Source organism: Pseudomonas sp. RP-B7 (genome assembly GCF_059803535.1).
Map to the genome: position 1 here is coordinate 1 of NZ_JAPFHC010000041.1, position 50,639 is coordinate 50,639.

Below are 50,639 nucleotides of genomic sequence, written 5' to 3' on the forward strand. Positions count from 1 at the left end.
GCTCGCGAATGCGGTGTGTCAGTCAGCACATCTGATACTGATGCACCGCATTCGCGAGCAAGCCCGCTCCCACATTCAGACTGCATTCCGGCAGTAACACTTCACAGGGCTTGAGCATGCCGCAACCGTTCATCTTCCGTACCATCGACCTGGATGGCCAGACCATCCGCACGGCGGTGCGCCCGGGCAAGCCTCACTTGACGCCGCTGCTGATCTTCAATGGCATCGGTGCCAACCTTGAGTTGGTGTTTCCGTTCGTCCAGGCCCTGGACCCAGACCTCGAAGTGATCGCCTTCGATGTGCCAGGAGTGGGCGGTTCGTCGACGCCCAAGCGACCGTACCGGTTTCCCGGCCTGGCCAAGCTCACCGCGCGCATGCTCGATTACCTCGACTACGGCCAGGTCAGCGTGGTGGGCGTGTCCTGGGGCGGCGCGCTGGCACAGCAATTTGCCTACGACTACCCGGAGCGCTGCAAGAAGCTGATCCTGGCGGCCACGGCGGCAGGCGCGGTGATGGTGCCGGGCAAACCGAAGGTGTTATGGCTGATGGCCAGCCCGCGCCGGTATATCCAGCCGTCCCACGTGGTGCGCATTGCGCCGATGATTTATGGCGGCTCGTTCCGCCGCGATTCAAAACTCGCCGCCGAACATGCGAGCAAAGTGCGCTCGGCCGGCAAGCTCGGTTACTACTGGCAATTGTTCGCCGGGCTGGGCTGGACCAGCATCCACTGGCTGCACAAGATCCGCCAGCCGACCCTGGTGCTGGCGGGGGACGACGACCCGCTGATCCCGCTGATCAACATGCGCATGCTCGCCTGGCGCATTCCCAACGCACAGCTGCACATCATCGATGACGGCCACCTGTTCCTGATCACCCGGGCCGAAGCCGTGGCGCCGATCATCATGAAGTTTCTTGAAGAGGAGCGCATGCGTGCGGTGATTCATCCACGCCCGGCGGTGTAAGGACACACCGCCGCGCAACTTGCCAGGAACCGACTAAGGTTCTGAATTGGCGTGCCCGTTTGATGGCTTGACGAAGGAGTGTTGGCTCATGCGAGAAAGACCCGTGACAGACCCGGCGCCCACCCCGGCCGCGTTTATCAATGCGCAAAATGCGATCACCGGCCTCAGGGGGCGGGACTTGCTCTCGACCCTGCGCAGCGTGGCCGCCCACGGTTTGCGCAACCCGGTGCACACCGCCCGGCATGCCTGGGCGTTGAGCGGGCAACTGGGCCGCGTTTTGCTGGGCGAAACCATGCATGAGCCCAACCCCAAAGACAGCCGCTTCAGCGATCCCACCTGGAAACTCAACCCCTTCTACCGCCGCAGTCTGCAGGCCTACTTGAGCTGGCAGAAACAGACCCGTCACTGGATCGACGACCTCTCCCTGAGCGCCGATGACCGCGCCCGCGCGCACTTCGTCTTTTCCCTGCTCAACGATGCGGTCTCCCCCTCCAACACCCTGCTCAACCCGCTGGCCATCAAGGAGCTGCTCAACTCCGGTGGCAACAGCGTGGTGCGCGGCGTGACCAACCTGTTCGAAGACCTGCTGCACAACAACGGCCTGCCGCGCCAGGTCAGCAAGCAAGCGTTCGAGGTCGGCAAGACAGTGGCCACCACCCCCGGCGCGGTGGTGTTTCGCAACGAGCTGCTGGAGCTGATCCAGTACAAGCCCATGAGCGAAAAGCAGTACGCCAAGCCGCTGCTGATCGTGCCGCCGCAAATCAACAAGTACTACATCTTCGACCTGAGCCCGGCCAACAGCTTTGTGCAGTACGCCCTGAAAAACAGCCTGCAGACGTTTATGGTCAGCTGGCGCAACCCGGATGTGCGGCATCGCGAATGGGGCCTGTCCACCTACGTCGCCGCGCTGGAAGAAGCGCTCAACGTATGCCGCGCGATCACCGGCGCCCGCGAGGTCAACCTGATGGGCGCCTGCGCCGGCGGCCTGACCATCGCCGCGCTGCAAGGCCACCTGCAAGCCAAGCGCCAGCTGCGGCGCGTCTCCAGCGCCAGCTACCTGGTGAGCCTGCTCGACAGCCAGATCGACAGCCCCGCGACCTTGTTTGTCGACGAGCAGACCCTGGAAGCGGCCAAGCGCCGCTCCTACCAGCAAGGCGTGCTAGATGGCCGCGACATGGCCAAGGTGTTTGCCTGGATGCGTCCCAACGACCTGATCTGGAATTACTGGATCAACAACTACCTGCTGGGCAAGGAACCGCCGGCCTTCGACATCCTGTACTGGAACAACGACAACACGCGCCTGCCCGCCGCGCTGCATGGCGACTTGCTGGACTTTTTCAAGCACAACCCGCTGAGCCATTCCGGTGGCCTTGAGGTGTGCGGCACGCCGATCGATTTGCAGAAGGTCACGGTGGACAGCTTCAGCGTGGCCGGGATCAACGACCACATCACGCCGTGGGATGCGGTGTATCGCTCCACCCAGCTGTTGGGCGGCGAGCGGCGCTTCGTGCTGTCCAACAGCGGGCATATCCAGAGCATCCTCAACCCGCCGGGCAACCCCAAGGCCAACTACGTCGAAAACCCCAAGCTGAGCAGCGACCCACGCGCCTGGTACTACGACGCCAACCATGTCGACGGCAGCTGGTGGCCGCGATGGCTGGAGTGGGTCCAACAGCGCTCCGGCGTGCAACGCGAAACCCTGACCGCCCTGGGCAACCAGAATTACCCACCGATGGAGGCGGCACCTGGCACTTATGTGCGGGTGCGCTGAGCCCAACGATCAGATTAAGAAGACTGGATGAAGACCCGCGACCGTATCCTTGAATGCGCCCTGCACCTGTTCAACCAGAAGGGCGAACCGAACGTATCGACCATGGAGGTGGCCAATGAAATGGGGATCAGCCCCGGCAACCTCTACTACCACTTCCATGGCAAGGAGCCGCTGGTGCTCGGGCTGTTCGAACGATTCCAGAATGAGCTGGCGCCGTTGCTCGACCCGCCGGCGGATGCGCAGCTGGAGCCCCAGGACTACTGGCTGTTCCTGCACCTGATCGTCGAGCGCATGGCTCATTACCGGTTTCTGTTCCAGGACCTGTCAAACCTGGCCGGGCGCCTGCCAAAGCTGGCCAAGGGCATTCGCAACCTGTTGACGGCGCTCAAGCGCACCCTCGCCTCTTTGCTGGCCCGGTTGAAAGCCGGCGGGCAGTTGGTCAGTGGCACCCAGGCACTGGGCCAACTGGTGGAGCAGATCACCATGACCCTGTTGTTTTCCCTGGATTACCAACGGATTCTCGACCGAGAAGGCGAAGTACAAGTGGTTGTCTACCAGATCATGATGCTGGTCGCACCGCATCTGTTACCACCGGCGCGACAGGCGACCGAAAGATTGGCACTACAGTATGTAGATGCCCCCTAGTTAAATGCCACTAACTACAGATGCTTCTTACAAACCGCTCATTAACTGGGCTCACCAAACTGCCGAGTAAACTTGAAAAGCTCGCTATCGCTTTTGATTCCCAGCTTTCGATAGGCCGACTGTTTCTGCGTACTGATGGTACTTGCACTGCGCGAAAACTTTGCTGCAATTGAATTCACCGACATGCCATCGAGAAAGCAACGCAATACTTCCTGCTCTTTGGGCGTAAGACAAGCGTTCAAGCGAAACGGTGATGACAACTCAAGTTTGGTCTTTATGTTCTCCCCCTCAGAAATGGGTTGCATACCTTGAATGGCCGATAACATACAAGGCTGCAGGTAAATCCGCCCCTGGGCGACGGTGCGGATGGCCGCGATCAATTCAGTCATCTTCTGGGTCTTGCCCAGCACCCCCCAACTTCCAGCTTTCAAGGCCAACGAAACGCTTGCGGGGGTGTAGTGCGACGACACCACAATAGGCTTGCACTGCTTGAAACGCCGGCTTAACGCGCGGATCAGGGTCAGGCCATCAATGTCCGATGGCCCGAGGATAAAGTCCATGATCACTATGTCCGCCGGGCGCCGTGCAAGTGCCTCCAGCAACTCCCGCCCCGTCCCGAAGGAGCCGATCACATCGAAGTCGCCTTCATTGGCCAGCCCTAGTTCGATCCCCTGTCGAACCATCTCATGATCATCAAGCAACATGAGGGTATGCGTATTGGAAGAAGAAGTAGGCATCAAAAAACCCGTTAAGTGAGAACAACCAAAAACTCTCTAGCTTATAGCGAACACGGTATATCCCACCCACACCTGTGGATCAACACGGGAAAATAATAAGGACGGTTCTTTCAGGTGCGCCTTACAGTGGCGTCTTACACCGCAAAGTCAATGCAACAATTTTGATTGAATAGCGCATTTTTCGAATTATCACGAGATAAAACTCGCGACTTCTCTATAGGCAGTTTTCTTTTTCCCGCACACATTATGCCCCGCCCGCCAACTAGCAAAATGACGGGACATACTGAAAACTCATGATCGGGAATACTATGAAATTCAATACTCTGCCTACACTTGCTGCTATTGCCCTGGCCGCGGCCATCTCGCAAACCGCCCATGCCGCCAATGACGGCACCATCAACTTCAGCGGACTGGTCAACGATACAACCTGCACCATCGAAGGTTCGGCACCCGGTACGGGCGCTGTGGTCAAGGACGTCAACCTGGGCGGAGTCTCGGCTGCGCGCCTGGCGAAACCTGGCGACCGTGCCAACCTGACTGGCTTCACCATCCGCATCGGCGCACCGGGTGAAGGCAGCTGCACCAACGGCCGCACCGCAATGGTTGCGTTCGACCCCACCAGTCCGGCCATCGACGTAGCAACCGGCCGACTGAACATCGACGGCTACGACAACCCCGATGACACCGAAAACGCCAAGAACGTACAGGTGGAAGTCACCAACCGCAACGGCTCCCCAATCAACGTCTACACCGAAAAATCCGAAGGTGTGGTGATCGCCGACAACCAGGCTGTCATCCCGCTGGCCGCGCAAATGTATGCCACTGCCCCCGCTACCGAGGGTACGGTCAAGACGCGCGTAGGTTTTATGGTTGTGTACGCCGACTAAGGGGCCAGGGCCTGCGCACAAGCATGCCTTGTCTATAACGGACCTGCCTTAAACGCGCAGGTCCCTCCCCGATCCGAAGAGTTGCGAGACTATGAAAAAAATGGCCTGCCGAGTGCTTGCCACCTGTGCCTTTGGATGGTTAACGCTACAAGCGCTAACCGCCCATGCAGGCGTGATTATTTATGGCACACGTGTGATCTTTCCGGCTGAACAGCAGGAGGTCGTGGTGCGCCTGGAGAACAAGGGCGACCGTCCGGCACTGGTCCAAACCTGGCTGGATACCGGCGATGCGCGCTCGACACCCGCGACGGCGCAGACGCCCTTTACCCTCTCGCCGCCGATCTTTCGTATCGAGCCGAACCAGCAGCAAGCCCTGCGCCTGCGCTATCTGGGTGAAACAGCGCCCAACGATCGCGAAAGCCTGTACTGGCTGAATGTGCTGGAGGTGCCACCCCGCTCAGCCAATTCCGAGCAAAACAACCAGATAGAACTGGCGTTCCGGACCCGTTTGCGTGTGTTCCTGCGCCCGCCGGCACTGCCCTATCCAGTGGCCAGCGCACCATCGAAACTGCAATGGCAGCTGGTGCCTCACGAGCAGGGGTATGCCCTGCAAGCGACCAACCCGACGCCATACCATATTTCCCTGACCTCGGTTGACTTGCTGAGCGAAGGAAGACGCTTCAGCAAAGCACCCAACAAGGAAGCCAACGACAGTCTGCTGATGCCGGCCGGTGACGTGAAACGGTTTGCGCTACCGCTGCTGCGTGATCGCCCCAACGGCACACCGAAAGTGGAGTTCACCACCGTGAGCGACTTCGGCGCTCGGGTGCGCCACTCGGCCAGTCTTACTCCTTCAGTCGCCAGATGATCTCGCCCATGAAATCGATCTTTATCTCGTCTTTGTCATTCCCGTTCATGGCATGGGCATTCGCGTTGTTTGGCGCCACGTCCGTGCATGCGAGCGTGGTAATCAACAGTACACGGATCATCTATCCGCAGAACGACAAGGAAGTCACCGTCAGGCTGGAAAGCAAGAATCAGGCGCCAGTACTGATCCAGGCCTGGCTGGACAGCGGTGACGAACACTCGACTCCGGATCTGGCCGTAATTCCCTTTATCGCCACTCCCCCGATTTTTCGCATGGAGCCAGGCAAGCAACAGGTGGTGCGCCTGGCGTATACGGGCGACAACCTGGCGGCGAAGCAGGAAAGCCTGTTCTGGTTCAACCTGCTGGAGGTACCCGCACAGTCCCAGGACGCCAAGCAAGCCAATCAACTGCAGCTGGCCTTTCGCTCCCGGATCAAGCTGTTCCTGCGCCCGCCAAACCTGCCCTATGGGGTCGACGCCGCGCCGGCAAAACTGCAATGGCGCCATGAATCGACCGAGCGCGGCCAAATCCTGGAGGTCTATAACCCCACGCCTTACCACGTGACCTTCGACCAGATCGACGTGCTGGAGGCAAAGCTGCGCCATACACGCAAGGCCGCACTCTCTGGTGCCGAAAACATGGTGGCGCCTGGCGGCCGCAATCGCTTTGAACTGCCCAGCCTCAAGTCACCGCCGGGGGCTGCGACCACGGTGGAGTTCCAGACGCTTGACGACTTTGGCGTAAGGATCTCCCACAGCGCCAAGGTCTCGAAATGACCGACCTGGCCAGCCCGACACCGTAGTTCTCCAACCCCGGACACACCTGTTGGATGCCCTTTTTCCTGGGCAGGGCCTCCCCTTGCCCGAATTCGGACAGCACTTTTTTTGGAAATGGTAAACATGAGCTTGAACACGCCTGCCAGAGCAAGACACTGGTCCCCGACATGTCATCGGCTGAAGCTTACGGCGCAGAGCTTGTTGCTGCTCGGCGGAGCACACTCGATGGCCGCCCACGCGGTGGAGAATGTCGAGTTCAACCCGGCCTTCTTTCCGGATGGCACGGGTGGCCAGCAGCTCGATATTTCAAAATTCAGCCAGGGCAACGTCGTACTGCCCGGCAACTACCGCAGCGACGTCTACCTCAACGGTCAGTGGATTGGCCGCGAAACGTTGTCCTTCGTCGCGGTCGAGGGCCAGGACTCGGCACAGATGTGCCTGGAGCGTGACGCACTGCTCAGGTTCGGCATCGACCTGGACGCACCGCAAAAACAACCCATCGAGGACGGCCAGGCGCCGATTCCCGAGTTTGCCGGTTGCGAGGATATTTCAACCTACCTGCCAGGCAGTACCAGCCATTTCGACTCAGGCGAAAACCGCCTGACACTGCAGGTTCCACAGATCTACATGGCACGTACAGCACGCGGCTATGTCGACCCGAAACACTGGGACAGCGGCATCAATGCGGCCTTCGCACGCTACAACGTCAACACCTTCAATACACGCACGAACGGCCGCTCGATCAACTCCCATTACCTGGGCCTGAACTCCGGGCTCAATCTGGGTGACTGGCATTTGCGTCATAACGGCAGCTTCAGCCAGACCGACGCCGCCTCGGGTTATCAAAGCAGCAGCACCTATGTGCAACGCGAACTGAGCCCGCTGCGCTCACAAATGATGGTGGGCGAGATCTACACCCCGGGCGAGCTGTTCGACAGCGTGCGCCTGCGCGGTGCCAGCCTGTTCAGCGATGACCGGATGCTGCCGGATTCCATGACCGGCTTTGCGCCTGTGGTGCGTGGTGTCGCCGAGACCAATGCCCGCGTGACCGTGCGCCAACGTGGCGTGTTGCTGGATGAAGTCTCCGTGGCCCCCGGCCCGTTTGTGCTCAACGACCTGTTCCCCACGGGCTATGGGGGTGACCTGACTGTCACGGTCACCGAGGCCGATGGCCGCCAGCGCGAATTCATCGTGCCGTTTGCCGCCAACGCCAACCTGCTGCGTGCGGGCTACAGCCGCTATTCACTGAGCGTCGGCCTGCTGGATGAAATCGGCCTGAACCATCCACCCAAACTGATGCAGGCGACCTACCAGCACGGCCTCAACAATCTGCTGACCGGCTACACAGGGGCGGTGGTGGGTGAGGACTATCATTCGCAGTTACTGGGGACGGCCTTCAATACCCCGTTTGGCGCGCTGTCCTTCGACTTGACCAATTCGAACGCAAACCTGCCCGGCCACGGGTCCCGGGACGGGCAAAGCGTGCAGTTGCGCTACAGCAAGAACTTCACCGATTCCGGCACTCACTTTGCCCTCGGTGCCTATCGGTACTCCACGCAAGGCTTCCTGAGCATCGCCGACGCCGCGAGGGTGCGCGACCTGGCCATCGACGGGCGCAGCCTGGACAACCTGTCACGCCTGCGCGACAGAATGGATATCAGCCTCAACCAGAGCCTGGGCAACAGCTCGGTTTACCTCACCGGCTCTTCGCAGAACTACTGGAACCGCGCAAGCGGCAACCTGACCTTCACCGCAGGCTACACCGGTAGCTGGCGGGGCATGCACTACACCCTCAGCGCCCAGCGCACCAAGGACTTGCTGAGCGACAGGATCGACAAGCGAGTGGATCTGACCCTGAGCCTGCCACTGGGCAGGGATGCTCGCTCGCCGACCCTGACCACCACAGCCTTTCGCGGTAATCAAAGCAGCGGCGAACGTGTGAACCTCGGCGGCACCCTGGGTGAGCGCAACGAGTTCAGCTACGGCGTGGGCAGCAGCAGGACCCAGGGCAGTGACAACGCCCTGAGCGCCGACGTGAAATATCAGGCGAGCCATGGCGTGCTGTCCGCAGGGTATGGCCAGAGCAACAGCTACCGCGCAACGTCCCTCGGCATGACCGGCGGCATCGTCGCTCACTCGGGAGGCGTGACGTTCGCCCCGGAGCTCGGCGACACCATCGGCATCGTCCAGGCTCCCAGTGCACAGGGCGCGCGGATCAATGGCAACCACAGCGCCCAGGTCGGCAAGAGCGGTTACGCCGTGGTGCCCCACCTCACGCCTTACCGCCAGAACGTGGTGGAACTGGACCCCAAGGACTTGTCCGTGGATGTGGAGCTCAAGACCGCCGCACAAAACATCGCGCCGCGCGCCGGGTCGGTGGTGAAGTTGCAGTTCGATACGGTCAGCGGCCAGGCGCTCTTGATCACGGCGCAGCGTGAGGATGGCAGCCCGCTGCCGTTCGGTTCGGATGTGTTCGATGAGGATGGCGCCAGCGTGGGCATTGTTGGCCAGGGCGGCAAAGCGTTTGTGCGCGTTGCGAAGGATCAGGGGCTGTTGACCGTCAAGTGGGGCAGCAATGACGACGCCTCTTGCCGCCTGCAATACGGCCTGCAGAAAGACCCGGTGGGAGATGCGACACCGCGTTTACGTCATCTGAATGCTGGCACGTGCTCTGCCAACACACGTGGCTGATCCTGCGGGCGCGCACCTCGCGCCCGCGGTTCCCAATAACCTCTTCTGATTACAGGACATGAAGATGAAGTCCCCCATCCTGCTGGCTTCGACACTACTTGCGCTTGGCATGCCGATCGCCGCCCAAGCGAGGTGCGACAGGTTTCAAAATGACACGTTCACCTTGAACCTGCCCGCGAACATCACGGTCCCGGACAGCCTTCCCGTCGGAAGTGTCATCACTCGCCAAGCCTTCAGCGGTACGGCTCCCGCCTACTTTGCAAATTGCACCGTTGCCACCCCCACCGGAGTGTTTGGAAGATATTCACGCCTGCAAGACCCGGCTACCGGCGCCTACCACACCGAGGTTCCAGGCATCGGCTTGCGCATTACGATGACGTGGGCCGGCGGCGGCCCCGCCGCCTTCGCACTGTACAACCAAGGTTACCAACAGGTTTACGGGAAAATTCCCAGCTTCACCTCAGCGGAGGCCACCTTCTACAAAATCGGCCCTGTGACCAGCGGGACAGTACCGAGCGGCATGTTCTGGGAAAAGACCTGGGTTATCGCTCCAGAGCGTTTCCGTCTACAACTCGGCAGCCCTGTACGCTTTGTCAGGCCCGCAGCCACCTGCGACCTGGCAGCCGGTGACGTCAATCGCACCATCACCCTGCCCCCGATAAAAGTCGGCGACTTGAAAGACGTGGTTTCCGCAGGCGTGCACAACTTCGACCTGACCGCCACCTGCACCAACGCCTCCAATGTCACCTTTCGGTTTACCGGCACGCCCGCCCCAGGCAACAGTTTGCTGTTTGCCAATACCGGCACCGCCGGGGGCGTGGCCCTCTGGCTGTACTCGCGCATCAACGGCGTTCCCCAGACCATCAGTACCAATGGCACTCGCACGCTTGCCGTCTCGGGCAATCGCGCAGTCTTGCCGCTCAGCGCGGCTTATCACAAGAACGGCACGGTCAGCCAAGGCACGCTGGCCAGTACCACCACCGTCAACATCACTTACAACTAAAACCTGGGAGTCCCCATGAACATCCGAACCTTTCCCCTACTGCTGGCAATCACTGCAAGCCTCGCCATTCCTGCTGCCCACGCGGCCACGACAGGCACGTTACGCTTTGCCGGCCAGGTCGACGCCGGCACGTGCAACCTGGCTGCCGGCGATGAAAACCGCACCGTTACATTGCCCACGGTCAAGATTTCGGATTTTGATTCGGCCGTTTTCACGGGAGCAATGAATTTCGAGATTACGGCAGAATGCGAATCCGACATCCGCAACGTGATTTTCCTACTCACCGGTACGCCATCCGTTGACAACGGACTGCTATTCGCCAACGTCGGCACCTCGGGTGGCACGGCACTTTGGCTGAGAAGCGGAGCAACCTTCCCTGCCAATGGCTCCCCTGCCGACCGCAGCCGAACGATTGCGACAAGCGGCAACAAGGCCGTACTGCCGATGTGGGCGGCCTACCACGTAACCGGCAAGGCGATCACCCAAGGCACCCTGGATAGCACGGCAACCGTTTCCATTACTTACAACTGACCACAGCCTGGCTGCCTGGCCACCTTCATCCGGCCGGGAGGGTCGGTTACGCCTTACACCCCCCGTCCATTTCATTAACAGAACAGAAGATGAAGCGTGACCTCACTTCACCTCGGTACGAGCCCGCGACGTGCTCTTCGCCAACACCGGCAGTACGGCTGGGGTAACCCTGTGGTTCGGTTCACGCATCGATGGGGTCCAGCGAACCATCTCGCCTAGTACCGACAACGCGCGCACGGTGACCGTTTCCGGCAATCGCGCGGTCTTGCCACTCAGCGCGGTTTATCACAAGAACGGCACGGTCAGCCAAGACAGGCTGTTCAACGCCGCCACTGTCAACATCACTTACAACTAAAACCTGGGAGTACCCATGAACGTCCGACCCCTTCCCCTACTGCTGGCAATCAGTGCAAGCCTGGCCATTCCTGCTGCCCAGGCGGCCACGACAGGCACGTTACGCTTTGCCGGCCAGATCAATGCTGGAACGTGTAACCTGGCGGCCAAAGACGTGAACCGCACTATCACCCTACCAACGGTCAAAGTGTCGGATTTCGATGACATCAGCGTTATTGGAGCAACGGAATTCGACATCACCGCCGAATGCGAATCGGACATCCGGAATGTAACGTTCCTGTTTACCGGCACTCCCGATACGCTCATACCGGCGATATTTGCCAGCACGGGAACGGCGAAGGGCGTTGCCGTGCGAATAAGGGCGGGGACGCCCACTGAAAAAACGGTGATGTACGCCATGGGCATCCCCATCCAGCGCAGCCGCACAATAGCGACAGCCAGCAAACAGGCAGTCCTGAGCGTTGAGGCCGCGTACCAGAAAAACACGGCCCCCCTTGCTCAGGGAACGGTGGACAGCACTGTCACCATTTCAATCACTTATAACTGACGCACACATGGGCCGAGCGCTTGGCCACAAACAAAAAAATGCCCGGCCTCTGCAGGACGGGCATTTTTGTGTCCGTGTAGAACTCAGGACTGACTGGATGGCGTCGGGGTTGCCGGCGCTGCAGTCGGGGTTGCCGCAGGCGTCGGAGCAGACACCGAGTTGGCGGTCGAAGCGGTAGGCGCCGTGGCAGGCTTGGCCGCGACAGCTGGCTTCGGTGCGACGGGCTTTTTGGCGACCGCTGGCTTCTTGACAGCAGGCTTCGCGGCTGGCTTGGCCACTGCCGGTTTAGCGGCGGGTTTAGCAGCTGCTGGCTTGGCGGCAGGTTTGGCGGCAGCGGTTTTAGCCGCAGGTTTCGCCGCTGGCTTTGCAGCGGATTTGGCGGCGGCTTTAACAGCCACTGGCTTGGCAGCAGGTTTAGCAGCGGCCGTTTTGGCCGCTGGCTTGGCGGCGGCTTTTGGCTTGGCGGCGGCTTTTGCCGGCGCCTTGGCCACAGGCTTGGCAGCCGCTTTCACCAACGGCTTGGCGGCGGTTTTTGCAGCCGGTTTGGCAGCCGCTGTTTTAGCGGCAGGCTTGGCGGCGGCTTTCACTGGAGCCACTTTGGCGCCGGTGAGTTTTTCGATTTGCTTGGTCAGGGTATCGACCTTGCTGTGCAGCGCTTTGACTTCAGCCTTGCTCGGCACGCCCAGACGCGAAATGGCACTGTTGAGGCGCTTGTCCAGAGCCCCTTCCAGTTCGCCCCAAGTACCCAGTACTTGTTTCTTCGCATCACTGATACGCGAACCGGCAGTTGCCTTGGCGGCAGTTACTTTTTTACCAACTGCGCTATTGGCTACTTTCTCGGCCTTCTCGCCGTCTTTAACCAGAGTCTCGAAGAGTTTGCTGCCGTCACTGTCGATCTTCGAGTAAACGCCTAAACCAGCCAGCCAGATTTTGCGGGAATATTCTTCAACTTTCCCGACCCACGAGCTGCCTTCTTTCTGAGGTTTCTTTTGAACAGCCATCCCGATGTCTCCTTAGTGTTTACGCGCGACACGTTCGAGCAATGCCGTCAGCTCTTCGAGCTTAGCAGAGAGTGTCTCCACGTCATGTTTAGACGCAATGCCGATTCGATTCAAGGCACTTGCAACACGAGTATCAAAAGCTTTTTCAACTTTATCCAGCTGAACTTCTACCAGACCTTTGACAGAGGAGACATTACTCTTTACTTGGTCAATCTGACTATTGGCGGCGTCAAGTTGTTCAACTGCAACTTTTTTACCTTTACTTTCAATATGTTGACCCGCCTTGACGAGTTCCTTGAAGTACTCGTTGCCCTCGCTTCCAACCTTGGCATACGCACCAAGGCCCGCCAGCCAGATCTTGCGGGCGTAGGTTTTAACCTCGCTCAGGGCAGTAGTCGGGGCATCGATTTTTTTCTTCAAGATAACTTTGGCCATGGTGCACCTCACGCGAAATAGGGTGGAGGAACGGCCCGCAGGAGTTGAGGGCTTGGGCACAAAGTAGGAGGAAAAATTAGAATCGGCACCCTAGAACACTCGGATCACGCCAATGCCTTATCCAGGGCTTTCTCGATTTCGGACTTGATGGTGCCACTCATGGCCGACATCAACAGGCCCAGTTCCACATCAATACGCAACGAATCATCTGCAACCAATACCGTGCCTTTAACCCCCGAACGCTTGAGGTTCAAGGTATCGCCAGACCACGATGGCTCCAGGCCATATTGCTCCTTGAGTTTATGCGCCAACTTCTCGGCCTTTGCCCGAGCGCCTTCTTTACCCAGGGAATGTGCACGCTCAACGGTAATACGGGCCATTGCAATGACTCCTCTTTATTGCGGTTTGGATACCTTCGATGCGGCAAAAGGTCTCGGTGACCATCCATCTTACCTATACGCAACTCGACAATCTGTAGTGAGCGGGCTTGCCCCGCGCTGAGTGGCGCAGCCGCCCCAAACCCAGGCAACGCGGTCTTTCTGAAACTCCCAGGCGTCCTTGCGGGGGGCGGCTTCGCCACCCAGCGCGGGGCAAGCCCGCTCACTACAGATTGAGCCTTGCCAAGACAAAGCAGGCCTTGGGGATTATCATGTGCCGCATTCTCTTTTGGTGACAGCGATATGACTGATCAGCGCAAAGGCAGCGATGCCGAACCCACCACTCACTTCGGCTTCAAGAACGTCCCGGAAAGCCAAAAGGCGGAAAAAGTCGCTGAGGTGTTCCACTCCGTTGCGGCCAAGTACGACCTGATGAACGACGTGCTCTCCGGCGGCATGCACCGCCTGTGGAAGCGCTTCACCATCGAGCTGTCCGGCGTGCGCGCCGGCAATCGCGTGCTGGACATCGCCGGCGGCACGGGCGACCTGGCAGCCAAGTTCTCCAAGCTCGTCGGCCCCACCGGCCAGGTGGTACTGGCGGACATCAACGGTTCGATGCTCAAGGTCGGTCGCGACCGCCTGCTCGACAAAGGCGTGGCCGGCAATATCGAATTCGTCCAGGCCGACGCTGAAAAGCTGCCGTTCCCCGACAACCATTTCGACTGCGTGACCATCGCCTTCGGCCTGCGCAACGTGACCCATAAAGAAGACGCGATCCGCTCGATGCTGCGCGTACTCAAGCCGGGCGGCCGCCTGTTGGTGCTGGAGTTCTCCAAACCGACCAACGCACTGATGTCCAAGGTCTACGACACCTATTCCTTCGCCTTCATGCCGTTGATGGGCAAGCTGATCACCAATGACGCCGAAAGCTATCGCTACCTGGCCGAATCGATCCGCATGCACCCCGACCAGGAAACCCTGAAGTCGATGATGGTAGAAGCCGGTTTCGACCGCGTGACCTACCACAACATGACGTCCGGCATCGTCGCCCTGCACCGCGGCATCAAGCCCTGATGCTGCTCCAGGGCCTTCTCGCCAGCGTTGAGCACGGCCTCAACCGTGTGCTGCGCCTGGACAGCACCGCCCTGGCGCGGCTCGCGCACTTGACCGGCAAGGTGATTGCCGTCGATTGCCGCAGCCCCGCCGTGCAGCTGTTTATCCTGCCCAGCGATGAAGGCCTGCTGCTCGCCAGCACCTGGGCCTGTGATGCCGACTGCACCCTGCGTGCGCCGGCCTCCAGCCTGTTGCACTTGGCCCTGAGCCGCAACAAGACCGCGATCCTGCACAGCACCGAAGTCGAACTGGAAGGCGACAGTTCGGTGCTGATGGACCTGGCCGCCGTGTTGCAAGACCTGGAGCTGGATTGGGAATACGAGCTGTCACGCTGGATCGGCCCGGTGGCCACCCAGTTGATCAGCGGGCACCTGCGCAGCCGTTCGCGGTGGTATCAGCAAGGGTTCGCCAGCCTCAACCAGAACCTCGCCGAATACCTGAGCGAAGAATCGCGCACCCTGGTCGGACAACGGGAAGCGCAAGCGCGCTTTCGTGAACTCGACAAGGCCAAAATCGACCTGGAACGCCTTGAGGCACGCTTCGAGCGCCTGAGCCGTTCCCTTGATCCAAGCGATAACGCATGAAGCTGCTCGCCGTCCGCCGTTTGTTCCGTATCCAGCGCGTCGTAATCCGCTACCAACTCGATGACCTGCTGTTCGCCCTGCCGCTGCCGTGGTTCCTGCTGGCGGTGCGCTATGTGCTGCCGTGGCGCTGGTTCCCGCGCAAGAAGCTGGAGCTGAGCCGTGGCGCGCGCCTGCGCCTGGCGTTGCAGGACCTGGGGCCGATCTTTATCAAGTTCGGGCAAATCCTCTCGACCCGCCGCGACCTGCTGCCCGAGGACATCGCCGACGAGCTGATGCTGCTGCAAGACCGCGTGCCGCCGTTCGACTCCCAGCAGTCGATGAAGCTGATCGAAGAACAGCTGGGCCAGAAGATCAGCGACGTGTTCAGCCGTTTCGACGTCGAACCGCTGGCCTCGGCCTCCGTGGCGCAAGTCCACGCCGCGCAGCTCAAGAGCGGCGAAGAAGTGGTGGTGAAGGTCATCCGCCCGGGCCTCAAGCCGATCATCGGCCAGGACCTGGCGTGGCTGTTCATCCTCGCCCGCGCCGCCGAGCGCTTCAGCGCCGATGCGCGCTTGCTGCACCCGGTGGACGTGGTTGCCGACTACGAAAAAACCATCTACGACGAACTCGACCTGCTGCGCGAAGCCGCCAACGCCAGCCAGCTCAAGCGCAACTTCGAAGGCTCGCCGCTGCTGTACGTGCCGCAGGTGTATTGGGACTGGTGCCGCCCCAAAGTGCTGGTGATGGAGCGCATCTACGGCGTGCAAGTCACTGACCTCGCGACCCTGGCCGACCAGCGCACCGACATGAAGATGCTCGCCGAGCGTGGCGTGGAGATCTTCTTCACCCAGGTGTTCCGCGACAGCTTCTTCCACGCCGACATGCACCCCGGCAACATCTTCGTCAGCACCGTCAACCCGTGGAGCCCGCAATACATTGCGATCGACTGCGGCATCGTCGGCAGCCTCACCCCGCAAGACCAGGACTACCTGGCACGCAACCTGTTCGCCTTCTTCAAGCGTGACTATCGCCGCGTGGCGCAGTTACACATCGATTCGGGCTGGGTGCCGGCGGAAACCAAACTCAACGAATTCGAAGCTGCCATTCGTACGGTGTGCGAACCGATCTTTGAAAAACCGCTGAAGGACATTTCCTTCGGCCAGGTACTGATGCGTCTGTTCCAGACCGCCCGACGTTTCAATATGGAAGTGCAGCCGCAGTTGGTGCTGCTGCAAAAGACCCTGCTGAACATCGAAGGCCTGGGCCGCCAGCTGTATCCGGACCTCGACCTATGGAACACCGCCCAGCCGTTCCTCGAACGCTGGATGCGCGAGCGGGTCAGCCCGAAAACCCTGATCGGCAATCTGCACAGCCAGTTCGAACAACTACCGCACTTGGCCAACATGACCCGCGACCTGCTGGAGCGCATGTCCCAGCCCCACGCCAAGGACCCAGCGCCGCCGTGGCACAAGCGCAAGGACGACTGGTTCCTGCGCCTGCTCGGCGCCGCGCACCTGACCGGCGGCATTGTGCTGGCCCTGGGCGGGCCGTTGAATCAATTGGGCCACTGGCCGGCCGGTATCATGGTCGCCGTGGGCGTTTATCTGATCGTGCGCCGATAGCCGATCCGGTTATACACTGTCGCAAATTGCCGGAGCCGAACATGAAAGACTGGCTGGACGAGATCAAATGGGACAGTGACGGCTTGGTGCCGGCCATTGCCCAGGACTACAAGACCGGGCGCGTATTGATGATGGCCTGGATGAACCGCGAGGCCCTGAGCCTCACCGCCACTGAGCAGCGCGCCATTTACTGGTCACGTTCGCGTGGCAAACTGTGGCGCAAGGGCGAAGAGTCCGGGCACGTGCAGACCCTGCACGAGATGCGCATCGACTGCGACGCCGACGTGGTGATCCTCAAGGTCGAGCAGATCGGCGACATCGCCTGCCACACCGGCCGTCACAGCTGCTTCTACCGCGTGTTCGAGAACGGCGAGTGGAAGGTTGTCGAACCGGTGCTCAAAGACCCGCACGCCATCTACTCCGCAGGACACTAGACATGAGCGATACCCTGAACCGCGTGGCCCAGGTGCTGGAGGACCGCAAAGGCGCGGACGCCGACAGCTCCTACGTCGCCAGCCTTTACCACAAGGGCCTGAACAAGATCCTGGAAAAGCTCGGCGAAGAATCCGTCGAGACGATCATCGCCGCCAAGGACGCGCAAATCAGCGGCGACTGCAGCGATGTGATCTACGAAACCGCCGACCTGTGGTTCCACAGCCTGGTCATGCTCGCCCAACTGGGGCAGCATCCGCAGGCCGTGCTGGATGAACTGGACCGTCGTTTCGGCTTGTCCGGGCATGCCGAAAAGGCATCGCGCCCGTCCGCCTGAATAACTTTTACTGAGGATTTGCAGCATGGGTATTTTTGACTGGAAACACTGGATCGTCATTCTGGTGGTGGTGGTATTGGTATTCGGCACCAAGAAACTCAAGAACCTGGGCACGGACGTCGGCGAATCGATCAAGGGCTTTCGCAAAGCCATGAACGACGACGAAAAACCTGCCGACCCGGCCGCCAACCCAGTGCCACCGGCGCAGCCAGTGCACCCGCAGGCCACCCAGCCGATCACCGAGCGTCGTACTTTCGACGTGCAGGCTGAGAAAGTCGAAGAGCCGACCCGCAAAGACTCGTGAGCACTGACTAATGTTTGGTATCAGCTTCTCTGAACTGCTGCTCGTCGGCCTCGTGGCCCTGCTGGTACTGGGGCCGGAACGCCTGCCCGGTGCGGCACGCACGGCCGGCCTGTGGATCGGCCGCCTGAAACGCAGTTTCAATGCGATCAAACAGGAAGTTGAACGGGAAATCGGCGCCGACGAGATCCGTCGGCAACTGCACAACGAACATATCCTGTCGTTGGAGCAAGAGGCGCGCAAGATCCTCTCGCCGGTACAGGAGCCGGCCAAGCCGCTCGAGCCCGTGGCCGAGCAGAGCATCGCACCGACCACCCAGACCCCACCTGTTGCGCCCACCGAGCCTGCGCCGACGCCCGTTGCGTCGCCCGCGCCCCATGACCCTACATTGCCGCCGCGAGCCCCATGAGCGCTGATAAACCGGAAAACGACCAGCACATGCCGCTGGTCTCGCACCTCACCGAGCTGCGTACCCGCCTGCTGCGTTGCGTAGCGGCGATCTTCATCATCTTTGCCGGGCTGTTCGCCTTCACCCAGCAGATCTATACCTTTGTCTCGACGCCCCTGCGCCAGTATTTGCCGGCCGGCGCGACGATGATTGCCACCGACGTGTCGTCGCCGTTCCTCACACCGTTGAAGCTGACGATGATGGTCTCGCTGTTCTTGGCGATCCCGGTGATCCTGCACCAGATCTGGGGCTTTATCGCACCGGGCCTGTACAAGCATGAGAAGCGCATCGCGGTGCCATTGCTGGTGTCGAGCATCTGCCTGTTCTACACCGGCATGGCGTTCGCCTACTTCCTGGTGTTCCCGCTGATCTTCAAGTTCTTCGCCGCCGCCACACCGGCCGGTGTGGAAATGATGACCGACATCACCAGCTACCTCGACTTCGTGATGACACTGTTCTTCGCCTTTGGCGTGGCCTTCGAAATCCCGGTGGCCGTGGTGTTGCTGGTGTGGATCGGCGTGGTCAACGTGGCGTACCTGAAGAAGATCCGCCCGTACGTGATCATCGGCTGCTTTGTGGTCGGCATGATCCTCACGCCACCGGACATCTTCTCCCAGACCCTGCTGGCCGTGCCGATGTGGATGCTGTTCGAGATCGGCATCCTGTTCAGCAGCCTGATCACCAAGCGTGGCGACCACCCGGATGATCAGCCAGCCGACGACGACCAGCCGCCAGCGACCCAGCCGTGAACCTGCTGCTACTGGAAGACGCCGACTTCATCGCGGCCGACCGTGTGGTGCTGCGTGATCGGCGCTTGGTGCACATGCAGGAAGTCCACCGCGCAGCCGTCGGCGACAGCCTGCGGGTGGGCCGCATCGGCGGGCTGATGGGCAATGCCCAACTGCTACGCCTGGAAGACAGCGAGGCCGAACTGCAAGTCAGCTTCGACCAGCCGCCGCCGGCCAAGCTGCCGCTGACCCTGCTGCTGGCCCTGCCCCGTCCGAAAATGCTGCGCCGAGTCCTGCAAACCGTGGCGGCCATGGGCGTGCCAAAGGTGGTGCTGCTCAACAGCTACCGTGTGGAAAAAAGTTTCTGGCAGACGCCATTCCTCGAGCCGCAAGCCATTCGCGAGCAACTGATCCTCGGCCTGGAACAGGCGCGGGACACGGTGCTGCCCGACATCATCATCGAGAAACGCTTCAAGCCGTTCGTCGAGGATCGCCTGCCGGCCATGGCCGCTGGCACCCTTGGCCTGATTGGCCATCCCGGCGACTACCCGGCCTGCCCGCGTGGGCTGGACGAACCGGTGACCCTGGCAATCGGCCCGGAAGGCGGCTGGATTCCCTACGAGGTCGACTTGCTGGCCAAGGCGGGTTTGCAGCCGGTGCAATTGGGCGCCCGCATCCTGCGCGTCGAAACCGCCGTCACCGCCCTCCTGGCCCGACTGTTCTGACCCGCCCCCAGGCATCTGATCGCGTCGCTACAGAATCCCCGACACAGGCCGATACACCCTGAATAAGTCCAAGCCTTGTTCCAGGGGAGTTCGCAGCATGTATCGTTGGTTAGCCGAAAAGCTGGGGAATGTCAGCGTCAAATCCAAGTTGGGTGTAGGTTTTGGCCTGGTGTTACTGCTCACGCTCATGATTACCTTCACCGGCTGGAGCGGCCTGAGTGGCGTGATCAGCCGTGGCGACAAGCTGGGTTTCATCTCCAGCGTCAATGAACTGACCAAGGATTTGCGCCTGGCGCGCCTGGACTACGAAATGCGGCGCGGCGAACAAGGCCCGGCGGCGGTCAATGCGCTGCTGGTGAAACTGGAAGCCGGCCTGAAAACCGCCGACGGCATGATCGATCAGCCGGCCGACAACCTCCTGGTGGACGATCAACTGGCCGCCGTCGAGCAATACCGCCGCGCATTCGAGGCCATGGTCCAGGCCGGGGCAAACCGTGAAAATGCGCGCAGCAAGCTGGGCGATACCGCCGACAACGCGGTGCTCAAAGTCGGCGAAATCGAGAAAGCCCTGCTGCAAGGCGACAGCGTCACGCAGTTCAACAGCGTGGTAGACCTGAGTAAGTTGATCCAGCAAGCGCGCTTCCAAGTGCGCGGCTACACCTACAGCGGCAAGGTCGAAGCCGAGCAGCCTGCGCTGGACGCCATCGACAACGCCCTGAAGAAAATCGCCAGCCTGAACGGCCAGGTCCCTGATCAATATTCGACCAACCTGCAACAGGCCAGCGTCTCGCTGCAAGCCTACCGCGCCGCCGTCAGCCAGTACCGTGACTCCCAGGTTGCCAGCGTCGCTGCCATGAAAATCATGGCCGAGCAAGGCGACATCCTGCTCGAGCGCAGCAAAAAACTCACCGCGTCCCAGACCGTGGTGCGTGACAACGATGCCGCCCAAGCCAAGCAAATGCTGGCACTGGCCACCGTACTCGCACTGGCGTTCGGCCTGATTGCCGCGTGGGCCATCACTCGCCAGATCATCATTCCGCTGAACCAGACCCTCAAGGTCGCCGAGCGCGTAGCCTCTGGCGACTTGAGCCACAACCTCGACTCCGCGCGCCAGGACGAACTGGGTCAGCTGCAACGCGCCATGCAGAGCATGACCGTCGGCCTGCGTGAACTGATCGGCGGCATCAGCGACGGTGTTACCCAGATCGCCAGCGCCGCCGAGCAATTGTCGGCCGTGACCGAACAGACCAGCGCCGGGGTCAACAGCCAAAAAGTCGAGACCGACCAAGTCGCTACCGCGATGAACGAGATGGCCGCGACCGTGCAAGAAGTGGCACGCAACGCCGAGGAAGCTTCCGAAGCCGCCGTCGCTGCTGACCAGCAAGCCCGCGAAGGCGACAAAGTGGTCGGCGAAGCCATCGCCCAGATCGAACGCCTGGCCAGCGAAGTCGGCAACTCGACGGTGGCCATGGGCGATCTGAAACGCGAAAGCGACAAGATCGGCAGTGTGCTCGACGTGATCAAGTCCGTGGCCCAGCAAACCAACCTGTTGGCGCTCAACGCCGCGATTGAAGCCGCACGTGCCGGTGAAGCCGGGCGTGGCTTCGCCGTGGTGGCCGACGAGGTGCGCAGCCTGGCCCTGCGCACCCAGAAGTCCACCGAAGAGATCGAAGAACTGATCGTCGGCCTGCAAAGCGGTACCCAACAGGTCGCGACCATCATGGACAACAGCCGCGATCTCACCGACAGCAGTGTCGAGCTGACGCGCCGCGCCGGCAGCGCACTGGCGAGCATCACGCGCACGGTGTCGACCATCCAGGCGATGAACTCGCAGATCGCCACCGCCGCCGAACAGCAAAGCGCCGTGGCCGAAGAGATTAACCGCAGTGTGTTGAACGTGCGGGACGTGTCCGAACAAACCTCTTCAGCCAGTGAAGAAACGGCCGCATCCAGCGCCGAGCTGGCACGCCTAGGGATTTACCTACAAACACTGGTAGGACGCTTCCGCATTTAATTAGCAGCTTGTGAAATTTCCTACGCAGTTATCAGCCCGGCACTGAGCCAAATCGATTTAGCGTTTCCTTTACTGCGAAACGCTTAATTCGATTTGGAGGTGCGTCATGTTTTCCCGGCTGACCCGTTTGCTGGTCAACGCCAGCGTCCGCGTCAAGCTTGCCATCGGTTTCGGGCAAGTGCTGATGCTCAGCTTCGCCATCGCCGTCACCGGCTGGCAAGCCTTGAATGCCATGATCTACCGCTCCACCAACCTGACGACCCTGGGACAATTGGCGGTTGCTGGCCAAGCCATGCGTGCTGATCGCATCGTCTACCGCACGCTGACGGACCCGAACAGCCGGGGCAAACTCACCACACACATCGAGACCATCGAAACCCATCTGGCCGCCCTTTCAAGCCGCATGCGAGACCCGGCCGACCGCCAGCGCCTTGAACAGGCCACACGCCTGGTCACCGACTTCAAGGCGGCACTCAGCGAGCTAGCGCCCCTGATCGAGCACCGCGAAAACGCCCGCAGCCCACTGGACAAGACCGCACAGCAAGCCAGCGACACCCTGGCCCAACTCGCCAGTGAGCTGCCCGACCAGCAAGATCAGACAGCCCTGGATGCCATCGAAAACCTGCGCCAGGCCATGGTCCGTGCCGATGAAGGCGCCCAGCGCCCCGCATGGGCCGCCGCGTCGCTGGAGGCCTACGCCCAGGCAGTCAGCGACGCGTTGCAGGCGCTGGAGGCCGCACTGGCCGCTGTCACGGCTCTGCCGGTGGACTCGACCCTGCTCAAGAGCGACATCGCCAATTACCGCGAGCAGCTACTCAACCTCAAGCAAGCCCAACTCAACACCGAAACCGTGCAGAACCGCTTCGAACAACAGCTCGATCAATTACTGGAACAAAACGAGCAGATGAGCCAAGGCCAAACCTTCAAACGCGACGACGAAGCCGGCAAGACCCGTCTGCTGCTGATCAGTGTGACCGTCGTCGCACTGTTGCTCGGCACTCTGGCCGCCTGGTGGATCGCCCGGCAAATTGCGGTGCCACTGCGTGAAGTGCTGGCCCGCGCCAACCGTATCGCCGAAGGCGACCTGAGCCACGACATGCCGGTGGGACGCCGCGATGAACTGGGCCAACTGCAGCACGCCATCGGGGACATGACCCACAACCTGCGCCACCTGATCAGCGGCATCGGCGACAGCGCCCGGCAGATCGCCAGTGCGGCCACCGAGTTATCAGCCGTCACCGAGCAGACCCGCAACGGGGTCAACAAGCAAAAAGATGAAACCGATCAGGTCGCCACCGCGATGAACCAAATGCTCGCCACCGCCCAGGAAGTCGCCCGGCATGCCGAGCAAGCGTCAATCGCGGCAAACGAGGCTGACCGCCAAGCGAGTGCCGGCGACAAGGTGGTGGCGCAGGCGGTTGAGCAGATCGGCCAGCTGGCCGAAGAAATGGCACTTTCAGGCCGCGCAATGCTGACGTTGCAGCAAGAAAGCCAGAAGATCGCCAGCGTGCTCGACGTGATCAAGTCCGTGTCCCAGCAGACCAACCTGCTGGCCTTGAACGCCGCCATCGAGGCCGCACGCGCGGGCAGTGCCGGCGAAGGTTTTGCGGTGGTGGCCGATGAAGTGCGCAGCCTGGCGCAACGCACCCAGGCGTCTGCCGAAGAGATCGAAGGTTTGATCCTCAGCCTGCACAACGGCACCCAGCACGTGGCCGAGACGCTGGACAGCAGCCGCAACCTGACCGACAACAGCGTCGACCTGACCCGCAACGCCGGCGAGGCACTGGCCGCGATTGCGCGCACGGTGGCGATCATCCAGGAAATGAACCCGCAGATTGCCGCGGCCGCCGAAGAACAAAGTGCGGTGGTCGAAGAGATCAATCGCAGCGTGTTGCAGGTGCGCGACGTGTCCGAACACACCGCCGCCGCCAGCGAAGAGACGGCGGCGGCGAGTGTTCAGTTGACGCGGTTGAGCATGGATCTGCAGGCGCTGGTGGGCAAATTCCAGCTCTGACCCCGTAGTGAGCGGGCTTGCCCCGCGCTGGGTGGCGCAGCCGCCCCAAATCCAGACACCCCGGTTTTTCTGAAACACCGCGGCGATCTTATTGGGGCGGCTGCGCCACCCAGCGCGGGGCAAGCCCGCTCACTACAAGTTACAGGACCTGGCGCAGGAAGGCCTGGGCGCGTGGGTCTTTTGGCGCGTCGAAGAATTCGGCCGGGGCGGCGTCTTCGAGCAATTTGCCGTGATCGAAGAACAGCACGCGGTCCGCCACTTCGCGGGCAAAGCCCATTTCGTGGGTGACGCAGACCATGGTCATGCCTTCCAGGGCCAGGGTCTTCATCACGTCCAGCACTTCGCCGACCATTTCCGGGTCGAGCGCCGAGGTGGGTTCGTCGAACAGCATGACCTTGGGCTCCATCGCCAACGCACGGGCAATCGCCACGCGTTGCTGCTGGCCGCCGGAGAGGCGCGACGGAAACTCGTTGGCCTTCTGCGCAATACCGACCTTTTCCAGCAGCGCCAGGGCCTTGGCCTCGCGCTCTTTCTTGCCGCGCTTGCGCACGACTTTTTGCGCCAGGCAGAGGTTTTCCAGCACTGTCATGTGGGGGAACAGGTTGAAGTGCTGGAACACCATGCCGACTTCGCGACGGTAGGCGTTCACGTCGGTTTTCGGATCAGCCAGTTGCAGGCCGTCGATACTCACCGAGCCGGAATCGAACTCTTCCAGGCCATTGAGGCAGCGCAGGAAAGTGGACTTGCCGGAGCCCGACGGACCGATCACCACCAGCACTTCGCCCTTGGCCACCTGGGTGGTGACGTGGTCGACCGCGCGCACCACATGGCCACGGGTATCGAAGACTTTTACCAGATCGCGGACTTCAATCACTTTGGGCGAGCCTCCGCTCAAGCCGGCTGGCCATTTTCGACAGCGGCAGGTTGATCAGCAGGTACAGGCCTGCAACGCAGAACAGGATTTCAAACGGCGAGAATGAGGTGGTGATCACCTCGCGACCGCTCTTGAGCAGTTCGGTGATCGCGATCACCGAGACCAGCGAAGTGTCTTTCACCAGGCTGATAAATTGCCCAGCCAGCGGTGGCAGCACGCGCTTGAATGCCTGCGGCAACACCACGTGACGCATCGACTGGCTGGCGCTCAAGCCCAGGGAGCGCGCAGCTTCGTTCTGGCCACGGGTGATTGACTGCACGCCGGCGCGGACGATTTCCGCCACGTAGGCGCCCGTGAACAGCGACAACGCGGCAATCCCGGCAAATTCCCGGGACAGGTTGAGCACCGTGCCGATAAAGAAATAGAAGATGAAGATCTGCACCAGCAGCGGCGTACCGCGCACCAACTCGACGTAGATGGTCGACAGGTCGCGCAGGGTCGGGTTGTTGGACAGACGGCACAAGCCGGTCGCCAGCCCGATCGCCAGCCCCAGGATGCCGGAGACCACCGACAGCCACAGCGTGGTCCACAAGCCCCACATCAACGGGCCCAACGCCCAATGCCGGGTCACACCGATCACGTCGCCTTCGGCCACGTCATCGCCGCGCGCCACTTGCAGGCTGTTGTCGGCCACGGTCAGCGTCTGCAGGGCACCCGCGTCGTTGCGCAGGGTCACTTCGGCGACATCGCCTTTGCGCACCAACTCAACCACGGTAGAAATATCCGCCGCGCGCTGGGACGTTTCAGCCTGGTAGGCGAAGTACTGCGGTACGCGGTTCCAGCGCCATTCGTAGGACATCAGCGAAGTGGCGTAATACAAGGCACCAGCCAGACCGACCAGCACGACCACGGTCAGCAGGTGCCAGGGCCATTGGGCTTTTTTCTGTTTCATTTCAAATTCCGCGATTTGTGTTGCTTGTCAGGCCGTCTTCGCGAGCAAGCCCGCTCCCACACTCGACCGAGTTCCAACATGAAATGCGGTCAAAATGTGGGAGCGGGCTTGCTCGCGAAGGGCGCGACTCGGTCTAAACCTTTATTCCATGTCCTTGAGCCACTCGGAGCTCTTGAACCACTTGTCATGGATGCGATCGTAGGTGCCGTCGTTACGGATCTGGTGCAGGAAGTTGTTGATGAAGTTGATGCTGTCGTAATCGCCTTTTTTCAGGCCAAACGCCAGGGGTTCGAAGGTGAACGGTTCTTCGAGGAACACCAGCTTGCCGTTGCCGACTTTCTTCTCGGCGACCACGTTGTACGGCGCGTCATACACAAAGGCATCAGCCTTGCCGTTGACCACGTCCAGCACGCCTTCCTGCTCGTTGTCGTAGCCATGGTACTTGGCTTTGGAGATCAGCTTCTTGGCGACCATCTCGCCGGTGGTGCCGAGCTTGGAAGTCAGGCGGTACTTCTCGTCGTTCAGGTCTTTGTAGGACTTGATGGTGCCTTCCAGATCCTTGCGGATCAGCAGGGTCTGGCCGACCACGATGAACGGTTCGCTGAAGTTCAGGCGCAGGTTGCGCTCCTGGGTCAGGGTCATGCCGCTGCCGATCATGTCGAACTTGCCGGTCAGGAAGGCCGGGATGATGCCGTCGTAGCCGGTGGAAACCAGCTCCAGCTTGACGCCCATGGACTTGGCCAGGGCCTTGAGGATGTCGACTTCGAAGCCGATGATTTCACCGCGCTTGTCTGTCATTTCGAACGGCATGTAGGTCGGGTCCATGCCGACCTTCAGCGTGCCGCGCTTGACCGCATCGTCGATCGCGCCGGCCTGGGCCGCAGTGGCCGCGACCAGCGCGGTGACGCCAAGCAGCAGCATCGAAAGATACTTTTTCATCATCAAGTCCCCTGAACGATTCTTATGAGGTCGGCGCGCAAAAGGGCTGCACCATTTCGGGGTGCGATCCTAACCCACTCGTCTGCCGTCACAAAGGTTTCACGGGTATTTGTTGTCGGCGTATGTCGGAAATGCCCCACAAATTCCGGAAGAACCCCAGGGGCAGACACTTCAGCACCTGGATTCGGCAACCGGCGGATGTGTAAGCAGTTATGACTTTTACTCAATGTCCGCCATCCAGTCGGTACCCCTGAACCACTTGTCGTGCAGCCGATCATAGGTGCCGTCCTGGGCCACCTGATTGAGGAAATGGTTGATCCAGTTGAGGCTGTCGTAATCGCCCTTTTTCAGGCCGAACGCCAAGGGCTCGTAGGTGAAGGGCTGCTCCAGGGCCAGCAAGCTGCTGTTTTCCGGCCGGCCACTGGCGATCAGGTTGTAGGGCGCATCGTGGATAAAGGCATCGGCCTTGCCTTCCACCACCTGCCGCACGCCTTCTTCGGGCGTGGCAAAACTGCTCAGCCGCGCCGCGCCCAGAAAACGTTGCGCGGCCAATTCCCCGGTGGTGCCCTCGGTGACGGCGATACGGTAGCCGGCCTCGTCCAGTTCTTCGACACTGCCGACCTTGCCCGCCAGGCTTGGATGCAGCAGCACGGTCTGGCCGACGACGATAAAGGCGTCGCTGAAATTCAGCTTGAGATTACGCTCCTGGGTGACGGTCATGCCGCTACCGATCAGGTCGAACTTGTTGGCCAGCAGCCCCGGCAGCAAATCGGTGTAGGGCACCGCCACCAACTCCAGCTCAACCCCCAGCGCACGACTCATCGTCTGAAGCAGGTCGATTTCGAAACCGACAATGCGTCCCTGCCGGTCAGTCATTTCAAACGGCACATAGGTAGGCGTGGTCCCGACCTTCAGCACACCGCGCCGCACCGCATCGTCCAACGCACCGGCATACAGCGGGCCACCCTCCATCAATGCGACAGCGCCTATCAGCAGTGCCGAACAATACCTTTTGAGCATGAAAATCCCCGTGGCGAATCAAATTTGCGCGGCGATGCTAACCCAGTCGCAGGCACGGCAATACGCCTCGAACCGGGGTCTTTTGTTTCGAAATAACAAGGAGTTAGCGCTTAAAGGAAGAAGCGCGAAACGCTGTAGGACCAGCGTTTCAAATGCCCCCGGAGTGAACCTCCGGGGGCGTCTGAATCAGGCCGGTTGGGCCTGGGAGACTTGCGGTTGCAGCGGCAGCAGTGGCGCGTGAGGATCGGACTTGATCGATTCACGCCAGGCCCCCAGCCATTCGGCGTGGCCTTCGCTCCAGACCTGCTCGTGCAGGCGGGCCAGGGCGACCGGGTCGCTGAGCAACGCCACACGTTCGCCGTTGTTGAGGCCGGCAGGGCCGACTTTCAACGCATGGCGCACACGCTCGGCACGCAGGTACTCGATCGGCTCCGCTTCGCGGTGACGCGAGGTGGCCAGGGCGCAGGCCAAGGCGTTCTGCTGCGGATCGACCACGGCACGCACGAAGCCGTCGTTCAGCGCATGCCAACGGTTTTCGTGGGTGTACTTCTCGGTCGACAACAGCGCCTGCGGCGGATTGTATTCCTCAGGGATCAGGAACAGGCTCTCGTCACGGGACTTGAGGCCCAGCTTGACCCGACTGGAGATGACCGACACCGGGATCGACAGCATCAGCGAGCCGACAATCGGCACCAGCCACCACAGGAAGCTCGGGTTCAGCCAGACCACCAGCAGGGCCCACAAGAAGCCCAGCACGGTTTGCGGACCGTGGCGCTTGACCGCTTCGCTCCATGGGGTGGAGTCATCGTCACGCTGCGGCGAGTTCCAGGTTGCCGCCCAGCCGAGGAACGCGGCCAGTACGAAACGGGTGTGGAAAATCATCCGCACCGGCGCCAGCAGCATGGAGAACAGCATCTCCAGCAGCATCGACACGGTCACCTTGAACTTGCCGCCGAACTCTTTCGCGCCCTTGGCCCAGATCAGGATGATGCTCAGCAGTTTCGGCAGGAACAGCAGCACGATGGTGGTCGAGAACAACGCCACCGCCTTGTCCGGATGCCATTGCGGCCACAGCGGGTACAACTGGCGCGGGGCCATGAAGTACTGCGGTTCCATCAGCGTGTTCACCGCCAACAGCGCGGTGGACAGCACCAGGAAGAAGAACCACAACGGCGCTGACAGGTACGACATCACGCCGGTCAGGAACACCGCGCGGTGCACCGGGTGCATGCCTTTGACCAGGAACAGGCGGAAGTTCATCAGGTTGCCGTGGCACCAGCGTCGGTCACGCTTGAGTTCGTCCAGCAGGTTCGGCGGCAGTTCTTCGTAGCTGCCCGGCAGATCGTAGGCAATCCACACGCCCCAGCCGGCACGGCGCATCAGCGCAGCTTCGACGAAGTCGTGGGAGAGGATCGCACCGGCAAACGCGCCTTTACCCGGCAACGGCGCCAGGGCGCAGTGCTCGATAAACGGCTGCATGCGGATGATCGCGTTGTGACCCCAGTAGTGGGATTCACCCAATTGCCAGAAGTGCAGGCCGGCGGTGAACAGCGGGCCGTACACACGGGTGGCGAACTGCTGCATGCGCGCATACAGGGTGTCCATGCCCGACGCACGCGGCGCGGTCTGGATAATCCCGGCATCCGGCGTGGCTTCCATCAGGCGCACCAGGCTGGTCAGGCACTCGCCGCTCATCACGCTGTCGGCGTCGAGAACGACCATGTACTTGTATTCACCGCCCCAGCGACGGCAGAAGTCGTCGAGGTTGCCGCTCTTGCGTTTGACGCGACGGCGACGGCGGCGATAGAAGATCTTGCCGAAACCACCGGCTTCACGGCACACGTCGAGCCAGGCTTGCTGTTCGGCGATGCAGATGTCGGCGTCGTTACTGTCGCTGAGCACAAAGAAGTCGAAACGGTCGAGGTCGCCAGTGGCGGCCACCGATTCGAAGGTAGCGCGCAGGCCGGCGAATACCCGGGGCACGTCTTCGTTACAGATCGGCATCACCAGCGCAGTGCGGGCGTCTTTCGGGATCGGCTCGTCACCGGCACTTTTACCGGAAATGCGGTATTTATCGTGACCGGTCAGCAGTTCCAGGAAGCCCATCAACGCGGTCCAGAAACCGGCCGAGACCCAGCAGAACAAGATCCCGAACATGATCAGGATGCTGGTTTGCAGGGCGTAAGGCAGTACCTGGGTGGCGGTTTGCAGCAGGGTCTGGTTGCGGATCTCGTCGAAGTCGACCAGCGACCAGCCCTGGTACGGCATGATGCCCTTCATGTACCAGCCGGCGACGATGGTCTGGCCGAGCATCAGCACCAACAGGATGTAACGACGGATCGAACCCACGGTACGCCAGCGCGCAGCCGGCAGCACACGCTCGTCTTTCGGCGGCTTCGGCGGGTTGGTGCGACCTGTCAGCCGGCGCCAACCGCGCACCAGGATGTTGGTGCGCCAAGGCTCCGGCACCACTTTGGTCCGACGGATCGGCGGCGTGGCTTTCAGGCACACGCGCCCTTCGGCATCGACCGTGAGCATTTCGGCGTCTTGCAGTTCTTCGGCACTGTTGAGGGTCAACCGGCGGCCGACCGACGCTTGGGCGGCGTCGGTTGGCGCGTCAAAGGTCGACGACGACAAGCGTTCGTGCAGTTCGCTGAAGGACTTGCAGCCCGCCAGTTCGGCGCGCTGCTCAGCGGTCATCGGGAGATGCGCCAGGTACTCTTGCAGAGTCTCTGGCGTGGCTTGGGAATTACTCATCGGCAGGCAACTGATAGCTCCAGGTCTCGGTCAGGACTTGTTCAGTCTTGGCCGGTTCCGGTGTGGCTGGGGCAGCTTCTGGCTGCTTGGCTTCCTTGTCTTTCGCGTCTTTCTTGGCTTGTTTCTCGTGTTGCTTGGCCAGCACTTTGTCGGCTTTGAGCACGTGGCTCGAATCCTTATCCGGCTCAGGCTTGACGATGTCCTGCACCAGGGCCGCACGCATCTCGGTCGGCTTGCCGGCGTCCTTGATCTTCAGGCGCAGGGTCAAGCGCCAGCCTTTGGTGTGCTCGTTGTAGCGCACGCTGTTTTCGACCACTTCGGCGTTGTCGCCAACACTGACCTGGCTGCGCACCGCGGCATCCGCAGGCAGGGCCTTGAGGGACGGGCCTTCGAAGTCCACCAGATAAGCCACGCTGCCATCCGGCTGACGGATCAGGTTGGACTGTTTCACATCACCAGTGGAACGCAGGGTCTGCTTGACCCAGGCGCTGTCGGCCGGGTGCAGGGATTTTTCGTCCATGGTCCAGTGCAGACGGTAGGCGACATCCAGCGGCTGGCCGACTTCCGGCAGTTTTTCCGGGCTCCAGAACGCAACGATGTTGTCGTTGGTTTCGTCGGCGGTCGGAATCTCAACCAGGTTGACGGTGCCCTTGCCCCAATCGCCTTCAGGCTCGATCCAGGCACTTGGGCGCTTGTCGTAGTTGTCGTCGAGGTCTTCGTAGTGGCTGAAATCGCGACCACGTTGCAGCAGGCCGAAACCTTTCGGGTTCTCGACGCTGAAGTTGCTCACCGACAGGTGTTTCGGGTTGTTCAGTGGGCGCCAGATCCACTCGCCGTTGCCGGCATGGATCGACAGACCGCTGGAATCATGCAGCTCACGACGGTAGTTGAGCACTTTGGACGGCTGGTTCGCGCCGAACAGGAACATGCTGGTCAACGGGGCAACGCCCAGCTTGCTGACCTTGTCGCGCAGGTACATCTGGGATTTCACGTCGACAATGGTGTCGGTGCCCGGACGCAGGGTCAGGCGATACGCGCCGGTGGCACGCGGGGAATCCAGCAGGGCAAAGATCACCAGCTGTTTTTCACCCGGCTTCGGACGTTCGATCCAGAACTCGGTGAACCGCGGGAATTCTTCACCGGACGGCAACGCAGTGTCGATCGCCATGCCACGGGCGGACAAGCCATAGGCCTGGCCCTTGCCGACGACGCGGAAGTAGCTCGCGCCCAGCATAGTCATGATTTCGTCTTGCTTGTCGGCCTTGTTGATCGGGTACAGCACACGGAAACCGGCATAACCCAGCTGTTCGGTGGCTTTTGGATCAAGCTTCATGTCGCCGAAATCGAAACGCGTTGGGTCGTATTTGATTTCGTTGACGCTGTCGGCCGTGACTTCGTTGATTTTCACCGGTGTATCAAAGTGCATACCCTGGTGATAGAAGGACAGCTTGAACGGCGTGTTCTGGTCGGCCCACTCAGCTTTTTCGTTGCGGAAACGAATCTTCTGGTAATCGGCGAATTTCATTTCGCGGAATTCGTTCGGCAGATTGCTGCGCGGCGCTTCGTATTTCTGCCCGGCCAGCTCTTTAGCCTTGGCCGACACATCATCCAGACTGAATGCCCACAGTTGACCCGCGCCGAACAGGCAAAACAGGGCAGAGCCCGTCACCAGTGCGTTTCGTAACCGTTTGGCAGACAATTTTGGTGCATTACAGGGACTAACAATCACGAGCAACCCTCGCCGAAAACAGATCAAAAAACCAACGGCCAGCTATCTATATGCCAGGTTGGCGAGCATTGTTCCGACTCCCCTGGGTCAAAATGATTCCCCATTGGTGATCGGACAAGTCTCTACCTAAGTCAAAAATGGACCAAACAACGCTGATCCCCGTAGCGCGCGATTATCTAGTAGCCTGCGAGACAACGCATCAGGGGCGACCAAGTATTTGTAGTGAAATCCTGCGTTTTTAGGCATTAAAAGTCGTTTTTAATACATTCATGTCTGAAGCAGGAAGGTCACAGGGCCATCATTGACCAAATGCACCTGCATATCGGCGCCAAAACGCCCGGACCCCACCTTGCCATGCAATTGTTGCGCTTGTAACAGCAAATGTTCGAAAAGCGCCGCTCCCAGCGCCGGAGGGGCCGCCGTGGAGAAGCTCGGCCGCAGCCCGCTCTTGGTATCCGCCGCGAGAGTGAACTGCGACACCAGCAGCAAACCGCCGTCGATGTCCTTCAAGGACAAGTTCATCTTGCCCTCGTCGTCGCTGAACACCCGATAGTTAAGCAGCTTGTGCAGGAGTTTGTCGGCGCTCTCGGGCGTATCGCCCGGCTCGACGGCCACCAGCACCAGCAACCCCTGGTCGATGGCCCCGACGACCTCGCCTGCGACCTCGACCCGGGCGCCACGCACCCGTTGCAACAGGCCCTTCATGCTTCTTCAGGCGGCAAGTCAAGCAAACGGCGCGCCATCTCGCCAGTCGCCCGCACCAGCGCATCGGTGATTCCAGGCTCGGAGGCCGCATGGCCCGCCTCGCGAATCACCTGCAGCTCGCTGTTGGGCCAGGCCTGATGCAGCTCCCAGGCGTTATCCAGCGGGCAGATCATATCGTAGCGGCCGTGGATGATTACGCCAGGCAGGTGCGCGATCTTGTGCATGTCGCGGATCAGTTGGTTGGGCTCCAGGAAGGAGTTGTTGGTGAAGTAGTGGCACTCGATCCGCGCGATGGACAGCGCACGCTGCGGCTCGGAAAACCGCTCCACATGCTGCGGGCTCGGGCACAGGCCGAGCATGCGCCCTTCCCAACCGGACCAGGCCTTGGCCGCGTGCATCTGGGCGATCTGGTCGTTGCCGGTGAGGCGCTTGTGGTAGGCCGCGATCATGTCGTGGCGCTCATCGGCCGGGATCGGCGCGATGTAGTCCTGCCAGTAATCCGGAAACAAGCGGCTCGCGCCTTCCTGGTAGAACCAATGGATGTCTTGCGGGCGGGCAAGGAAAATCCCGCGCACGATCAGGCCAAGCACGCGCTCGGGGTGGGTTTGCGCATAGGCCAGGGCCAGGGTCGACCCCCAGGAGCCGCCGAACAGCACCCACTTGTCGATGCCCAGGTGTTCGCGGATGCGCTCAAGGTCGGCGACCAGGTCCCAGGTGGTGTTGTTTTCCAGGCTCGCGCGCGGCGTGGAACGCCCGCAGCCGCGCTGGTCGAAGGTGACGATGTGATAGAGGTTCGGGTCGAAATAGCAGCGGCTGTTGGCATCGCAACCCGCGCCAGGACCGCCGTGGATGAAGACGACGGGCAAACCTTCGGGGGAGCCACTTTCATCGACGTACAGAGTATGCGTGTCATCGACGGCCAGATCGTGCCGGGCGTAGGGTTTGATCTGCGGAAACCAAGTCTGCATTGCGCGCTCCGTAAGGGGTCGAGTTCATCCCTGGGGGGACGTCTATTATTTTGCCGTCTGGCACTATAAACCCGAATTGTGCAATGAGCATGTCCTTGCGCGCTTAGACCTGTGTCAGCCCTTCGCTCCTGAGGTAATGCAGCAGGTGAGTGTAGAGTTGATCCACCTCCGCCACCTGCCCACGCGCCCGCAGGCAACCGTGCACCAGGCCTTTGCCGGGATACAGGAGCGTGTTGACGCCTGCGGCCTGCAAGCGTTCGGCGTACAGCCTGCCGTCGTCGCGCAACGGGTCGAATTGGGCTACGGCGATGAAGGCCTTGGGTAAACCCCTGAATGTTTCGGCACGCAACGGCATGGCATAGGGTGAGGATTGTGCGCCGTCTGACAGATACAAGGCCAAGTAAGCGTCGGTATCAGCCGTACTCAGCAACGGCGCATCCGCGCAATCACGCCGGGACGGCAAATCCGCCGCCCCGCCCAACCCTGGGTAAATCAGCACTTGCGCCAATGGCAACGGCTGCCCGTGGTCGCGCAACCCCAGGCATAACGCCGCCGCCAGGTTGCCACCGGCACTGTCCCCCGCCACCACCAGACGCTGACGGTTGATGGCATACGGCCCCTGCCCCGCCTGGATCGCCTGCCACACGCTGCGGCAATCGTCGTACGCCGCCGGGAACGGGTATTCAGGGGCCAAGCGGTAGTCGATGGCGATCACCAGCACCTGGAGCGCACTGGCCAATTCGAAGCAGATGAAGTCGTGGGAATCCAAACCGCCGACGACCCAGCCGCCGCCGTGCATATAAAGAAGGCACGGCCAGCCGTCGGATGGGGTGGTTGGGGTGGGCAGGTAGCTGCGGATGCCGACGCCACCCAGATTGGAGTCCGCAACCGTCAGCCCCTGGGGCGGTGATGGGGTGAACGCCTGGCACATGCGGTTGTAGTTCTGGCGCAGGCCGGCCAGGGAGGTGTCGGTGCTGGTGAAAGATTCGGTCTTATCCACAAAGGCGAGCATTTGCGAAGAAATCGGGTAGTCGGCCATGCATCAGTCTCCCTGACACTTGAGAGCAAATGTGGGCGCAGGCAAGCCCGCTCCCACAGGGGGGGCCTCAGGGCTTGAGGCTGGCTTGTACGGCTGCCACGCCATCCTGGCCATCAAACGCCGTGACCCCAGCCAACCAACGCTGCACATCCTCGGGATGATCGCGCAGCCACTGCCTGGCCACATCCTGCGGCGATTGGCGCTCCATGATCGGCACCATCAACTGGCTTTCCTGGGCGGCGGTGAAGGTGAGGTTCTGCAACAGGCGATTGGCATTCGGGCAGCGCTCGGCGAAGTCCGGTGCGGTGACTGTGGACACCGTGGCGCGGCCTTCGTCGGGGCCGAATACGTCTTCACTGCCGGTGAGGTAGGCCATCTGCAGGTTGATGTTCATCGGGTGCGGGGTCCAACCGACAAAGACCACGAATTCCTTGCGATTCACCGCGCGCTGCACCGCCGCCAGCATGCCCGCCTCGCCGGAAGCGACCAGCTTGAAGCCGCCAAGGCCAAAGCGGTCGGTGTCGATCATTTTCTGGATGTCGGTGTTGGCGCCGCTGCCGGGCTCGATGCCGTAGATCTTGCCGCCCAGCTTGTCCTTGAAGCGGGAGATGTCGGCGAAGGTCTTCAGCCCGGCGTCCGCCACGTACTGCGGCACCGCCAGGGTGGCCTGGGCGTCGGCCAGGCTGGGGGTATCGAAGACCTTGACCTGCTTGGCCGCGAGGAACGGTGCGATATTGTTGTCCATCGCCGGTTTCCAGTAGCCGAGGAAAACATCCAGGCGCTTGTCGCGGATGCCGGCAAAGATGATCTGCTGTACGGCGCTGGTCTGCTTGCTGTCGTAGCCCAGGCCGTTGAGCAGCACATCGGCCATGCCGGAGGTGGCCACCACGTCGGTCCAGCTGACCACGCCCATGCGGATGGTTTTGCAGGAAGCCGGCTCGGCGGCCATGGCTTGCGCACTGAGCAGTGCGGCGCCGATCAAGCTCAACAAGGTTTTTTGCATGGGGGTGGTCTCACTCGGCTGTTGTTATTGCACAACCTTACCCAGTGAGACCTGGGTGAACACGAACTGGGGCGACGGGCAGTTGCACTGGGGCGACTGTAAGGCCGTCTTCGCGAGCAAGCCCGCTCCCACACTCGACCGCATTCTCATGCTGGAACTCGGTCAAATGTGGGAGCGGGCTTGCTCGCGAAGGCGATTTCAGCCGTAACGCCGTTTTCCCCAGCCTAAAAACGCCTCCAACAACTGCCTCAACACCACCCGCGTCGGCCCGGCCAGGTCCGCCCGATAACAAAACGGCTCCACCTCTTCCATATAAGTGCTCTGGCACAACTCCAACTGCACCGCATGAATGTCCTGCGCCGGGTTGCCGTAGTGACGGGTGATATGCCCCCCCTTGAAGCGCCCGTTCAGCACGTGGGTGTATTGCGGATGCTCGGCGCAGATGGCTTCCAGCTGGCTGGCCAGCGCGGGGTCGCAAGCGGCGCCGTTGAAGGTGCCGAGGTTGAAGTCCGGCAGCTTGCCGTCGAACAGGTGCGGGATCACCGAGCGGATCGAGTGGGCATCGAAGAGCAAGGCGTAGCCGAACTCGGCCTTGAGCCGCGCCAGTTCGTCTTGCAGGGTCTGGTGGTACGGGCCCCAGATCTGCTCGAGATAGGTGGCGCGCTCGGCCTTGCTCGGTTCCAGGCCTTCACGGAACAGCGGCACGCCGTCGAACAGCGTCGCCGGGTACAGCCCGGTGGTGGCACCGACGTACAGCGGCTTGTCGTCGGACGGGCGGTTCAGGTCGATCACAAAGCGCGAATATTCGGCAGCCAGGGTGCTGGCGCCGAGGTCCTCGGCAAAGTCATACAGCGTCGGGATATGCCAGTCAGTGTCCGGCAGGCTTTGCGCCTCGGGGATCAGCCCGGCCGCCACCGCAGGCGTCAGGCGCAGGCCGGCGTGGGGCATGCTGATCAGCAGCGGCACGCGGCCTCGTTTGAAGTTCAGAACCTTATCCACAGCATTGCTCCTTAGACGGTGACGTCGACGCCATGGCGCACGACGCGTTTATCCAGCTCGCCGCCCAGCCAGTAAGCCAGGTCGGCCGGGCGATCAATCTGCCAGGCGACAAAGTCGGCGACCTTGCCTACTTCCAACGAACCGTGGGTATCGCCCATGCCCAGGGCGGTGGCCGCGTGCTGGGTGACGCCGGCCAGGGCTTCTTCCGGGGTCATGCGGAACAGGGTGCAGGCCATGTTCAGCATCAGGCGCACCGACAACGCCGGCGAGGTGCCGGGGTTGAGGTCGCTGGCGATGGCGATCTTCACACCGTGTTTGCGCAGGGCATCCATCGGCGGCAATTGGGTCTCCCGGAGGAAGTAGAACGCGCCCGGCAGCAACACGGCGACGGTGCCGGCGGCGGCCATGGCGATGGCGTCTGCTTCGGTCATGAATTCCAGGTGATCCGCCGACAACGCCTGGTAACGCGCCGCCAGGCTGGAACCGTGCAGTGACGAGAGCTGCTCGGCATGCAGCTTGACCGGCAAGCCCAGTTGTTGCGCGACCTTGAACACGCGCTCCACCTGCTCGGTGGAAAACGCCAGGTATTCGCAGAACGCATCCACCGCGTCAACCAGCCCTTCCGCCGCCAGGGTCGGCAGCATTTCGCTGCAGATGTGCTCGATGTAGTCGTCGGCGCGGTCCTTGTACTCCGGCGGTAACGCATGGGCCGCCAGGCAGGTGGCACGCACGCTGACCGGCAGCGCCTCGCCGAGGCGACGGGCCACCCGCAGCATCTTGCGTTCATTGGCCAGGTCCAGGCCGTAGCCGGACTTGATCTCCACCGTGGTCACACCGTCGCGCAACAAACTGCGCAGGCGTTTGTGGCTGCTGTCGAACAGCTCATCTTCGCTGGCGGCACGGGTGGCGCGCACGGTGCTGGCAATACCGCCACCCTTGGCGGCGATCTCGGCGTAACTCACGCCTTCAAGGCGCTGCTCGAATTCGCCGCTGCGATTGCCGCCGAACACCGTGTGGGTGTGGCAGTCGATCAACCCGGGGGTCACCCAGGCGCCTTGCAGGTCATGGATAGCGCTGTAGTCCGCTGCGGGCACGTCGCTGCGTGGGCCGATCCATTCAATCAGCGATCCTGCCGTGACCAGAGCCCCATCCTCGATGATCGAGTATTTGCCGTGGGCCAGGGTCGCAATGTGGCAGTGTTGCCATAGCGTTTTCATCAACGCCTCCGTCAGTGGTCGGTGAAACTCATCCCTGTGGGAGCTGGCTTGCCATCGCCAGTGCTGCCGTGTTCACAGCCACGCTGGGGCTCGACAGCTCCCACACATTACAGGCTCGGCAGCAACTGGGCCGGCAGCAGCTCGTTGAGGCAGCGGCTGGCGAGCAGTTCGCTGGCGGCGATGATGTCCGGCGCGAAAAAGCGGTCCTTATCGTAGAACGCCACTTTGCTGCGCAGGATGCCACGCGCCTGTTCCAGCTTCGGCGAGGTTTTCAGGCCTTCGCGCAGGTCCAGGCCCTGGCATGCGGCCAACCACTCCACGGCCAGGATGCCACGGGTGTTCTCGGCCATTTCCCACAGACGCTTGCCGGCAGCCGGGGCCATGGATACGTGGTCTTCCTGGTTGGCGGAGGTCGGCAGGCTGTCGACGCTGTGGGGATGGGCCAGTGCCTTGTTTTCGCTGGCGAGTGCGGCGGCAGTCACCTGGGCGATCATGAAGCCGGAGTTGACCCCGCCATTGCCGACCAGGAACGGCGGCAGTTGGGACATGTGCTTGTCCATCATCAACGAGATGCGGCGCTCACTGAGGGAGCCGATTTCAGCGATGGCCAGCGCCATGTTATCGGCGGCCATGGCCACCGGCTCGGCGTGGAAGTTACCGCCGGAAATCACGTCGCCTTCGGCGGCGAACACCAGCGGGTTATCCGACACGGCATTGGCTTCCACCACGAGCACTTCGGCTGCCTGGCGCAACTGGGTCAGGCAGGCGCCCATGACTTGCGGCTGGCAGCGCAGGGAGTACGGGTCCTGGACCTTGTCGCAGTTCTGGTGCGACTGCGACACCTGGCTGCTTTCGCCCAGCAGGTCGCGATAGGCCGCGGCCGCATCGATCTGCCCCCGCTGGCCACGCGCCGCGTGGATACGTGGGTCGAACGGCGAGCGCGAACCCAGCACCGCTTCCACGGTAAGGCCGCCGCAGGCGAGTGCGCCGGCAAACAGGTCTTCGCCTTCGAACAGGCCGCGCAGGGCATACGCGGTAGACACCTGGGTGCCGTTGAGCAGCGCCAGGCCTTCTTTGGCGGCGAGGGTCAACGGGGTCAGACCGGCGACTTTGAGAGCGTCGCTGGCTTGCAGCCATTCGCCCTTGTAGCGCGCCTTGCCTTCGCCCAGCAGCACCAGGGACATGTGCGCCAACGGCGCCAGGTCGCCGGAAGCCCCCACCGAGCCTTTCAACGGAATGTGCGGATACACCTCGGCGTTGATCAGCGCGATCAACGCGTCGATCACCTGGCGACGAATCCCGGAGAAGCCCCGGCTGAGGCTGTTGACCTTGAGCACCATGACCAGCCGCACCAGCGCATCGCTGATCGGCTCGCCCACACCGGCGGCATGGGACAGCACCAGGGACCGCTGGAGGTTTTCCAGGTCTTCACTGGCGATACGGGTCGAGGCCAGCAGGCCGAAACCGGTGTTGATACCGTAGGCGGTGCGGTTCTCGGCGAGAATCTGCTCGACACACGCCACGCTGGCTTCGATCTGCGCCGAGGCGCTGTTATCCAGGCTGAGGGTCACCGGCTGCTGGTAGATGGCCCGCAGTTGGGCAAGGCTCAGTTGGCCGGGGATCAGGTTTAGCGCAGTCACATTCCTACTCCTTTGAATTGTTTTTAGTGCAAATCGGGTAATGCGGTGTCTTTGAGCAACTGGGCGGCAGCGGCAATATCCGGCGCCAGCCAGCGATCCTGCTCATAGGCCGGGACGACTTCACGCAGCAAGCGCCAGGCGCGGTCGGTGCCGGCGCCGAAGCGCCGGTCCTTGAGGAATTCAAACGCCTGGGCCGCCAGCAGGTACTCGATGGCAAGGATCTGGGTGACGTTGGCCAGCACCTGGTGCAGCTTGAGTGCGGCGTTGGTGCCCATGCTCAAGTGGTCTTCCTGCAGGCCCGAGGTGACGAAATTGTCGAGCACCGCCGGTTGCGCCAGCTGGCGGTTCTGCCCGCACAGGGACGCGGCGACGTACTGCACGATCATCATCCCGGAATTGACCCCGGGGTTGCTGACGAGAAACGCCGGCAAGCCGCTGACATGGGGGTTGATCAGGCGGTCCAGGCGACGCTCGGCCACCGAGCCGATCTCGGCCATAGCGATGGCGAGCATATCCGCCGCCAGCGCGACCGACTGACCGTGGGGGTTGGCCTGGGATACGACGCGGTAATTCTCCGGCGTGCCGAGCAGCAGCGGGTTGTCGGTGACACTGTTGAGTTCGGTTTCGATCTGGCGCGTGGCGTGCTCGACTTGATCGCGGGCGGCGCCGTGGATCTGCGGGATCGAGCGGATGCTCAACGCGTCCTGGGTGCGCAGGCCTTTGCTGCTGGCGATCACTTCACTGCCGTCGAGCAACGCGCGCAAATTGCTGCCGACGTGCTGCATGCCGGGGTGCGGCTTGAGGGCGATGATGTGCTCATCGAACGCGTCGATCTGGCCGCGCAGAGCCTCGAAACTCATGGCGCCGATGACGTCGGCCCATTGCAGTAAATGGTGCGCATCAGCCAGGGCCAGGCAACTCAGGCCGGTCATGCACGGCGTGCCGTTGACCAGGCACAGGCCGTCCTTGGCGCCCAGCACCACCGGCTGCAAGCCTTCGGCGCTCAGGGCCTGTTGCGCCGGAACGATCTGCCCGCGATAGCTCACCGTGCCGACGCCCAGCAGCGCCACGCCGACATGGGCCATATGGGTCAGGTAACCCACCGAACCCTGGGACGGCACTTGCGGCGTGATGCCGTGGTTGAGCAGTGCCAGCAACGCGTGCACCACCTGCGGGTGCAGGCCGGATTTGCCCTGGCTGTAATTGATGATGGCGGCGCAGATGATCGCGCGGGTCTGCTCGTCGCTGAGCACCGGGCCGACGCCGCAGGCGTGGCTGAGCAGGGTGTTGCGCGACAGCTGGCTGAGTTGCTCGCCAGCGAGCGAGACATTGCACAACGCGCCCAGGCCGGTGTTCACCCCGTAGGCACGCTCGCCGCTGGTGACGATGCGCTGCACGATGGCTTGGGCGTTGTCGATGCGTGCCCAGGCCTGGCCGGAGAGTTCGAGGACGGCGTTATGGCGGGCGACGGCGACCACGTCCTGCCAGTGCAATGGCGTATCCGCGATAGTGATTTTTGTTGGCTGGGACATCTTCATACCTTCGTTGATTCTTGTGCAGCGTTGCCGACGTCTTCGCGAGCAAGCCCGCTCCCACAGGGGGAATGCATTCCAAGTGTGGGAGCGGGCTTGCCCGCGAAGAGGCCAGCAGCCGCACCGCATTTCTTGGCTCAGACCACCGCCGCCCGCCGCTGAACAAATCGGTCCACATACTCATCCGCCGGCGAATGCAGGATCTCCCGTGGCGTGCCGACCTGGATCAGCCTGCCGTCCTTGAGGATCGCAATGCGGTTGCCGATGCGCACAGCCTCGTCAAGGTCGTGGGTGATAAACACGATGGTTTTGTGCAGGGTCTTTTGCAGCTCCAGCAACTGATCCTGCATCTCGGCGCGGATCAGCGGGTCGAGGGCGCTGAACGCTTCGTCCATCAGGATGATGTCGGTGTCGGCCGCCAATGCGCGGGCCAGGCCGACGCGCTGGCGCATGCCGCCGGAGAGCTGGTGCGGGTATTTGTTTTCATAGCCCTTCAGGCCCACGGTCTCGATCCAGTGCAGGGCGCGATCAACGCAGACCTGCTTGCTTTCGCCACGCACTTTCAGGCCGTAGGCAACGTTGTCGAGCACGCTCTTGTGGGGCAGCAGGCCGAAGCTCTGGAACACCATGCTGATCTTGTGGCGACGGAATTGACGCAGGGCGTCCATGTCCAGTTGCAGGATGTCTTCGCCGTCCACCAGGATCGCGCCGCTGGTGGGGTCGATCAGGCGGTTGAAGTGGCGCACCAGGGTGGATTTGCCGGAGCCCGACAGGCCCATGATCACGAAGATCTCGCCGGTGCCGATGCTCAGGGACAAGTCGTTCACGCCGACCACGCAGCCGGTTTCGGCCAGCACCTGGTCCTTGGTCTTGCCCTGGCTGATCAACGACAGCGCCTCCTTGTCACGGGCGCCGAAGATCTTGAAGACGTTTTTAACTTCGATTTTGCTGACAGTAGTCATTTGCTCGCCTCATGCCGTGGACGACCATAGGCCTGGGTAATTCGGTCGATGACCACTGCGAGAATCACGATCGCCAGGCCGGCTTCAAGGCCACGCCCGACGTTGAGGGTCTGGATGCCGACGAGTACGTCTTCACCCAAGCCACGGGCACCGATCATCGAGGCGATCACCACCATCGACAGGGCCATCATGGTGGTCTGGTTGATCCCGGCCATGATGCTTGGCAGCGCCAGCGGCAGTTGCACGCCGAACAGTTGCTGCCAGCGGTTGGCACCAAAAGCGTTGATGGCTTCCATGACTTCGCCGTCGACCTGGCGGATGCCCAGATCGGTCAGGCGGATCAGCGGTGGCGCGGCGTAGATCACCGTGGCGAAAATCGCCGGGACCTTGCCCAGGCCGAACAGCATCAGTACCGGGATCAAGTACACGAAGCTGGGCATGGTCTGCATGATGTCCAGCAGTGGCATCAGCACCGAACGCAGGCGATTGCTGCGTGCCGAGAGGATGCCCAGCGGAATGCCGATCAGCACCGAGATCACCGTGGCGACCATCATCAGCGCGAGGGTCTGCATCAGCTTGTCCCACAGGCCGACCGCCCCCACCAGAAACAGCAAACCGACGATCACCGCCGTGGTCACGACCTTGCGCGTGGCATGCCAGGCGACAGCGCCGACGATGGCCAGCATCAGCCACCAGGGCGCCGCGCGCAGCAGCCCTTCCAGGTTGACGATGGCCCACAACAGGGTGTCGGAGATGTGCCGGAACACATCGCCGTAGTTGGTGACCAGTGAGTCCACCCAACCGTTGACCCAGTCGGCGATGGAAAACGTAAAACTCTCAGGAAACATAGCGTGCTCTCGATCCAATGGGTTGTAGCCAGGCGCCCGGCTGACCTCTCAGGGTAGCCGGGCACGCTTGACCTACAAGGCCGCGTCGATTTTCTTGGCTGCGTCTTCACTCACCCAGGCGTGCCAGACTTCAGGATGTTCCTTGAGGAAGATCTTCGCCAGTTTCGGCGACTCAATTCGTTCCTTGGCCATGCGCCCCAGGTTCTGGTTCAGCAGGTCGATTGGCAGGTTGACCTTTTCCAGCACGGCCACCAGTTCCGGGGCCTGCTCGTGGAAGGTCTTGGACAGGCCGACCTTGATGCTCACGCTTTTATCCACGCCGGGTTTTTCTTCCAGCTTGACCAGATCGACCTGGCCCATCAGCGGCGTTGGCGACCAGTAGTAGAACAGGATCGGCTCGCCACGCTTGTAGCTCGACAACACCGCCGCATCCAGCGCCGGGCCGGTACCTGGGCGGAAGTTGGTGTAGGTGCTTTCCAGGCCGTAGCTCTTGAGCATTTCGCTGTTGTCCAGCTCACAGGTCCAACCGGCCGGGCAGTTGTAGAAACGGCCTTTGGACGGTTCTTCCTGGTCCTTGAACACGGCGGCGTACTTGGCCAGGTCGGCGATGTTTTTCAGGCCCGGGGCCTTGGCTTCCAGCTTGCGCTTGGCGTCGCCTTCAATCACGTAGCGCGGCACGTACCAGCCTTCGATAGCCCCCACAACCGGGGCGCCGACGCCGACGACTTTGCCGGCCTTCTCGGCCTTGTTCCAGACTTCGCTGCGGCCCACCCATTCTTCGGCAAACACTTGGATGTCGTTGCTGCTCAGGGCGTTTTCCATGGTGATGGAGTTGCCTGGCAGGCTGTCGGTTTTGCAGTCGTAGCCTTTTTCCAGCACGGTTTGCAGGATGTCGGTTAGCAACATGCCACTTTCCCAGTTCAGCCCGGCGAACTTCACCGGCTTGCCAGACTCGCACCAGCCGGCTGCCTGGGCACCGGCTGATGCCAGCACGCCAGCAGAGAACAAGGTGGCCAACAGGGTCTTATGCATTTTCATTGTTGTGACGCTCCCAATCTTGAAATGGATTACGGCAGTCAGTAGGCATCCAGCCATGTCCACGTCCCATCAGGCTTGTGCAACCAGCCCGTTTGTCGTCGTTGGTGCAGCGCCCTGCTCTACCGGCAGGATCAATTGATCGGGCACGCTGCCGTGCCATTTTTTCGCACACACGTAATACAGGGCGGCGGGCAGTACCAGGCCGATGATCCAGGAAATATCCACGTCACCCAGGGCGGCCACCAGGGGGCCGGTGTAGAACTTGGTGGAGATGAACGGCAACTGCACCAGCACACCGAACACATAGACGCTGATACCCAGCAGGTTCCAGCGACCGTAGCGGCCATTGGGGTCGGCCAGCGACGGCACGTCATAGCGCTCGCGGGTGATGCAGTAGTAGTCCACCAGGTTGATCGCGCTCCAGGGCGTGAAGAACGCCAGCAGGAACAAGATGAACGACTTGAACGCGCCGAGGAACGAGTGCTGGCCGAGCAGTGCGATCAGGGTCGCCGTACCCACGATGGCCAGCACAAACACCAGGCGCTGCAGGCGCGTGACCTCCAGGCGACCACGAAAGCCGCTGATGATGGTCGCGATGCACATGAAGCTGCCGTAGGAGTTCAGCGTGGAGATGGTCACCTTGCCGAACGCGATGCTGAAGTACAACAGCGCAGCCGTGGCACCCGTGCCGCTCAAGCCGACAATGTAGGCCACTTCATGCCCGGCGAACTGGCCGTTGGACATGGCGGCGGCAAACACGCCGAGGATCATCGCCACCTGGGCGCCGATCACCGAACCTGCGCCAGCGGCGAGGAAGGTTTTCACCGACGACGTGCGGCTTGGCAGGTAACGCGAGTAGTCCGCCACGTAAGGGCCGAAGGCGATTTGCCAGGACGCCGCGAGCGACACCGCGAGCAAAAAGCTGCTCCAGCTGAAGTGACGGATTTGCAGGAGTGCACCCACGTCCGTCTGGCCCATCAGGCGGCTGAACAGATAAACAAAGGCGATCACCCCAATGACGCTGGCGACGCGGCCGATGAAGTGAATCACCCGGTAACCGAGCACCGTGACCAGCACGATGACACTGGCGAAGATCAGGATGCCGACGCTGTCGCTGACGCCAAACAACTGGCCCAGCGCCTGGCCGGACAGCACGGTGCCGGTGGCGGTGAACCCGAGGTACATCAGGCACACCAGCACAATCGGAATCGCCGCGCCGTACACCCCGAACTGCACCCGGCTGGAGATCATCTGCGGCAGGCCCAACTTGGGCCCTTGCGCCGCATGCAAAGCCATCACGCCACCGCCGATCAGTTGGCCGATCAACAGACCGATCAACGACCAGAACACATCACCGCCCAGCACCACGGCCAGGGCCCCGGTGACAATCGCGGTGATCTGCAGGTTGGCCCCCATCCACAGGGTGAATTGGCTGAACAGACGACCGTGTCTTTCCGCTTCCGGGATGTAGTCGATCGAACGTTTCTCGATCAACGGGGTGGTGTCATTTGCAGCCATGTCGGTTCAACCTCTGGTGGATTGTTATCTAGATCAGCGCAGATCAAATGTGGGAGCGGGCTTGCTCGCGAATACGGTGGGTCGGCTACAGATGCATTGACTGAAAGTCCGCTTTCGCGAGCAAGCCCGCTCCCACAAAAGCCCGCTCCCACATTGGGTTACTTGATCATCGGAAGATTGAGGCCCTGCTCTTTGGCGCAGTCGATCGCGATCTGGTAACCGGCATCGGCGTGACGCATCACTCCGGTCGCCGGGTCGTTGTGCAGCACGCGGGCAATCCGCTCGGCCGCTTCGTCGGTGCCGTCGCAGACGATCACCATGCCGGAGTGCTGGGAGAAGCCCATGCCCACACCGCCGCCGTGGTGCAGCGAAACCCAGGTCGCGCCGCTGGCGGTATTGAGCAAGGCGTTGAGCAGTGGCCAGTCGGACACAGCGTCGGAACCGTCCTGCATGGCTTCGGTTTCACGGTTCGGGCTGGACACCGAGCCGGAGTCGAGGTGGTCACGGCCGATCACCACCGGCGCCGACAGCTCGCCGCTGCGTACCATTTCGTTGAACGCCAGGCCGAGCTTGGCGCGCTGGCCCAGGCCAACCCAGCAGATGCGCGCCGGCAGCCCCTGGAAGCTGATGCGCTCGCGGGCCATGTCCAGCCAGTTGTGCAGGTGGGCGTCGTCGGGGATCAGCTCTTTGACTTTGGCGTCGGTCTTGTAGATGTCCTGCGGGTCGCCGGACAGGGCCGCCCAGCGGAACGGACCGATGCCACGGCAGAACAGTGGGCGGATGTAGGCCGGGACGAAGCCAGGGAAGTCGAAGGCATTTTCCACGCCTTCTTCCTGGGCCATCTGACGGATATTGTTGCCGTAGTCGAAGGTCGGAATGCCTTGTTTCTGGAAGTCCAGCATGGCTTTGACATGCACGGCCATCGACTGTTTGGCGGCCTTGATCACGGCGGCCGGTTCGGTCTTGGCGCGGGCGCGGTATTCGTCCCAGGTCCAGCCGGCGGGCAGGTAGCCGTTGAGTGGGTCGTGGGCGCTGGTCTGGTCGGTGACCATATCCGGGCGTACGCCGCGCTTGACCAGTTCCGGCAGGATTTCGGCGGCATTGCCCAGCAGCGCGATGGAGATCGCCTTGCCTTCCTTGGTGTATTTGGCAATGCGCGCCAGGGCGTCATCGAGGTCGGTGGCTTGCTCGTCGACGTAGCGGCTGGCCAGGCGGAAATCGATGCTGACCTGCTGGCACTCGATGTTCAGCGAGCACGCGCCGGCCAGGGTAGCCGCCAGCGGTTGTGCACCGCCCATGCCACCGAGGCCGGCGGTGAGCACCCAGCGGCCGGTCAGGTCGCTGTTGTAATGCTGGCGCCCGGCCTCGACGAAGGTTTCGTAGGTGCCCTGGACGATGCCCTGGCTGCCGATGTAGATCCAGCTGCCGGCGGTCATCTGGCCGTACATGGCCAGGCCCTTGGCATCCAGTTCGTTGAAGTGTTCCCAGCTGGCCCAGTGCGGCACCAGGTTGGAGTTGGCGATCAGTACGCGCGGGGCGTTGCTGTGGGTCTTGAACACGCCGACCGGCTTGCCGGATTGCACCAGCAGGGTTTCGTCGTCGTTCAGGTTGGTGAGGCTTTCGACGATCTGGTCGTAGCACTCCCAGTTGCGCGCCGCACGGCCAATGCCACCGTACACCACCAGTTCTTTCGGGTTCTCGGCCACTTGTGGGTCGAGGTTGTTCATCAGCATGCGCAGCGGCGCTTCAGTCAGCCAGCTTTTGGCGGTGAGCTTGTTACCGTGGGCGGCGCGGATTTCTACGTCACGGTATTTAGTAGGCTTGGTCACAACAAGAACTCCTCAGCGATCGATGCGCATACCTGATTGGTGCGAAGCGGACTCTTACGCACACATCTTTACTTGTACATACAAGCATATGCAATCGAGCGGCCAACTTGCTGAGGGAGCTGTTGAGAATTTTTTGGAAAGAGCGTGCGAGCCTTGGAAATTAAGGCTTCCGCGTTGGATGAAATTTCTTATGGGGGAGTTTTGTGGCGGGGGATAGTTGTCTTGCCCGCATGGCCTTGCGCCATGCTGGGGCGTTCGGTAACAAGTTGGTGCGCCGGTTGGAAACAGATCGAATGAACAGCGGGAAACAAATGTGGGAGCTGGCTTGCCAGCTCCCACACTTTTAACCGCGTGCGGTCAGTTCGATGATGCAGCTGCGGCCGCTGACGGCGATGTCCAGCAGGCCGGCGTTACCGTCGATTTGCAGGCAATCGTGATGGCCTAGCTTGTGATCCAGCACCTTCACTTCATCAGCGACACTGAACACCAGCACCGTCTGCGCCGTGCTGAAAAACCGCTGCTCGCCGTCGATCCACTGCAACCGCGCGTGATAACGCTGTGGCGAATAGATCAGGTTGAAATCGCGGATCGGCCCGGTGATCAGGCGGCATGACACCTGGCTGTCACCCTTGAACGCAAACGCCTGCAGCGGCAACAAGCCACGCTGCTCCTCGCCATCGACGGTCAACACCATGCCAGCGCCCTGGATCACGGTGATCACGCGCTGGTAACCGGCGAAGGTGGAAAAGCCGCCCGACTCGCCAATATCGGCAATCGACAGGCGCCAGCCAAAACCGTCCAGGCCCTGGCCCGCATCACGGGTGATTTCTTCGGTGCTGCCGCCGCCGTTCTTCCACGGCATGCGCACGTAATCGGCGGCGCGCCAGACTTTGACTGCAGTCATTTGCTGAAACGTCCTTCGAGACTGTGGCGCGAGCCGGGGTGGATCAAACGTGCGGCGGTCACCGGCTGGCGGCCCGACCAGGTGCGGCGACGAATCAACAGGCAGGGTTCGCCGGGTTCGATTTGCAGCAACTTGCACTCGGAGGCGTCGGCAAGGATCGCCTCGACCACATGCTCGCCTTCGGTCAACGGTGCGACCTGGTTCAGATAGGCGTAGGGGGTTTGTTGGGTGAAATCCTGTTGCAGGTATTCCGGCGCGACCAGGGCATTGACGAAACGGTCTTCGATTTGCACCGGAATATCGTTTTCGAAGTGCACGATCAACGAGTGGAACACCCGCCCGCCTTCGCGCATTTCCAGGGCAACGGCGCGCTCGGAACCGGCGGCCTCTTCGCCCAGGTGGATGACCTGGCAGGTGTGCCGGTGACCGCGGGAGGCGATCTCGTCGGCAATGTTGTGCACTTCAAACAGCGCTGACTGGCTCTTGGGTTCGGCGACAAACGTACCGACGCCTTGCATTCGCACCAGCAACCCTTCGGCGGTGAGCTCACGCAGGGCGCGGTTGATGGTCATGCGGCTGAAGCCCAGCTCGCTGACCAGTTCGCTCTCCGACGGCACGCGGTAATGGGGCGGCCAATTGCCGTTGAGGATCTGCTGGCTGATCATCTGTTTGACGCGGGCATACAAGGGCGCCGGACTTTCGTCCATGTGGGCAGCCAGCGAAGAGTTGGCGGGCGGAGTCGGCACAGGGAATCCTTGCAGGTGGAAAAGATGCATAGATTGCCGGAGTTTACCGAGCAGGCAAACGTCTGTATATGTATATACAAATAAACACACGACCGGGGTGCTCTGATCATGTCCGCTTTCTTTGCCGAACGCGCACTGCTGCCTAATGGATGGGCCAATGATGTACGTCTTGAAGTCAGCGCCGATGGCCTGCTGACAAAGGTTGCGGCCAATGCCAACGCAGACGGCGCCGAACGGCTGAGAGGCCCGGTTTTGGCGGGCATGCCGAACCTGCACTCCCACGCTTTCCAACGTGCGATGGCCGGTTTGGCCGAAGTGGCGGGCAACCCGAACGACAGTTTCTGGACCTGGCGCGAGCTGATGTACCGCATGGTCGGCAAGATCAGCCCAGAGCAATTGCAGGTGATCGCGCGCCAGCTGTATATCGAAATGCTCAAGGCCGGCTACACCTCGGTGGCCGAATTCCACTACGTGCACCATGACGTCAACGGCCAGCCGTATGCCGACCGTACCGAGTTGTCACGCCAGATCAGCCAGGCGGCGGCCAGCAGCGGCATCGGCCTGACGTTGCTGCCGGTGCTCTATACCCACTCCGGGTTTGGCGGCCAGGCACCGAATGAGGGCCAGCGACGGTTTATCAACAGCACTGAAAGCTATCTGGATCTGCAAGCGCGCCTGCAGCCCATCCTCGCCGCGCAACCGGCGCAGCAGTTGGGGCTGTGTTTCCACTCGCTGCGCGCGGTCACGCCGTCACAAATCAGCGCAGTGCTGAGCGCCAGCGACAAAGCCTGCCCGGTGCATATCCACATCGCCGAGCAACAGAAGGAAGTCGACGACTGCCTGGCCTGGAGCGGCAAGCGCCCGCTGCAATGGCTGTACGACAATGTTGCAGTGGATGAACGCTGGTGCCTGGTGCATGCCACTCATGCCGATGCGGATGAAGTCGCGCGCATGGCCAAGAGCCGGGCGATTGCCGGGCTGTGCCTGACCACTGAGGCGAACCTGGGTGACGGGATCTTCCCGGCGGTAGACTTTCTCGCGCAAGGCGGGCGCATGGGGATTGGTTCCGACAGCCATGTGTCGTTGAGCGTGGTGGAGGAATTGCGTTGGCTGGAATACGGCCAGCGCCTGCGGGATCAGCGGCGCAACCGTTTGTATCGCAGCGATCAACCGATGGTGGGCCGCACGCTGTTTGATGCGGCACTGGACGGCGGCGCACAGGCGCTGGGCCAACCGATTGGTCGATTGGAGGTGGGTAGGCGCGCGGATTGGCTGGTGCTGGACGGCAATGATCCGTACCTGGCGACGGCGAGCGACGATGGCATTCTCAATCGCTGGTTGTTTGCCGGTGGGGATCGGCAGGTGCGGGATGTGCTGGTGAACGGTAAGTGGGTGGTGCGGGAGGGTCGGCACGCTGACGAAGAAGACAGCAATCGCGCATTCACCCAAGTACTGAAGGACCTGCTCGGTTAAAAAATGTGGGAGCGGGCTTGCTCGCGAAAGCGGTGGGTCAGACAAAATATCTGCGTCTGATACAC

Annotated in this window: 47 protein-coding genes and 2 pseudogenes; 24 read left to right on the plus strand and 25 right to left on the minus strand. The window is 61.6% G+C overall.

What is annotated here, in order from left to right; genetic code table 11:
* Nucleotides 1-116: 116 nt before the first annotated feature.
* The 3 genes from phaZ (at nucleotide 117) to OPU96_RS25900 (ending at nucleotide 3,378) form a co-directional block, all read left to right on the plus strand.
* Entirely contained in the window at nucleotides 117-962 is an 846-nt protein-coding gene (phaZ, locus tag OPU96_RS25890) for a poly(3-hydroxyalkanoate) depolymerase (protein WP_017738853.1), read from the plus strand.
* A gap of 88 nt (nucleotides 963-1,050) precedes the next feature.
* Entirely contained in the window at nucleotides 1,051-2,733 is a 1,683-nt protein-coding gene (gene phaC / locus OPU96_RS25895) for a class II poly(R)-hydroxyalkanoic acid synthase (protein WP_305391914.1), read from the plus strand.
* A 27-nt stretch (nucleotides 2,734-2,760) separates the two neighbouring features.
* Complete coding sequence (locus tag OPU96_RS25900; protein WP_192298353.1) at nucleotides 2,761-3,378, plus strand: TetR/AcrR family transcriptional regulator; 618 nt, start codon at nucleotides 2,761-2,763, stop codon at nucleotides 3,376-3,378.
* Between the two features lie 41 nt (nucleotides 3,379-3,419).
* Here the strand turns inward: OPU96_RS25900 and OPU96_RS25905 are convergent, their stop codons facing one another.
* Nucleotides 3,420-4,115 (minus strand): response regulator transcription factor, encoded by a 696-nt coding sequence (locus tag OPU96_RS25905; RefSeq protein ID WP_226455532.1) that lies wholly within the window; start codon nucleotides 4,113-4,115, stop codon nucleotides 3,420-3,422.
* A gap of 308 nt (nucleotides 4,116-4,423) precedes the next feature.
* Between OPU96_RS25905 and OPU96_RS25910 the strand changes: the two genes are divergently transcribed.
* The 8 genes from OPU96_RS25910 to OPU96_RS25945 all read left to right on the plus strand — a co-directional run bounded on the left by OPU96_RS25910 (nucleotide 4,424) and on the right by OPU96_RS25945 (nucleotide 11,772).
* Complete coding sequence (locus OPU96_RS25910; RefSeq protein ID WP_192298354.1) at nucleotides 4,424-5,002, plus strand: fimbrial protein; 579 nt, start codon at nucleotides 4,424-4,426, stop codon at nucleotides 5,000-5,002.
* A gap of 91 nt (nucleotides 5,003-5,093) precedes the next feature.
* Nucleotides 5,094-5,870, plus strand: coding sequence for a fimbrial biogenesis chaperone (locus tag OPU96_RS25915; RefSeq protein WP_226455531.1), 777 nt, complete (start codon nucleotides 5,094-5,096; stop codon nucleotides 5,868-5,870).
* Nucleotides 5,871-5,878: 8 nt separating this feature from the next.
* Nucleotides 5,879-6,646, plus strand: coding sequence for a fimbrial biogenesis chaperone (locus OPU96_RS25920; protein ID WP_370694877.1), 768 nt, complete (start codon nucleotides 5,879-5,881; stop codon nucleotides 6,644-6,646).
* Between the two features lie 123 nt (nucleotides 6,647-6,769).
* The gene (locus OPU96_RS25925) at nucleotides 6,770-9,337 is read left to right on the plus strand and encodes a fimbria/pilus outer membrane usher protein (RefSeq protein WP_305391913.1); all 2,568 of its coding nucleotides are present in this window, start codon (nucleotides 6,770-6,772) and stop codon (nucleotides 9,335-9,337) included.
* Between the two features lie 64 nt (nucleotides 9,338-9,401).
* Complete coding sequence (locus OPU96_RS25930; RefSeq protein ID WP_226455529.1) at nucleotides 9,402-10,340, plus strand: fimbrial protein; 939 nt, start codon at nucleotides 9,402-9,404, stop codon at nucleotides 10,338-10,340.
* Nucleotides 10,341-10,355: 15 nt separating this feature from the next.
* Entirely contained in the window at nucleotides 10,356-10,871 is a 516-nt protein-coding gene (locus tag OPU96_RS25935; protein ID WP_498559950.1) for a fimbrial protein, read from the plus strand.
* 130 nt (nucleotides 10,872-11,001) lie between these two features.
* Nucleotides 11,002-11,226, plus strand: coding sequence for a tudor domain-containing protein (locus OPU96_RS25940; protein ID WP_329959605.1), 225 nt, complete (start codon nucleotides 11,002-11,004; stop codon nucleotides 11,224-11,226).
* A 15-nt stretch (nucleotides 11,227-11,241) separates the two neighbouring features.
* Nucleotides 11,242-11,772: a fimbrial protein gene (locus tag OPU96_RS25945; protein ID WP_226455527.1), complete on the plus strand. Its 531-nt coding sequence runs from the start codon at nucleotides 11,242-11,244 to the stop codon at nucleotides 11,770-11,772.
* Nucleotides 11,773-11,855: 83 nt separating this feature from the next.
* Here the strand turns inward: OPU96_RS25945 and OPU96_RS25950 are convergent, their stop codons facing one another.
* The 3 genes from OPU96_RS25950 to OPU96_RS25960 all read right to left on the minus strand — a co-directional run bounded on the left by OPU96_RS25950 (nucleotide 11,856) and on the right by OPU96_RS25960 (nucleotide 13,588).
* Nucleotides 11,856-12,773 carry a phasin family protein gene (locus OPU96_RS25950; RefSeq protein WP_226455526.1) on the minus strand — a complete coding sequence of 306 codons (918 nt, stop codon included), beginning with the start codon at nucleotides 12,771-12,773 and terminating at the stop codon, nucleotides 11,856-11,858.
* A 12-nt stretch (nucleotides 12,774-12,785) separates the two neighbouring features.
* Nucleotides 12,786-13,208, minus strand: a complete 423-nt coding sequence (locus tag OPU96_RS25955; protein ID WP_226455525.1) for a phasin family protein — start codon at nucleotides 13,206-13,208, stop codon at nucleotides 12,786-12,788.
* A gap of 104 nt (nucleotides 13,209-13,312) precedes the next feature.
* Nucleotides 13,313-13,588 carry a polyhydroxyalkanoic acid system family protein gene (locus OPU96_RS25960; protein ID WP_053140503.1) on the minus strand — a complete coding sequence of 92 codons (276 nt, stop codon included), beginning with the start codon at nucleotides 13,586-13,588 and terminating at the stop codon, nucleotides 13,313-13,315.
* A gap of 300 nt (nucleotides 13,589-13,888) precedes the next feature.
* Here OPU96_RS25960 and ubiE point away from each other — a divergent pair, with 300 nt between their 5' ends.
* The 12 genes and pseudogenes from ubiE to OPU96_RS26020 all read left to right on the plus strand — a co-directional run bounded on the left by ubiE (nucleotide 13,889) and on the right by OPU96_RS26020 (nucleotide 23,882).
* Entirely contained in the window at nucleotides 13,889-14,659 is a 771-nt protein-coding gene (gene ubiE, locus OPU96_RS25965; protein ID WP_060754560.1) for a bifunctional demethylmenaquinone methyltransferase/2-methoxy-6-polyprenyl-1,4-benzoquinol methylase UbiE, read from the plus strand.
* Nucleotides 14,659-15,282: a ubiquinone biosynthesis accessory factor UbiJ gene (locus OPU96_RS25970; protein ID WP_192298363.1), complete on the plus strand. Its 624-nt coding sequence runs from the start codon at nucleotides 14,659-14,661 to the stop codon at nucleotides 15,280-15,282. The genes ubiE and OPU96_RS25970 overlap by 1 nt, the downstream gene beginning before the upstream one ends.
* Nucleotides 15,279-16,883 (plus strand): ubiquinone biosynthesis regulatory protein kinase UbiB, encoded by a 1,605-nt coding sequence (ubiB, locus tag OPU96_RS25975; protein WP_498559951.1) that lies wholly within the window; start codon nucleotides 15,279-15,281, stop codon nucleotides 16,881-16,883. The genes OPU96_RS25970 and ubiB overlap by 4 nt, the downstream gene beginning before the upstream one ends.
* Nucleotides 16,884-16,924: 41 nt before the next feature.
* Entirely contained in the window at nucleotides 16,925-17,317 is a 393-nt protein-coding gene (gene hisI / locus OPU96_RS25980) for a phosphoribosyl-AMP cyclohydrolase (RefSeq protein ID WP_012721796.1), read from the plus strand.
* Nucleotides 17,318-17,319: 2 nt separating this feature from the next.
* On the plus strand, nucleotides 17,320-17,652 hold the full coding sequence (locus OPU96_RS25985; protein ID WP_003209299.1) for a phosphoribosyl-ATP diphosphatase: 333 nt from the start codon (nucleotides 17,320-17,322) through the stop codon (nucleotides 17,650-17,652).
* A gap of 25 nt (nucleotides 17,653-17,677) precedes the next feature.
* Nucleotides 17,678-17,956, plus strand: a complete 279-nt coding sequence (locus OPU96_RS25990; protein ID WP_003171180.1) for a twin-arginine translocase TatA/TatE family subunit — start codon at nucleotides 17,678-17,680, stop codon at nucleotides 17,954-17,956.
* Between the two features lie 10 nt (nucleotides 17,957-17,966).
* A complete protein-coding gene (gene tatB / locus OPU96_RS25995; RefSeq protein WP_498559952.1) occupies nucleotides 17,967-18,362 on the plus strand; it encodes a Sec-independent protein translocase protein TatB in 396 nt (131 codons plus the stop codon).
* Nucleotides 18,359-19,150: a twin-arginine translocase subunit TatC gene (tatC, locus tag OPU96_RS26000; protein ID WP_017738833.1), complete on the plus strand. Its 792-nt coding sequence runs from the start codon at nucleotides 18,359-18,361 to the stop codon at nucleotides 19,148-19,150. Before tatB ends, tatC begins: the two co-directional genes overlap by 4 nt.
* Nucleotides 19,147-19,854 carry a 16S rRNA (uracil(1498)-N(3))-methyltransferase gene (locus OPU96_RS26005; RefSeq protein WP_226455524.1) on the plus strand — a complete coding sequence of 236 codons (708 nt, stop codon included), beginning with the start codon at nucleotides 19,147-19,149 and terminating at the stop codon, nucleotides 19,852-19,854. The genes tatC and OPU96_RS26005 overlap by 4 nt, the downstream gene beginning before the upstream one ends.
* Before the next feature lie 187 nt (nucleotides 19,855-20,041).
* Nucleotides 20,042-21,010, plus strand: a pseudogene (locus tag OPU96_RS26010) (methyl-accepting chemotaxis protein); the annotation flags it as partial.
* A 144-nt stretch (nucleotides 21,011-21,154) separates the two neighbouring features.
* Nucleotides 21,155-21,868: a methyl-accepting chemotaxis protein gene (locus tag OPU96_RS26015; protein WP_412547873.1), complete on the plus strand. Its 714-nt coding sequence runs from the start codon at nucleotides 21,155-21,157 to the stop codon at nucleotides 21,866-21,868.
* A 106-nt stretch (nucleotides 21,869-21,974) separates the two neighbouring features.
* Nucleotides 21,975-23,882 carry a HAMP domain-containing methyl-accepting chemotaxis protein gene (locus tag OPU96_RS26020; protein WP_498559953.1) on the plus strand — a complete coding sequence of 636 codons (1,908 nt, stop codon included), beginning with the start codon at nucleotides 21,975-21,977 and terminating at the stop codon, nucleotides 23,880-23,882.
* 139 nt (nucleotides 23,883-24,021) lie between these two features.
* Here OPU96_RS26020 and OPU96_RS26025 read toward each other — a convergent pair whose 3' ends face one another.
* From OPU96_RS26025 to hutC, 21 genes and pseudogenes are all read right to left on the minus strand, one after another.
* Nucleotides 24,022-24,756, minus strand: a complete 735-nt coding sequence (locus OPU96_RS26025) for an amino acid ABC transporter ATP-binding protein (RefSeq protein ID WP_017738829.1) — start codon at nucleotides 24,754-24,756, stop codon at nucleotides 24,022-24,024.
* The gene (locus OPU96_RS26030) at nucleotides 24,749-25,708 is read right to left on the minus strand and encodes an amino acid ABC transporter permease (RefSeq protein ID WP_192298370.1); all 960 of its coding nucleotides are present in this window, start codon (nucleotides 25,706-25,708) and stop codon (nucleotides 24,749-24,751) included. The genes OPU96_RS26025 and OPU96_RS26030 overlap by 8 nt, the downstream gene beginning before the upstream one ends.
* 141 nt (nucleotides 25,709-25,849) lie before the next feature.
* Entirely contained in the window at nucleotides 25,850-26,647 is a 798-nt protein-coding gene (locus tag OPU96_RS26035; RefSeq protein WP_192298371.1) for a transporter substrate-binding domain-containing protein, read from the minus strand.
* 219 nt (nucleotides 26,648-26,866) lie between these two features.
* Nucleotides 26,867-27,667 carry a transporter substrate-binding domain-containing protein gene (locus OPU96_RS26040; protein ID WP_226455521.1) on the minus strand — a complete coding sequence of 267 codons (801 nt, stop codon included), beginning with the start codon at nucleotides 27,665-27,667 and terminating at the stop codon, nucleotides 26,867-26,869.
* A gap of 148 nt (nucleotides 27,668-27,815) precedes the next feature.
* A pseudogene (gene mdoH, locus OPU96_RS26045) lies at nucleotides 27,816-30,424 on the minus strand (glucans biosynthesis glucosyltransferase MdoH).
* Nucleotides 30,417-32,096, minus strand: coding sequence for a glucan biosynthesis protein G (locus tag OPU96_RS26050; protein WP_498559959.1), 1,680 nt, complete (start codon nucleotides 32,094-32,096; stop codon nucleotides 30,417-30,419). Before OPU96_RS26050 ends, mdoH begins: the two are co-directional and overlap by 8 nt.
* Nucleotides 32,097-32,420: 324 nt before the next feature.
* On the minus strand, nucleotides 32,421-32,858 hold the full coding sequence (gene dtd / locus OPU96_RS26055; RefSeq protein WP_305391908.1) for a D-aminoacyl-tRNA deacylase: 438 nt from the start codon (nucleotides 32,856-32,858) through the stop codon (nucleotides 32,421-32,423).
* Complete coding sequence (gene pip, locus OPU96_RS26060; RefSeq protein ID WP_192298376.1) at nucleotides 32,855-33,826, minus strand: prolyl aminopeptidase; 972 nt, start codon at nucleotides 33,824-33,826, stop codon at nucleotides 32,855-32,857. The genes dtd and pip overlap by 4 nt, the downstream gene beginning before the upstream one ends.
* A 103-nt stretch (nucleotides 33,827-33,929) precedes the next feature.
* Nucleotides 33,930-34,865, minus strand: coding sequence for an alpha/beta hydrolase (locus tag OPU96_RS26065; protein WP_498559954.1), 936 nt, complete (start codon nucleotides 34,863-34,865; stop codon nucleotides 33,930-33,932).
* Between the two features lie 67 nt (nucleotides 34,866-34,932).
* Nucleotides 34,933-35,868, minus strand: a complete 936-nt coding sequence (locus tag OPU96_RS26070; protein ID WP_226455518.1) for a choline ABC transporter substrate-binding protein — start codon at nucleotides 35,866-35,868, stop codon at nucleotides 34,933-34,935.
* A 198-nt stretch (nucleotides 35,869-36,066) separates the two neighbouring features.
* Nucleotides 36,067-36,867: an N-formylglutamate deformylase gene (gene hutG / locus OPU96_RS26075; RefSeq protein ID WP_498559955.1), complete on the minus strand. Its 801-nt coding sequence runs from the start codon at nucleotides 36,865-36,867 to the stop codon at nucleotides 36,067-36,069.
* Between the two features lie 11 nt (nucleotides 36,868-36,878).
* Complete coding sequence (gene hutI, locus OPU96_RS26080) at nucleotides 36,879-38,084, minus strand: imidazolonepropionase (RefSeq protein ID WP_192298380.1); 1,206 nt, start codon at nucleotides 38,082-38,084, stop codon at nucleotides 36,879-36,881.
* A 107-nt stretch (nucleotides 38,085-38,191) separates the two neighbouring features.
* Entirely contained in the window at nucleotides 38,192-39,724 is a 1,533-nt protein-coding gene (gene hutH, locus OPU96_RS26085; RefSeq protein WP_192298381.1) for a histidine ammonia-lyase, read from the minus strand.
* A 23-nt stretch (nucleotides 39,725-39,747) separates the two neighbouring features.
* Nucleotides 39,748-41,256 (minus strand): histidine ammonia-lyase, encoded by a 1,509-nt coding sequence (gene hutH, locus OPU96_RS26090; RefSeq protein ID WP_498559956.1) that lies wholly within the window; start codon nucleotides 41,254-41,256, stop codon nucleotides 39,748-39,750.
* 137 nt (nucleotides 41,257-41,393) lie between these two features.
* A complete protein-coding gene (locus tag OPU96_RS26095) occupies nucleotides 41,394-42,218 on the minus strand; it encodes a quaternary amine ABC transporter ATP-binding protein (protein WP_192298383.1) in 825 nt (274 codons plus the stop codon).
* Nucleotides 42,215-43,066: an ABC transporter permease gene (locus OPU96_RS26100; protein ID WP_012721776.1), complete on the minus strand. Its 852-nt coding sequence runs from the start codon at nucleotides 43,064-43,066 to the stop codon at nucleotides 42,215-42,217. Before OPU96_RS26100 ends, OPU96_RS26095 begins: the two co-directional genes overlap by 4 nt.
* 72 nt (nucleotides 43,067-43,138) lie before the next feature.
* The gene (locus OPU96_RS26105) at nucleotides 43,139-44,104 is read right to left on the minus strand and encodes an ABC transporter substrate-binding protein (RefSeq protein ID WP_192298384.1); all 966 of its coding nucleotides are present in this window, start codon (nucleotides 44,102-44,104) and stop codon (nucleotides 43,139-43,141) included.
* Nucleotides 44,105-44,173: 69 nt separating this feature from the next.
* Nucleotides 44,174-45,622 (minus strand): purine-cytosine permease family protein, encoded by a 1,449-nt coding sequence (locus OPU96_RS26110; RefSeq protein WP_498559957.1) that lies wholly within the window; start codon nucleotides 45,620-45,622, stop codon nucleotides 44,174-44,176.
* Between the two features lie 158 nt (nucleotides 45,623-45,780).
* Entirely contained in the window at nucleotides 45,781-47,451 is a 1,671-nt protein-coding gene (hutU, locus tag OPU96_RS26115) for a urocanate hydratase (protein ID WP_124525413.1), read from the minus strand.
* Nucleotides 47,452-47,794: 343 nt separating this feature from the next.
* Nucleotides 47,795-48,355: a HutD/Ves family protein gene (locus OPU96_RS26120; RefSeq protein ID WP_305391903.1), complete on the minus strand. Its 561-nt coding sequence runs from the start codon at nucleotides 48,353-48,355 to the stop codon at nucleotides 47,795-47,797.
* Entirely contained in the window at nucleotides 48,352-49,062 is a 711-nt protein-coding gene (hutC, locus tag OPU96_RS26125) for a histidine utilization transcriptional repressor HutC (RefSeq protein WP_370694901.1), read from the minus strand. Before hutC ends, OPU96_RS26120 begins: the two co-directional genes overlap by 4 nt.
* 147 nt (nucleotides 49,063-49,209) lie before the next feature.
* Between hutC and OPU96_RS26130 the strand changes: the two genes are divergently transcribed.
* Complete coding sequence (locus OPU96_RS26130) at nucleotides 49,210-50,574, plus strand: formimidoylglutamate deiminase (protein ID WP_498559958.1); 1,365 nt, start codon at nucleotides 49,210-49,212, stop codon at nucleotides 50,572-50,574.
* The last annotated feature ends 65 nt before the right edge of the window (nucleotides 50,575-50,639 follow it).

Excerpts from the sequence above, each read along its gene's own strand:
- hisI (WP_012721796.1), top strand. The coding sequence starts at position 16,925 with ATGAAAGACTGGCTGGACGAGATCAAATGGGACAGTGACGGCTTGGTG.
- OPU96_RS26100 (WP_012721776.1), bottom strand. The coding sequence starts at position 43,066 with ATGTTTCCTGAGAGTTTTACGTTTTCCATCGCCGACTGGGTCAACGGT.
- OPU96_RS26015 (WP_412547873.1), top strand. The coding sequence starts at position 21,155 with ATGAACGAGATGGCCGCGACCGTGCAAGAAGTGGCACGCAACGCCGAG.
- OPU96_RS25945 (WP_226455527.1), top strand. The coding sequence starts at position 11,242 with ATGAACGTCCGACCCCTTCCCCTACTGCTGGCAATCAGTGCAAGCCTG.
- hutH (WP_498559956.1), bottom strand. The coding sequence starts at position 41,256 with ATGTCCCAGCCAACAAAAATCACTATCGCGGATACGCCATTGCACTGG.
- OPU96_RS26130 (WP_498559958.1), top strand. The coding sequence starts at position 49,210 with ATGTCCGCTTTCTTTGCCGAACGCGCACTGCTGCCTAATGGATGGGCC.
- OPU96_RS25970 (WP_192298363.1), top strand. The coding sequence starts at position 14,659 with ATGCTGCTCCAGGGCCTTCTCGCCAGCGTTGAGCACGGCCTCAACCGT.
- phaC (WP_305391914.1), top strand. The coding sequence starts at position 1,051 with ATGCGAGAAAGACCCGTGACAGACCCGGCGCCCACCCCGGCCGCGTTT.
- hutI (WP_192298380.1), bottom strand. The coding sequence starts at position 38,084 with ATGAAAACGCTATGGCAACACTGCCACATTGCGACCCTGGCCCACGGC.
- OPU96_RS26020 (WP_498559953.1), top strand. The coding sequence starts at position 21,975 with ATGTTTTCCCGGCTGACCCGTTTGCTGGTCAACGCCAGCGTCCGCGTC.
- tatC (WP_017738833.1), top strand. The coding sequence starts at position 18,359 with ATGAGCGCTGATAAACCGGAAAACGACCAGCACATGCCGCTGGTCTCG.
- OPU96_RS26070 (WP_226455518.1), bottom strand. The coding sequence starts at position 35,868 with ATGCAAAAAACCTTGTTGAGCTTGATCGGCGCCGCACTGCTCAGTGCG.
- OPU96_RS25935 (WP_498559950.1), top strand. The coding sequence starts at position 10,356 with ATGAACATCCGAACCTTTCCCCTACTGCTGGCAATCACTGCAAGCCTC.
- hutC (WP_370694901.1), bottom strand. The coding sequence starts at position 49,062 with ATGGACGAAAGTCCGGCGCCCTTGTATGCCCGCGTCAAACAGATGATC.
- OPU96_RS26035 (WP_192298371.1), bottom strand. The coding sequence starts at position 26,647 with ATGAAAAAGTATCTTTCGATGCTGCTGCTTGGCGTCACCGCGCTGGTC.
- OPU96_RS25915 (WP_226455531.1), top strand. The coding sequence starts at position 5,094 with ATGAAAAAAATGGCCTGCCGAGTGCTTGCCACCTGTGCCTTTGGATGG.
- OPU96_RS25950 (WP_226455526.1), bottom strand. The coding sequence starts at position 12,773 with ATGGCTGTTCAAAAGAAACCTCAGAAAGAAGGCAGCTCGTGGGTCGGG.
- OPU96_RS26095 (WP_192298383.1), bottom strand. The coding sequence starts at position 42,218 with ATGACTACTGTCAGCAAAATCGAAGTTAAAAACGTCTTCAAGATCTTC.
- OPU96_RS26105 (WP_192298384.1), bottom strand. The coding sequence starts at position 44,104 with ATGAAAATGCATAAGACCCTGTTGGCCACCTTGTTCTCTGCTGGCGTG.
- OPU96_RS26040 (WP_226455521.1), bottom strand. The coding sequence starts at position 27,667 with ATGCTCAAAAGGTATTGTTCGGCACTGCTGATAGGCGCTGTCGCATTG.
- OPU96_RS25955 (WP_226455525.1), bottom strand. The coding sequence starts at position 13,208 with ATGGCCAAAGTTATCTTGAAGAAAAAAATCGATGCCCCGACTACTGCC.
- OPU96_RS25985 (WP_003209299.1), top strand. The coding sequence starts at position 17,320 with ATGAGCGATACCCTGAACCGCGTGGCCCAGGTGCTGGAGGACCGCAAA.
- OPU96_RS25960 (WP_053140503.1), bottom strand. The coding sequence starts at position 13,588 with ATGGCCCGTATTACCGTTGAGCGTGCACATTCCCTGGGTAAAGAAGGC.
- OPU96_RS25920 (WP_370694877.1), top strand. The coding sequence starts at position 5,879 with ATGAAATCGATCTTTATCTCGTCTTTGTCATTCCCGTTCATGGCATGG.
- OPU96_RS25905 (WP_226455532.1), bottom strand. The coding sequence starts at position 4,115 with ATGCCTACTTCTTCTTCCAATACGCATACCCTCATGTTGCTTGATGAT.
- OPU96_RS26120 (WP_305391903.1), bottom strand. The coding sequence starts at position 48,355 with ATGACTGCAGTCAAAGTCTGGCGCGCCGCCGATTACGTGCGCATGCCG.
- OPU96_RS25990 (WP_003171180.1), top strand. The coding sequence starts at position 17,678 with ATGGGTATTTTTGACTGGAAACACTGGATCGTCATTCTGGTGGTGGTG.
- ubiB (WP_498559951.1), top strand. The coding sequence starts at position 15,279 with ATGAAGCTGCTCGCCGTCCGCCGTTTGTTCCGTATCCAGCGCGTCGTA.
- OPU96_RS25925 (WP_305391913.1), top strand. The coding sequence starts at position 6,770 with ATGAGCTTGAACACGCCTGCCAGAGCAAGACACTGGTCCCCGACATGT.
- OPU96_RS25910 (WP_192298354.1), top strand. The coding sequence starts at position 4,424 with ATGAAATTCAATACTCTGCCTACACTTGCTGCTATTGCCCTGGCCGCG.
- phaZ (WP_017738853.1), top strand. The coding sequence starts at position 117 with ATGCCGCAACCGTTCATCTTCCGTACCATCGACCTGGATGGCCAGACC.
- pip (WP_192298376.1), bottom strand. The coding sequence starts at position 33,826 with ATGCAGACTTGGTTTCCGCAGATCAAACCCTACGCCCGGCACGATCTG.
- dtd (WP_305391908.1), bottom strand. The coding sequence starts at position 32,858 with ATGAAGGGCCTGTTGCAACGGGTGCGTGGCGCCCGGGTCGAGGTCGCA.
- OPU96_RS26030 (WP_192298370.1), bottom strand. The coding sequence starts at position 25,708 with ATGAAACAGAAAAAAGCCCAATGGCCCTGGCACCTGCTGACCGTGGTC.
- OPU96_RS26110 (WP_498559957.1), bottom strand. The coding sequence starts at position 45,622 with ATGGCTGCAAATGACACCACCCCGTTGATCGAGAAACGTTCGATCGAC.
- tatB (WP_498559952.1), top strand. The coding sequence starts at position 17,967 with ATGTTTGGTATCAGCTTCTCTGAACTGCTGCTCGTCGGCCTCGTGGCC.
- ubiE (WP_060754560.1), top strand. The coding sequence starts at position 13,889 with ATGACTGATCAGCGCAAAGGCAGCGATGCCGAACCCACCACTCACTTC.
- OPU96_RS25930 (WP_226455529.1), top strand. The coding sequence starts at position 9,402 with ATGAAGTCCCCCATCCTGCTGGCTTCGACACTACTTGCGCTTGGCATG.
- OPU96_RS26065 (WP_498559954.1), bottom strand. The coding sequence starts at position 34,865 with ATGGCCGACTACCCGATTTCTTCGCAAATGCTCGCCTTTGTGGATAAG.
- OPU96_RS25900 (WP_192298353.1), top strand. The coding sequence starts at position 2,761 with ATGAAGACCCGCGACCGTATCCTTGAATGCGCCCTGCACCTGTTCAAC.